At 69.1% G+C, this 56,555-nt stretch carries 52 protein-coding genes, 2 tRNA genes and 5 pseudogenes (1 of these 59 running past the window's edge); 34 read left to right on the forward strand and 25 right to left on the reverse strand.

Going from position 1 to position 56,555, the window contains the following annotated elements; genetic code table 11:
- On the forward strand, window positions 1–401 hold the 3' portion of the coding sequence (locus tag CLV67_RS32160) for a serine hydrolase domain-containing protein (RefSeq protein ID WP_106325121.1). Its footprint begins 1,147 nt before the window's first position; the window shows 401 of its 1,548 coding nt (coding positions 1,148–1,548); its start codon lies off the left edge, out of view; its stop codon occupies window positions 399–401.
- On the opposite strand, the gene CLV67_RS32165 is transcribed toward CLV67_RS32160, so the two are convergent.
- Entirely contained in the window at window positions 388–1,536 is a 1,149-nt protein-coding gene (locus CLV67_RS32165; RefSeq protein ID WP_106325123.1) for a branched-chain amino acid ABC transporter substrate-binding protein, read from the reverse strand. The genes CLV67_RS32160 and CLV67_RS32165 overlap by 14 nt on opposite strands.
- Before the next feature lie 102 nt (window positions 1,537–1,638).
- Between CLV67_RS32165 and CLV67_RS32170 the strand changes: the two genes are divergently transcribed.
- Window positions 1,639–3,633: a putative bifunctional diguanylate cyclase/phosphodiesterase gene (locus tag CLV67_RS32170; RefSeq protein ID WP_106325125.1), complete on the forward strand. Its 1,995-nt coding sequence runs from the start codon at window positions 1,639–1,641 to the stop codon at window positions 3,631–3,633.
- Here CLV67_RS32170 and CLV67_RS32175 read toward each other — a convergent pair.
- Window positions 3,603–3,926: a hypothetical protein gene (locus tag CLV67_RS32175; protein WP_106325127.1), complete on the reverse strand. Its 324-nt coding sequence runs from the start codon at window positions 3,924–3,926 to the stop codon at window positions 3,603–3,605. The two genes, CLV67_RS32170 and CLV67_RS32175, sit on opposite strands and share 31 nt — an antisense overlap.
- Before the next feature lie 183 nt (window positions 3,927–4,109).
- Between CLV67_RS32175 and CLV67_RS32180 the strand changes: the two genes are divergently transcribed.
- The 4 genes from CLV67_RS32180 (at window position 4,110) to CLV67_RS32195 (ending at window position 9,453) form a co-directional block, all read left to right on the forward strand.
- On the forward strand, window positions 4,110–5,501 hold the full coding sequence (locus CLV67_RS32180) for a cellulase family glycosylhydrolase (RefSeq protein ID WP_106325129.1): 1,392 nt from the start codon (window positions 4,110–4,112) through the stop codon (window positions 5,499–5,501).
- 118 nt (window positions 5,502–5,619) lie between these two features.
- A complete protein-coding gene (locus CLV67_RS32185) occupies window positions 5,620–7,149 on the forward strand; it encodes a GGDEF domain-containing protein (RefSeq protein WP_239166861.1) in 1,530 nt (509 codons plus the stop codon).
- 136 nt (window positions 7,150–7,285) lie between these two features.
- The gene (locus CLV67_RS32190; RefSeq protein ID WP_106325131.1) at window positions 7,286–8,425 is read left to right on the forward strand and encodes a replication initiation protein; all 1,140 of its coding nucleotides are present in this window, start codon (window positions 7,286–7,288) and stop codon (window positions 8,423–8,425) included.
- A gap of 683 nt (window positions 8,426–9,108) precedes the next feature.
- The gene (locus tag CLV67_RS32195) at window positions 9,109–9,453 is read left to right on the forward strand and encodes a hypothetical protein (protein WP_146169367.1); all 345 of its coding nucleotides are present in this window, start codon (window positions 9,109–9,111) and stop codon (window positions 9,451–9,453) included.
- A 249-nt stretch (window positions 9,454–9,702) separates the two neighbouring features.
- On the opposite strand, the gene lexA is transcribed toward CLV67_RS32195, so the two are convergent.
- Window positions 9,703–10,503 carry a transcriptional repressor LexA gene (gene lexA, locus CLV67_RS32200; RefSeq protein ID WP_106325135.1) on the reverse strand — a complete coding sequence of 267 codons (801 nt, stop codon included), beginning with the start codon at window positions 10,501–10,503 and terminating at the stop codon, window positions 9,703–9,705.
- A gap of 125 nt (window positions 10,504–10,628) precedes the next feature.
- Here lexA and CLV67_RS32205 point away from each other — a divergent pair, with 125 nt between their 5' ends.
- Entirely contained in the window at window positions 10,629–11,135 is a 507-nt protein-coding gene (locus tag CLV67_RS32205) for a hypothetical protein (RefSeq protein WP_106325137.1), read from the forward strand.
- Window positions 11,136–11,244: 109 nt separating this feature from the next.
- Here CLV67_RS32205 and CLV67_RS32210 read toward each other — a convergent pair whose 3' ends face one another.
- The 6 genes from CLV67_RS32210 to CLV67_RS32235 all read right to left on the reverse strand — a co-directional run bounded on the left by CLV67_RS32210 (window position 11,245) and on the right by CLV67_RS32235 (window position 17,112).
- Window positions 11,245–11,859: a DUF4232 domain-containing protein gene (locus CLV67_RS32210; RefSeq protein WP_106325139.1), complete on the reverse strand. Its 615-nt coding sequence runs from the start codon at window positions 11,857–11,859 to the stop codon at window positions 11,245–11,247.
- Window positions 11,860–11,972: 113 nt separating this feature from the next.
- Complete coding sequence (locus CLV67_RS32215) at window positions 11,973–13,202, reverse strand: MFS transporter (protein ID WP_170154077.1); 1,230 nt, start codon at window positions 13,200–13,202, stop codon at window positions 11,973–11,975.
- Window positions 13,199–13,747 (reverse strand): ArsR/SmtB family transcription factor, encoded by a 549-nt coding sequence (locus CLV67_RS32220; protein WP_170154078.1) that lies wholly within the window; start codon window positions 13,745–13,747, stop codon window positions 13,199–13,201. Before CLV67_RS32220 ends, CLV67_RS32215 begins: the two co-directional genes overlap by 4 nt.
- A gap of 73 nt (window positions 13,748–13,820) precedes the next feature.
- Window positions 13,821–15,038 carry a hypothetical protein gene (locus CLV67_RS32225; RefSeq protein ID WP_106325145.1) on the reverse strand — a complete coding sequence of 406 codons (1,218 nt, stop codon included), beginning with the start codon at window positions 15,036–15,038 and terminating at the stop codon, window positions 13,821–13,823.
- A gap of 8 nt (window positions 15,039–15,046) precedes the next feature.
- Window positions 15,047–15,979: a hypothetical protein gene (locus CLV67_RS32230; protein WP_106325147.1), complete on the reverse strand. Its 933-nt coding sequence runs from the start codon at window positions 15,977–15,979 to the stop codon at window positions 15,047–15,049.
- 80 nt (window positions 15,980–16,059) lie between these two features.
- A complete protein-coding gene (locus CLV67_RS32235; RefSeq protein ID WP_106325256.1) occupies window positions 16,060–17,112 on the reverse strand; it encodes a hypothetical protein in 1,053 nt (350 codons plus the stop codon).
- A 163-nt stretch (window positions 17,113–17,275) separates the two neighbouring features.
- On the opposite strand from CLV67_RS32235, the gene CLV67_RS32240 reads away from it, so the two are divergent.
- The 6 genes and pseudogenes from CLV67_RS32240 to CLV67_RS32265 all read left to right on the forward strand — a co-directional run bounded on the left by CLV67_RS32240 (window position 17,276) and on the right by CLV67_RS32265 (window position 22,237).
- Window positions 17,276–18,094 carry a rhamnogalacturonan acetylesterase gene (locus CLV67_RS32240; RefSeq protein WP_106325149.1) on the forward strand — a complete coding sequence of 273 codons (819 nt, stop codon included), beginning with the start codon at window positions 17,276–17,278 and terminating at the stop codon, window positions 18,092–18,094.
- A 16-nt stretch (window positions 18,095–18,110) separates the two neighbouring features.
- Window positions 18,111–18,977 (forward strand): alpha/beta fold hydrolase, encoded by an 867-nt coding sequence (locus CLV67_RS32245; RefSeq protein ID WP_106325151.1) that lies wholly within the window; start codon window positions 18,111–18,113, stop codon window positions 18,975–18,977.
- Between the two features lie 156 nt (window positions 18,978–19,133).
- Window positions 19,134–19,391, forward strand: a complete 258-nt coding sequence (locus CLV67_RS32250; RefSeq protein WP_106325153.1) for a BatC protein — start codon at window positions 19,134–19,136, stop codon at window positions 19,389–19,391.
- 11 nt (window positions 19,392–19,402) lie between these two features.
- The gene (locus CLV67_RS32255) at window positions 19,403–20,662 is read left to right on the forward strand and encodes a cupin domain-containing protein (RefSeq protein ID WP_239166865.1); all 1,260 of its coding nucleotides are present in this window, start codon (window positions 19,403–19,405) and stop codon (window positions 20,660–20,662) included.
- 30 nt (window positions 20,663–20,692) lie between these two features.
- Window positions 20,693–21,357 (forward strand): annotated as a pseudogene (locus CLV67_RS32260) (Type 1 glutamine amidotransferase-like domain-containing protein).
- A gap of 109 nt (window positions 21,358–21,466) precedes the next feature.
- On the forward strand, window positions 21,467–22,237 hold the full coding sequence (locus CLV67_RS32265) for a DUF899 family protein (RefSeq protein WP_106325258.1): 771 nt from the start codon (window positions 21,467–21,469) through the stop codon (window positions 22,235–22,237).
- Between the two features lie 109 nt (window positions 22,238–22,346).
- Here CLV67_RS32265 and CLV67_RS32270 read toward each other — a convergent pair whose 3' ends face one another.
- Entirely contained in the window at window positions 22,347–23,186 is an 840-nt protein-coding gene (locus CLV67_RS32270) for a DUF4253 domain-containing protein (protein WP_146169368.1), read from the reverse strand.
- 539 nt (window positions 23,187–23,725) lie between these two features.
- Between CLV67_RS32270 and CLV67_RS32275 the strand changes: the two genes are divergently transcribed.
- From CLV67_RS32275 to CLV67_RS54830, 5 genes and pseudogenes are all read left to right on the forward strand, one after another.
- Complete coding sequence (locus CLV67_RS32275) at window positions 23,726–24,964, forward strand: trypsin-like serine peptidase (RefSeq protein WP_106325159.1); 1,239 nt, start codon at window positions 23,726–23,728, stop codon at window positions 24,962–24,964.
- Between the two features lie 1,358 nt (window positions 24,965–26,322).
- A complete protein-coding gene (locus CLV67_RS32280) occupies window positions 26,323–26,715 on the forward strand; it encodes a hypothetical protein (RefSeq protein ID WP_106325161.1) in 393 nt (130 codons plus the stop codon).
- Window positions 26,716–27,293: 578 nt separating this feature from the next.
- Window positions 27,294–33,029, forward strand: coding sequence for a ThuA domain-containing protein (locus tag CLV67_RS32285; RefSeq protein ID WP_106325260.1), 5,736 nt, complete (start codon window positions 27,294–27,296; stop codon window positions 33,027–33,029).
- A 64-nt stretch (window positions 33,030–33,093) separates the two neighbouring features.
- Window positions 33,094–33,645: a hypothetical protein gene (locus CLV67_RS32290; protein WP_106325163.1), complete on the forward strand. Its 552-nt coding sequence runs from the start codon at window positions 33,094–33,096 to the stop codon at window positions 33,643–33,645.
- Window positions 33,646–33,688: 43 nt separating this feature from the next.
- Window positions 33,689–33,811 (forward strand): annotated as a pseudogene (locus CLV67_RS54830) (IS630 family transposase); the annotation flags it as partial.
- 4 nt (window positions 33,812–33,815) lie between these two features.
- Here the strand turns inward: CLV67_RS54830 and CLV67_RS32300 are convergent.
- The 3 genes and pseudogenes from CLV67_RS32300 to CLV67_RS52800 all read right to left on the reverse strand — a co-directional run.
- On the reverse strand, window positions 33,816–34,469 hold the full coding sequence (locus CLV67_RS32300) for a hypothetical protein (protein WP_106325165.1): 654 nt from the start codon (window positions 34,467–34,469) through the stop codon (window positions 33,816–33,818).
- A 101-nt stretch (window positions 34,470–34,570) separates the two neighbouring features.
- A pseudogene (locus tag CLV67_RS54835) lies at window positions 34,571–34,675 on the reverse strand (hypothetical protein); the annotation flags it as partial.
- A 141-nt stretch (window positions 34,676–34,816) separates the two neighbouring features.
- A pseudogene (locus CLV67_RS52800) lies at window positions 34,817–35,080 on the reverse strand (alpha/beta hydrolase); the annotation flags it as partial.
- A gap of 773 nt (window positions 35,081–35,853) precedes the next feature.
- Here CLV67_RS52800 and CLV67_RS32310 point away from each other — a divergent pair.
- Together CLV67_RS32310 and CLV67_RS32315 are read left to right on the forward strand one after the other, a co-directional pair.
- Complete coding sequence (locus CLV67_RS32310; protein WP_106325167.1) at window positions 35,854–36,633, forward strand: helix-turn-helix domain-containing protein; 780 nt, start codon at window positions 35,854–35,856, stop codon at window positions 36,631–36,633.
- Between the two features lie 63 nt (window positions 36,634–36,696).
- Complete coding sequence (locus CLV67_RS32315; protein ID WP_203737737.1) at window positions 36,697–37,401, forward strand: GOLPH3/VPS74 family protein; 705 nt, start codon at window positions 36,697–36,699, stop codon at window positions 37,399–37,401.
- A gap of 87 nt (window positions 37,402–37,488) precedes the next feature.
- On the opposite strand, the pseudogene CLV67_RS53715 reads toward CLV67_RS32315, so the two are convergent.
- A pseudogene (locus CLV67_RS53715) lies at window positions 37,489–37,758 on the reverse strand (5,10-methylene tetrahydromethanopterin reductase); the annotation flags it as partial.
- A 181-nt stretch (window positions 37,759–37,939) separates the two neighbouring features.
- On the opposite strand from CLV67_RS53715, the gene CLV67_RS32325 reads away from it, so the two are divergent.
- The 7 genes from CLV67_RS32325 to CLV67_RS32350 all read left to right on the forward strand — a co-directional run bounded on the left by CLV67_RS32325 (window position 37,940) and on the right by CLV67_RS32350 (window position 43,488).
- Window positions 37,940–38,665 (forward strand): hypothetical protein, encoded by a 726-nt coding sequence (locus CLV67_RS32325; protein ID WP_106325169.1) that lies wholly within the window; start codon window positions 37,940–37,942, stop codon window positions 38,663–38,665.
- Window positions 38,662–39,009 (forward strand): transcriptional regulator, encoded by a 348-nt coding sequence (locus CLV67_RS32330; protein ID WP_106325171.1) that lies wholly within the window; start codon window positions 38,662–38,664, stop codon window positions 39,007–39,009. The genes CLV67_RS32325 and CLV67_RS32330 overlap by 4 nt, the downstream gene beginning before the upstream one ends.
- On the forward strand, window positions 39,006–40,181 hold the full coding sequence (locus CLV67_RS32335; RefSeq protein WP_106325173.1) for an alpha/beta hydrolase family protein: 1,176 nt from the start codon (window positions 39,006–39,008) through the stop codon (window positions 40,179–40,181). The genes CLV67_RS32330 and CLV67_RS32335 overlap by 4 nt, the downstream gene beginning before the upstream one ends.
- A gap of 337 nt (window positions 40,182–40,518) precedes the next feature.
- Window positions 40,519–40,797 carry a DinB family protein gene (locus CLV67_RS52810; RefSeq protein ID WP_203737738.1) on the forward strand — a complete coding sequence of 93 codons (279 nt, stop codon included), beginning with the start codon at window positions 40,519–40,521 and terminating at the stop codon, window positions 40,795–40,797.
- Window positions 40,798–40,799: 2 nt separating this feature from the next.
- Window positions 40,800–41,090, forward strand: coding sequence for a DinB family protein (locus CLV67_RS52815; RefSeq protein ID WP_203737739.1), 291 nt, complete (start codon window positions 40,800–40,802; stop codon window positions 41,088–41,090).
- Window positions 41,091–41,512: 422 nt separating this feature from the next.
- Window positions 41,513–42,823, forward strand: coding sequence for a sensor histidine kinase (locus CLV67_RS32345; protein ID WP_146169369.1), 1,311 nt, complete (start codon window positions 41,513–41,515; stop codon window positions 42,821–42,823).
- Entirely contained in the window at window positions 42,820–43,488 is a 669-nt protein-coding gene (locus tag CLV67_RS32350; protein ID WP_106325177.1) for a response regulator, read from the forward strand. Before CLV67_RS32345 ends, CLV67_RS32350 begins: the two co-directional genes overlap by 4 nt.
- A 25-nt stretch (window positions 43,489–43,513) precedes the next feature.
- Here the strand turns inward: CLV67_RS32350 and CLV67_RS32355 are convergent, their stop codons facing one another.
- The 3 genes from CLV67_RS32355 to CLV67_RS32365 form a co-directional block, all read right to left on the reverse strand.
- On the reverse strand, window positions 43,514–44,398 hold the full coding sequence (locus CLV67_RS32355) for a DUF5996 family protein (protein WP_203737740.1): 885 nt from the start codon (window positions 44,396–44,398) through the stop codon (window positions 43,514–43,516).
- Window positions 44,399–44,403: 5 nt separating this feature from the next.
- On the reverse strand, window positions 44,404–45,108 hold the full coding sequence (locus tag CLV67_RS32360) for an alpha/beta fold hydrolase (RefSeq protein WP_106325179.1): 705 nt from the start codon (window positions 45,106–45,108) through the stop codon (window positions 44,404–44,406).
- A gap of 138 nt (window positions 45,109–45,246) precedes the next feature.
- Window positions 45,247–46,119 (reverse strand): CPBP family intramembrane glutamic endopeptidase, encoded by an 873-nt coding sequence (locus CLV67_RS32365; RefSeq protein ID WP_106325181.1) that lies wholly within the window; start codon window positions 46,117–46,119, stop codon window positions 45,247–45,249.
- A 598-nt stretch (window positions 46,120–46,717) separates the two neighbouring features.
- On the opposite strand from CLV67_RS32365, the gene CLV67_RS32370 reads away from it, so the two are divergent.
- Window positions 46,718–47,449 (forward strand): hypothetical protein, encoded by a 732-nt coding sequence (locus tag CLV67_RS32370; protein ID WP_106325183.1) that lies wholly within the window; start codon window positions 46,718–46,720, stop codon window positions 47,447–47,449.
- Between the two features lie 222 nt (window positions 47,450–47,671).
- On the opposite strand, the gene CLV67_RS32375 is transcribed toward CLV67_RS32370, so the two are convergent.
- Window positions 47,672–47,953: a hypothetical protein gene (locus tag CLV67_RS32375; protein WP_106325185.1), complete on the reverse strand. Its 282-nt coding sequence runs from the start codon at window positions 47,951–47,953 to the stop codon at window positions 47,672–47,674.
- A gap of 98 nt (window positions 47,954–48,051) precedes the next feature.
- Window positions 48,052–48,179 (reverse strand) — tRNA-OTHER (locus tag CLV67_RS52155).
- Between the two features lie 482 nt (window positions 48,180–48,661).
- Between CLV67_RS52155 and CLV67_RS53720 the strand changes: the two genes are divergently transcribed.
- The 3 genes from CLV67_RS53720 (at window position 48,662) to CLV67_RS32390 (ending at window position 50,251) form a co-directional block, all read left to right on the forward strand.
- The gene (locus CLV67_RS53720) at window positions 48,662–48,802 is read left to right on the forward strand and encodes a hypothetical protein (protein ID WP_239166866.1); all 141 of its coding nucleotides are present in this window, start codon (window positions 48,662–48,664) and stop codon (window positions 48,800–48,802) included.
- A 340-nt stretch (window positions 48,803–49,142) separates the two neighbouring features.
- Window positions 49,143–49,949, forward strand: a complete 807-nt coding sequence (locus CLV67_RS32385; RefSeq protein WP_203737741.1) for a hypothetical protein — start codon at window positions 49,143–49,145, stop codon at window positions 49,947–49,949.
- Window positions 49,946–50,251, forward strand: a complete 306-nt coding sequence (locus CLV67_RS32390) for a hypothetical protein (RefSeq protein WP_106325189.1) — start codon at window positions 49,946–49,948, stop codon at window positions 50,249–50,251. The genes CLV67_RS32385 and CLV67_RS32390 overlap by 4 nt, the downstream gene beginning before the upstream one ends.
- A gap of 76 nt (window positions 50,252–50,327) precedes the next feature.
- Here the strand turns inward: CLV67_RS32390 and CLV67_RS32395 are convergent, their stop codons facing one another.
- Entirely contained in the window at window positions 50,328–50,681 is a 354-nt protein-coding gene (locus CLV67_RS32395; protein WP_203737742.1) for a tyrosine-type recombinase/integrase, read from the reverse strand.
- A 147-nt stretch (window positions 50,682–50,828) separates the two neighbouring features.
- Here CLV67_RS32395 and CLV67_RS32400 point away from each other — a divergent pair, with 147 nt between their 5' ends.
- Window positions 50,829–51,461, forward strand: a complete 633-nt coding sequence (locus CLV67_RS32400; protein ID WP_106325191.1) for a hypothetical protein — start codon at window positions 50,829–50,831, stop codon at window positions 51,459–51,461.
- 224 nt (window positions 51,462–51,685) lie between these two features.
- Window positions 51,686–51,813: transfer RNA gene (locus tag CLV67_RS52160), tRNA-Pro, on the forward strand.
- A 79-nt stretch (window positions 51,814–51,892) separates the two neighbouring features.
- Here CLV67_RS52160 and CLV67_RS32405 read toward each other — a convergent pair.
- Entirely contained in the window at window positions 51,893–52,435 is a 543-nt protein-coding gene (locus CLV67_RS32405; protein WP_203737743.1) for a histidine phosphatase family protein, read from the reverse strand.
- Window positions 52,436–52,559: 124 nt separating this feature from the next.
- Complete coding sequence (locus CLV67_RS32410) at window positions 52,560–53,351, reverse strand: class I SAM-dependent methyltransferase (RefSeq protein WP_106325195.1); 792 nt, start codon at window positions 53,349–53,351, stop codon at window positions 52,560–52,562.
- Between the two features lie 252 nt (window positions 53,352–53,603).
- On the opposite strand from CLV67_RS32410, the gene CLV67_RS32415 reads away from it, so the two are divergent.
- Complete coding sequence (locus CLV67_RS32415; RefSeq protein ID WP_106325197.1) at window positions 53,604–54,011, forward strand: hypothetical protein; 408 nt, start codon at window positions 53,604–53,606, stop codon at window positions 54,009–54,011.
- Window positions 54,012–54,077: 66 nt separating this feature from the next.
- Here CLV67_RS32415 and CLV67_RS32420 read toward each other — a convergent pair whose 3' ends face one another.
- The 3 genes from CLV67_RS32420 to CLV67_RS32430 all read right to left on the reverse strand — a co-directional run bounded on the left by CLV67_RS32420 (window position 54,078) and on the right by CLV67_RS32430 (window position 56,408).
- On the reverse strand, window positions 54,078–54,314 hold the full coding sequence (locus CLV67_RS32420; protein WP_106325199.1) for a hypothetical protein: 237 nt from the start codon (window positions 54,312–54,314) through the stop codon (window positions 54,078–54,080).
- Window positions 54,315–54,463: 149 nt separating this feature from the next.
- Entirely contained in the window at window positions 54,464–55,102 is a 639-nt protein-coding gene (locus CLV67_RS32425) for a hypothetical protein (protein WP_106325201.1), read from the reverse strand.
- A gap of 610 nt (window positions 55,103–55,712) precedes the next feature.
- Window positions 55,713–56,408, reverse strand: a complete 696-nt coding sequence (locus CLV67_RS32430; protein ID WP_146169370.1) for a DUF1963 domain-containing protein — start codon at window positions 56,406–56,408, stop codon at window positions 55,713–55,715.
- Between the last annotated feature and the right edge of the window lie 147 nt (window positions 56,409–56,555).

A 56,555-nucleotide genomic window follows, 5' to 3' on the forward strand; every position in this document is an offset into this window, starting at 1 on the left:
GCCTGCACAACCTCCCGGCCACGCCCAGGACCCTCACGCCGGCGCAGCTGGCCGGCTACGAGGGGCACTACGTGACCGAGCAGATCGGGTTCGACGGTGAACCGGTGAGCTCCACCCTCGACCTGGTCGGCATCGGCGGGCGGCTGAGCCTGCGCATCGGTGGGAGGGAGCAGCTGGTGCTGCCGTTCTACCGCCGTGACTACGTGCGGGTGTGGGCACCGGACGGATCGGACACGCACAGCCGGGCCAACTTCGTCCGTGACCCGGACGGCTCGGTGGGGTGGCTGCTGTTCGGCGGCCGGCTCTTCCGCCGCAACCCGGCCGGCACGGCGTCGCTGCGGACCACCGCCTCGCCGGCGAAACTCCTGCCCGGCACGCTGCCGCACCCTACTCGGTTCTGAGACGGAAGTCCTTTCCGTTCGCTTCGAGGAGGAGGAACTTCGGCACGGTACGGGTGCCGTCCGCGTTGAACGCGACCTCGCCGGACAGCGCGGCGAGGTCGGTACCGCTCAAGGCGACGCGGACGGCCTCACGGTCGGTGCTCCCGGCCCGTTTGATCGCGTCGACGGCCACCATGACGGCGTCATAGGCCTCGGGGCTCGACGGGCCGGGGTCGGCGCCGTAGGCGGCCTTGTACCGCTGCGACCAGTCCTTCAGTTCGGGCATGAACGCGGGTACGAGCAGCGCGGTCCCGTAGACGTCGCGGGCCTGCGACTCGCTCAGGTCGGCGAGCAGCGGACCGTCGGTGGCGCCGTCGCCGACCACGATCCGGCCGGTGAAGCCCTCGGCCCGCAGATCCTTTATCAGCTGGTTCGCCTCGCCGTAGTACCCGGTGTAGTAGACGACGTCGGCCTTGGCGCCGATGATCGCCCCGGCGGTGCGCTTGTAGTCGGTGGCGCCCTGGCTCAGTTTGAGCTCGCCGGCCACGGCCGGTGAGCCGGTCTTGCGGGCATGCTCGGCGGTCTCCTCGGCCAGCGTGACCGGGAAGCTGGTGCCGTCGTGCACGACCGCCAGGCGCTTGCCGCCCAGCCTGTTCATCCATTCGACGGCGAACTCGGCCTCGGCCGTGACCGTGCCGCAGATCAGGAACACGCTGTCGTAGCGGGGTTCGATCAGGTCGGTCGAGTTGGCCTGCGCGATGATCATCGGGATGCCCGCGTCCCGGAAGATCTTCAGGGTCGGCACCACGGCGCTGCTGCAGTAACCGCCGACCGAGAGCGTCACGTCCTTCTTGACGACCGTCTGCGCGGCCGTGACAGCGGTGCCGGGGTCGCACGCGTCGTCCTCGGCCACGAGTTCGACCTGTCGCCCGAGCACCCCACCGGCGGCGTTGACCTCGCTGACGGCGAGTTTCGCGCCGTTCAGCATCGCCTCGCCGGAGTGGCTGCTGCGCCCGGTGAGCGGCAGAAGACTGGCCAGGCGGATCACGTCCGGCGCCGACGCGGCCGGCTTCGGGTCGTCGGATCCGGCGCAGGCGGACAGCCCGGCCAGGATCAGGGCCGCGGCGGCTACCGCGACGGTTCTGGGGCCACGCACCTGAAACTCCGTTCGCTGGGCTCACCTGCTCCGATCGACCTCGACCGGCCGAAGCTGAACCGGATTCCTTGATCCGGTGGGTTCGCTGCCGAAAGAGGGGATGTGTGGGGGCGCATCCGGGGCCGTGGCCGCAGCCTGCTGATGACGGTGGCGCTCGCCGTCGTCCTGCTGGCTCTCGCGGGCTACGTGCTGCAGGGCACCGCCGACACCACGCGCGCCACCGAGCAGCAGAGCGCCGCCCTGATCGTGGACATGAAGTTCACCGAGGCACGGATCGCCGTCGCGATGCAGGAGGTGAACCTCCGGCACTACCAGGTGGAGCCGTCGGTCGCCGTACGGAGCAGGTTCGAGAAGGTGGTCGCGGAGGCCGAACGGAACCTCACGGAGATCGCCGAGACGTCCGGGGACCGGGCCCGGCAGGACGCGCGGCGGCTGCTGACCGGTCAGGTCGCCTATCGCAAACTCGCGGAGCAGCTGATCGCGAAGGTGGCCGACAGCGATCCGGACTTCATGCAGTTCGACCGGCTCCAGGTCACGCCGGCGTTCTACTCGCTGCAGAACGACGTGGACGACGTGTCCCGGGCGTACCACGAGTACGCGCAGCAGGAGGTCACCCGGCTCGGCGACGCGCAGGGCCGGCTCCTGCTGGGCACCGCGATGGGATTCGGCGTCGGTCTGACGCTGGTCGCGATGATCATGCGGATGGTTCTGGGCTATCAGCGCCGGCTCGTGGTCCAGGCCGCCGACAGCCGCCACCAGGCCATGCACGACCCGCTCACCGGCCTGCCCAACCGGGCCCTCTTCCAGCAGAAACTGCAGAAGTCGCTGGCGGCCGCGGAACGTGGCGGCGGCCGGACCGCGATGATGGTCATCGACCTGGACGGGTTCAAGGCCGTCAACGACACGATGGGGCATCACGCGGGCGACCAGGTGCTGATCGAGGCCGGGCGGCGCCTGTCCGGGCACGTCGGCGCGCCCGGAGTGGTGGCACGCCTCGGCGGCGACGAGTTCGCCGTGCTGCTCCCCCGCGTCTCCGGCCTGCCCGAGGCCACCGCTCTCGCCGAGCAGCTGGTCGCCGAGCTGAACCGCGACTTCGTGCTGGGTGACCGGCCGGCCGCGATCAGCGGCAGTCTGGGGGTGGCCCTCGGTCCGGCGGAGGGGGCGGCCGACGCCGGCGAGCTGTTCCGGCACGCCGACGCGGCCATGTACCGCGCCAAGCGCCACGGCGGTGGTGTCGCGGTGTACGACCCGGGCACCGACGCCGGTGAGCAGGACGACCGGATGCAGCTGTTCGCCGATCTGCGCCTGCTGCTGGACACCGGTGATCCCGAGGGGCAACTTCAACTGCATTACCAGCCGCAGGTACGCCTGAGCGACGGCCGGGTCGGCGCGGTGGAGGCGCTGGTCCGCTGGCGGCATCCGTCCCGTGGCGTGGTCATGCCGGCCACCCTCCTGCCGATCGCCGAGCGCGGTGGCCTGGAGATCGGCCTCACCTATCACCTGCTGACGGTGGCCGCGCGGCAGACGGCGGCGTGGCTGGCAGGCGGGTGGCGGTGCCGGGTGTCGTTCAACGTGGCGCCGGGGGCGCTGCGCGACGAACGGTTCGCCGAGACCGTGCTCGCCACGATCGACGCGGCCGGCCTGCCGCCCGAGCTGCTGCGGCTGGAGCTCACCGAGACCGGGATCATGGCCGACTCGGGCACGGCGTTGCGCCGGCTGAGCGACAGCGGCGTCACCGTGTCGGTGGACGACTTCGGCACCGGGTTCAGTTCGCTGGTGCAGCTGCGGGACGTACCGGCCGACGAGCTGAAGATCGATCGGCTCTTCGTCGGCAGCCTGGCCGAGGGCACGCCGGACGAGGTCATGGTGCGCAGTTCGATCGACCTCGGGCACAACCTCGGGCTCGAGGTTGTCGCCGAGGGCGTGGAGGACGTCGCGACGCTGGTACGGCTACGGCAGATGTCGTGCGACCACGCACAGGGGTTCGTGCTGAGTCACCCGGTCCCGGCCGGCGAACTGCCCGACGCCTGCCGTGCCGCCGAGACGGTGGCCGCCGCGGCTCTGAGTCAGACCGCTCCGGTCTCGCCCGCCTGCTGACGGCGTTCCTCATCGGCCTGACGGCGGCGCTCCACGCGGCGCTGCTCCAGCCTGCGCCAGCGGTTGTAGACCTCGACGGCGGCCTCGACCGGCTCGGGGGCGCGGCCCGCCTTCCACTGGCGCGGCAGGATCGCCTCGGCGCCGAGCCAGAGCAGGTCGCTCATCGGCACGGTGCCGCCGTGCATGCGCATCAGTTCCTCGGCGACCCGCACCGCGTGATCGCTACGACGCCACAATTCCACCGCAGTACTGCCGTGCAGTAACTCTTCGTGATCGTCAGGATGCAGTTCCATAGGTTGGCTGCCCTTCGCGGCGATAAGAATCCCAGGTCAGAGGCACTGTGGCGGTCAGCGGTCGAGAATGTCAAGACCACGGAGCGCGACCAAGGGCGCAGATCACGTCAGGACGTTGACAAACATAAATTAAAAGAGGGACATTGGGAGCGCTCCCACTACTCCCATCCCCAGGAGAGAAGCATGACCGTCCCCATCCCGAGGAAGCGGCGCGCCTGGTGGGCCGCCATCGCGGCGGCACTCTGCGCCGGCGCCGCGGCGCTGTTCGTGGCACAGCCCGCCCACGCGGCCACCGGATTCACCGTCTCCGGCACGCAGATTCTCGAAGGCAACGGCGCGCCGTTCGTCATGCGCGGTGTCAACCACGCGCACACCTGGTACCAGGACCGTACTCCCCGTGCACTGGCCGACATCAAGGCCCTCGGCGCCAACACCGTGCGCGTCGTGCTCGGCAGTGGCAAGCGCTGGGGACCCGACAGCGCCGCCAACGTTTCCGCCGTCATCAGCCAGTGCAAGACGAACAAGCTGATCTGCGTGCTGGAGGTGCACGACACCACCGGGTACGGCGAGGAGGGCGCCGCCGCCTCGCTGGCAGAGGCCGTCGACTACTGGATCTCGATCAAGAGTGCCCTGGACGGCCAGGAGAACTACGTCATCCTCAACATCGGCAACGAGCCGTACGGCAACACCAACGCGTCGGGCTGGGTGGCCGACACCAAGAACGCCATCACGCGGCTACGGGCGGCCGGGTTCGCGCACCAGATCATGGTCGACGCGCCGAACTGGGGCCAGGACTGGTCGTTCACCATGCGCGACAACGCGGCCTCGGTCTTCGCCACCGACCCGAACCGCAACACCGTGTTCTCCGTGCACATGTACGGGGTGTTCGACACCGCCGCGGAGATCACCGACTACCTGAACCGCTTCAAGACCGCCGGGCTACCGCTCGTGGTCGGCGAGTTCGGGCACAACCACTCCGACGGCAACCCGGACGAGGACGCCATCCTGGCCACCGCCCAGCAGCTCGGCATCGGCTACCTCGGCTGGTCGTGGAGCGGCAACGGCGGCGGCGTCGAATACCTGGACATGGTGACCGGCTTCGACGCGGCGCAGCTGACCTCGTGGGGCCAGCGACTATTCAACGGAGCCAACGGCATCAAGGCCACCTCGAAGCAGGCGACCATCTTCGGCGGCACCACCCCGTCGTCCCCGTCGTCCTCGGGCCCGCCGTCCGACCCGCCGCCGTCGTCGCCGTCCCCGTCGGCCCCGTCCGGCGCCTGCACCGCCACCTACGCGGTGACCGGCTCCTGGCCCGGCGGCTTCCAGGGCGCCGTCACCGTCAAGGCCGGCAGCGCGGCGATCAACGCGTGGACCGTGACCTGGACCTGGCCCAGCGGGCAGAGCTTCACCAACACCTGGAGCGCCACGGTGACCACCTCCGGTAGCGCGGTCACCGCCAAGAACGCCGCCTGGAACGGCAAGCTGGCCGCCGGCGCCTCCACCACCTGGGGCTTCACCGGTTCGTTCAGCGGCAGCAACACCGCACCCACCGCGGTCACCTGCGCCGCGGCGTGATCACCGGCGCCGCCTTCACCTCGCCTCGGTGAAGGCGGCGCCGTCTTCCTCAAGCGCGGGCCGGTGAAGGCGGCGCCGTCTTCCTCAGGCTCGGACCGGAGAGGCCGATAGTCCCGAAGTGAACGGGAATGGATCCATACGGCAGGACCCGCTGCTCGCCGTGGCGACAGCGTGGACCCTTCTCGGGATCGCGCTGTTCTTCGTGCTCCAGGGCCACTCGGACACCCAGGTCGATGTCTACTGGACGTTCCAGGTACCGCTGGACGCGCTCCTGGCGTACTCCTCCTGGCGAGTCTTCCGGATCGCCACCGGCGCCATCCGCAGGTTCTGGCGGTTCATGGCCATCGCCGGCGTCCTGTTCACGACCGGCGACACCGTCCAGACGTTCACCTCGTACTTCGAACGCGACCAGTGGAACACCGCGGGCGGCACCGTCCAGTCGGTGTGCTTCACCATCGGCATCGGCCTCATCGTGGTCGGCATGCTCATCCACCCGCACTCCGGCCGCAGCGGCAAGGAACGCCTGGCGTTCTGGCTCGACTCGGCGACCGTGCTGGTCGGCGGCGCCGTCGTGGCGTGGTGCTTCGCGATCAACTCGGAGGACCGCGAGACCAATCTGATCGGGGCGCTGGCCGGAGCCGCGCTCGTGCTCACCTCGGCGTTCGCCGCGGTCAAGATGATCCTCAGCGGCAACGCGCCGATGCACCGCAACGCCGCCATCCCGCTGATCATCGCGGCCGTCGTGAACGCGCTCGGCCTGTTCGTGGCCCCGGACGCCGACGGGTCGCTGCCGGCCCACGCCTACGCCATCCGGTTCCTGCCGTCACTGCTGATCGCCGTGGGGCCCCGAGTCCAGGAGATACTCGCCCAGTTCGACGAGCACGCGTTCGGCTCGCGGCGGCGCAAGTCGTACAGCCTCCTGCCGTACGGCTCGATCCTGCTCGTCTTCTCCGTCATGATCGTCATGCTGTCGCAGAACGAGGACAAGGACGCCCGCCTGTGGGGCACGGTCGGCGGCCTCGGCGTCATCGTCGGCCTGGTCGTGGCCCGGCAGCTACTCGCCTTCCATGACAACAAGCAACTCATCGCCCAGCTCGACACCACTTTGCACGAGTTGCGTGAGCACGAGACGAGGCTGCGGCGCCAGGCCCTCTACGACGACCTGACCGGGCTCGCCAACCGTGTCCACTTCCGCGAGGAGGTCGACATCACCCTCGCCGAGGCCCCGCACGACACCGTGTCGGTGCTGCTCATCGACCTGGACGGGTTCAAGGGTGTCAACGACACCCTCGGGCACGCTGCCGGTGACGCGCTGCTCGCCGGGGTGGCCGAGAAACTGCGTGCTTCGGTACGTAGTGTCGACCTGCCCGCCCGGCTCGGCGGCGACGAGTTCGCCATCCTGCTGCGCGACTGCGACGCCCGGGACGCGGAACGGACCGCGCAGCGGATTCTGCAGGCGATGACCGTACCCATCATGATCGATGGTTCTCCGGTCTGGGCCAACGCCAGCATCGGCGTGGCGTCCGCCGAGGAGACCGACGACCTGCGGTCGCTGCTGCACGCCGCGGACACCGCCATGTACGCGGCCAAGCACGAGGGCAAGGGCACCTGGATGCGCTACGACCACAGCATGCTGCCCGCCGCCTGAGCCCCTTCCTGCCCCCCTCCATCCCTCGCCTTCGCCCTCGCATCTCCCGCGTCCGCTCGCCCTCGCACCTCCCCGCGCGGCCGCTCGCCCTCGCGGCTTCTGCGTCCGATCTCCAAGATCAGTCGTTGCTGACGACGTGAGTTTCTCGTTCCGGCACGGCGACGTCGCCGTCCACATCACCGTCGACCAGCCGGACGGCCACGCGGCCTGCCGCCTGCCGGGCTCGTCCGGCGCCGGGACCGTCCTCTACCCGCCGGTCCACGCCGACCTGGTGCTGCCGGTCACCGACCCGGGCGACGTCGAGCTGTTCTACCGGCCCGGCCTCGGCAGCTGGCGTTCCGGCCTCAGTGAGGGCGAGTTCGCCAGGTACGCGGGCATCCCCTACGGCCTGCTCGGCCGCCACCTGGTGATGTTCCTGTGCACCGAGGTGTACCGCTGCCGCAGCCGGACGATCACCCTGCACCCGCACCGCGTCTACGCGTTCCTGGCCGCGCTGGGCTCGCTCTCCGAGCAGACGGTCCGGGGCGGCTGGTTCACCGAACTCGAGGGCCAGCTCCACCGCACCCTCCGGCACGGCTGGATCGGCGAGACCCCGGGTTCCACGGGTTCCCTGGTCAGCGGCCGTACCCGGCAGAGCCGCGGCTTCCTCGACTCCGCCTCCGAGTGCCCACCGGTGATCACGCTGGAGGCAACGTTCGCCGAGTCGGCGCTGCGCTGGCTCCCCCTCGACGCCGACGTGGTCCGCGTCCTGAGCCGCCACTCCTGCCTGGCCCTCGACGTGTACGCCTGGCTCACCCTGGTCGGCGCCTACCTCGACGACGCCCGCCAGTTCACCTGGGAGACCTTGCAGGCACGCTTCGGCCCCGGCCCCGCCCTCAACTCCGGCCCCCTTCCCCGATCCGCTTCCGCCTCGAGTCACGGCTCCGGCGTGGGCTCCGCTTCCGTCACCGAAACCGGCCCGGGCGCCGCTTCCCGCTCAGGCGCCGATTCCCGCTCGGGCTCTGGCCCAGGTGCCGCTTTCCACTCAGGCTCCGCTTCCCACTCGGGTTCCGCTTCCCGCTCGGGTTCCGCTTCCCGCTCGGGCTCCGCTTCCCGCCCCGGTGATGACACGGCCGCTTTCGGAGCCCGCTTCGAAGCGTGCCTCGAGGAGATCCGCCGAGTCACCCACATCCCGTCGGTCACCGCCAACGCCTCCGGCATCGAGATCCGCCCCGCATCCGGTTGCGTCAACTCCTTCCACAGGGCGTGGCCGCGAACGTCCAGCGAGGCCCCTTGAACAGCAACCCAGCCGGCACGACATCCACCACCTCTCCACACACGGCAGGCCGATCCCCCCGCCATGGTTCGCGAACCCTTCCCACCCCGAAACAGCCCTATCCCACAGCTCACCCCGACAAACAGACCCCGATGATCGATCAGCAGTGGATCGCGAACCCTTTCCGGCCCGGGAAGCAGCCCTCATACACAGCTCGCCTCGAAACAGCTCTAGATACCTTTTACGGTCAGGGTCTGGTTGGGGCTGGTGGGGACAGTCCTGCCCCGGGCCGCTTGATCGCCCAGCCGTGCCCGGCGAACCCTTCCCCAGACCGCCTGATCACCCAGCCGTGGCAGGCGAACCCTTCCCCGGGCTGTTGATCGCCCAGCCGTGCCCAGTGAACCCTTCCCCGGGCCGCCTGATCGCCCAGCCGTGGGCGGTGAACCCTTTAACGGTCCGGAGGCAGCGATATCCCGGAGCCCGGCTCAGAAAACGGCCGCAGTTGATCGTCCAGCACCCGTCAGCGGCGGTAACCGACCCCCGCGACCCCGGAGCCCACGACGGTAACGCCAGGCCATCAGCCGACCGGGCGCCACCACGGCTCAGACGGTTGCGGCTGACGGGCCGGGAACCCCGACTTCGAAAGCTGTCTAGATGACCGTCCAGCCCAGAGCCACGACACGCTCGGCCGGCCGGTGCGGCGGTTGACCGCGGAACAGGCCGCCCACGAGCGACTGACCGAGTTCGTCGGGGCAGCCGTCGCGGTCGACCGGTTGCTGAAGCTGGAGCGACGCGGATGGTGGGTGCGGAGCGCGCCGATGGACGCGGGCATCCAGGACACCGTGGAGTGCTACCTGCCGGGCCGGGGCGTACTGACGTTTCCCCTCGACCCGGGGATCAGCGTCCAGTTCCCGAACGAGGATCCGGTGCAGACGTTCCGTGACGCGCGCCTCTCCGGGGCGCCGAACTTCGCGGCTCTGGATCCCGTGGCCCTCTCAGAACTGCTGTGCGACCTGCACTATCTCCACCACGGCGGAGCGATGCGGTAACGAGCACGGTCCCTCCCGCGACGCTGGTCGGCCGGCGTCGCGGGCCGGGCCGGTTCGGACCTCTGACGGCGGCGGGCAGCCTTCTCGGCGGGCCGGGCCGGCCCCACACGGGTCCGCGTCCCAAGGGTGGCGATCCGCGTAGCCGGCCGCGGCTTGGCGCGGCTCGGGTGAGTGAAGGACGGCAGCGCCGGTGCTGGCGGAGGGGCGGGGTGGAGTCAGAGGCGGAATGGAGTCAGAGGCGGGGTGGAGTCAGAGGCGGCGTAGGACGCAGACGACCTTACCGAGGATGACCGCGTCGTCGGCGGGGATGGGCTGGTAAGCCGGGTTGCGTGGGAGCAGCTCGGCGTGGCCTTCGCGGCGGCGGAAGACCTTGACCGTGGCCTCGTCGCCGATCATCGCGGCGACTATCTCGCCGGTCTCGGCTACCGGCTGCTGGCGGACCACGACTACATCGCCGTCGCAGATGGCGGCGTCGATCATCGAGTCGCCTTTGACGTTGAGGGCGAACAGCGTGCCGCCGCCGACCATCCCGGAGGAGACGGTCAGGTGGTCCTCGATGTGTTCCTCGGCCAGGATCGGTGCACCGGCGGCGATGGCGCCCAGGATCGGGACCGTCACCAAGCGTCCGAACGCAGCCGTCTGGCCGGAGCCCGGCGCCTGGTCGATGTCGGCGGCACCGGCAGAGCCCAGACCGGATGTCACACCAACGCCCGAGGGAGCCGGGCTGGACATCGCACCGACGCCCGCGAGTCCCGCGCCGGACGTCACACCGGCGCCGGTCTGGCTCTCGGCGTCGGTGTGTGGTGGGAGCGGGCGGCGCAGCTCGACGGCTCGGGAGTTGTTGGGCTCGCGGCGGAGCAGGCCGTGCTTCTCGAGGACGCCGAGCTGATAGGAAACGGACGAGGGCGAGACGAGCCCTACGGCCGCGCCGATCTCCCGGACCGTCGGTGGGTAGCCCCTCGAGCGCACCGACTCCTCGATGACGGCGAGGATGCGCAGCTGGCGGGCGGTCAGTGGCGGACGGGAATCTGCACCGCTGTCGATGCTCATGGCCGCACCTTACCCCATGATTAGATCAGATGTACTAATCGTCACCGGAAACCGCACGTTCGGGGGACAGGGAGCCCGGCCCGACGACCGATGTCCGCGAGGCTTCTACTAGCCAAGATCATCCGATGCCGACCATCTGGGAGTACGCCGACCAGGTCGCGGCGGGTGACACCGGTTCCTGGCTGGCCGCCACCCGGCGCGCCGCCCTCCTGCTCGCCCCGACCCACCCGGTGATCGCCCTGCCCCGCCGTGTGCCGGTGCACCAGGTGCTGGTGCAGACGACCTCGCTGGTCGTCTACGGCCGGACCTACGGGTCGTCGCTGCCGGGTCACATCGTCTCGGGTCCCGAGCTGGCCGCCTGGGTCACCGAGCACGCCCTGCCCGGTCCGGAGGCGGCACCCGGGAACATCGCAGCCGCGGTGCGCCGGCTCCTCGACAGCGTCGCCGGGATGCTTCGCGGGGCGGGCCATCAGGTTCCGGAACCTGGTCTGCGTTCGCTGGGCCGTCACTCGCCGGAACCGGTGATCCAGCAGTGGCACGACCTCACCGACGTCGACGACGGCTTCCCCGGTCCGCTGTTGTGCCTCGGCGTGGCCGCCATGTCCGACACGTTCGGCCCGGCGATCGTCTGACGTCCCGCCGCCGCACAAAGCCGCCGCACAAAGCCGCCGCACAAAGCCGCCGCACAAAGCCGCCGCAGGCGAGCCGGCCGCCGATGAAGACCGGATCAGGAAGACCGGATCAGGCGAGCGCCGCGGCGCGGTCCTGCTGGAAGGGGCCGACCCGCAGCGCCTTCATGGTGATGCCCTCCCGCTCGGCCTCGGGCACCTCGGCGGAGTCCGCGGCCGAGCCGGTGGACTCGGGGTCGACGATGTACTGCACGGTCACGCCGACGCCGCAGCCGGCCCGCCCGGCGGTGCAGACGTCCCACTGCACCAGGGCCCAGGCGCTGGCGCCCGGGGTGAGGGCGACCACCGTGTCGCCGCCGGTCTGCTCGATCCGGCTGGTGGGCACCTTGACCAGGTCGCCAGGCGGGGTGACCAGGTCGATGTCGGCCCAGCCCCGGACCCGGCAAGCCCGGCCGGAGTCGTTGGTGAGGCGCAGTACCGCGTCGCGCACCTTCGAGCCCGCGGCCCGGGCCTGTCCGATCAGGGTGCCGGTCAGGTCGTCGGTGAGGCAGTCGACGTCAGCACCTGCCGTGGAGACCGCGCCGGGGTCGGTGGACATCGCCCCGGCGGACGCCTCGCGGGTCCTGGTTCCGCCGACGAGTGCGACCGCGACGGCCGCACCCAGCAGCGCCGTGGTGGCAACCGTCAACTGTCGGGAGGTGCTGCGGCCGAACGCGTTGCGTGTCATGGCCGCTACTCTGCCGAGGAGATCAATCGGTGTGGACCGGCTTCGCGGTGGCTGGCACGAAGCCGGTACCGATCATCCACACAGGTCACCCTTGAGTGTCCGTCCGCCCGGGATCAGGCGGCCGGGGCGGGCTCCTCGACGGGATCGAGGTTCGGCGCGTGGCGTACCGAAGGGCTGAGGGTTGCCGCGATCGCCGCGCCGAGCATGATCGCCGACAGTGACCAGATCGAACCCTTCGGGCCGATCCAGGTCAGCAGGAGACCGGCCGAGAGCGAGGCCAGTGGCATGACACCCCAGGTCAGTGTGCCGGCGGCGCTCATGACGCGGCCGAGCAACTCGTTCGGGACCACCCTGCCGGCGTAGGTGAAGACGACCACGTTCCAGAGCGGGCCCACGAAGGCGGAGAGCGCGCCGAGCGCACCCAGCTGGAGCGTGTTGGTGGTGAGCAGGTTGAGTGGCAGCAGGATCGCCCAGACCCAGTTGATACCGATCAGGACGGTACGGAAGGACAGGCTCCGATGCAGCCGGCCGGCCACGAAGGCGCCGGCCAGTCCGCCCGCGCTGTAGAGGCCGAGCATCAGGCCGATGTCGGCCGGACTGCCGCCCTGGCGTTCGGCCAGCACGACGAGGACCAGGATGAGTGCCTGGAAGACGAAGTTGCTGGCGGCGATCAGCAGCATCGACACCCGGATGAGGGGCTGGCTCCAGACGTACCTGATTCCGGTAACGGCGGCCCGCCACAGTGGCTCGGTGGGGCCCTCCGGTGGTTTCTGCAGGTCGCGGCGGAGGAACAGCAGTCCGACGGCGGCGACGAGGTAGGAAATCCCGTCGACCAGGAACGGCGCGGCGCGGTCCAGGCCGAACAGGAAGCCGCCGATCGGTGGGCCGGCCAGGGTCGCGCCGCGGCTGCGTGCCTCGTTGGCGGCGATGGCGTCGGCCAGTTGCGCGGAGGGTACGACCATCGGCAGGGCGGCGTCCTGGGCGAGGCCGAAGAAGACGAAGCACAGGCCCTGAACGAACGCGACGACGCAGAGCTGGGCGACGGTGAACACGCCGGACCAGATCGCGAGCGGGACGCTGAGCAGGGCGATCGCCGCGACGAGTTCGCTGATCAGCAGGATGAGGCGGCGGTTCCAGCGGTCGACGAGTGGACCGGCGGGCAGGTTCGCGATCAGGTGCGGCAGGGTGCCGGCCGCTCCGACGAGCCCGGCGTCGAGGGGTGAGCCGGTCTCGGCGAGGACGAGCAGCGGGGTGGCGGTGGCGCTGATGGCGGCGCCCAGGCTGGAGATGACCTGGCCGCTCCAGAGCAGCGTGAAGTCGCGGTTGCGCCAGAGGGAGCTCATGACGGCGTGGGGAACGCGTTGAAGAGGACGGTGATCGGCCGGGCGCCGTCGGTGGCCTCGGCAGGGTAGCGGTGCCATCGGCTGACGAAGGCGACGTACTCCTCGCGGAACTGGATCAGTTCCTCGGCGGTGAGGCTGGTGGAGCTGAACGAGTGCATGGCGGCTTCGCCGAACTCGCCGAAGGACTCGCGGTCGCTCAGGTAGGCGTTCAGCTCACGCGTCCCCTGTTCCATCCACTGCCCGCCGATCGCGTCGGCGGCGGCGGCGATCTCGGGGTCTTCCGAGGCGTACGGCAGTCGCAGGTCCAGGGGAATCGCTTTCCAGTAACGGCGGCGACCGGCCGACAGTTCGGAGTCCTCCTCGATGAAGCCGTACCGCTCGAGCTGACGCAGGTGATAGCTGGTGGCGCCGCGGTCGGCGTCGAACACCGCGGCCAGATCGGCGGAGGTGGCCGGGCCGAAGCGGTTGAGACGGTTGAACATCTGTTGCCGTAGTGGGTGGGCCAGTGCTTTGAGCGAGTCGACGTCTGTCAAGTTGCGGCGCATGGGTGAGAAGATATCTATGCAAAGACTTCTTCTCATAGAAGTGTCAGTGAGAAGACAGCGACAGATCAGGACATCAGCGTACGAAGAGCAGGAAAAGCCCGGCCCAGGTGAAGCCGATCATGAGCAACACCAGCGGAAGCTCGTCGGCGAGCACGGCCATGGCGGGCTTCGGGCCGGCCTCGGCCAGCGCTCGGTCGTGGGCGACGATCACGCCCAGCATGTGTCCGATCAGGATCAGCGTGATCTGGACCCCGGCGACCATGGCGGGTGACGGTGACACGTCCCAGCGCCCGGCGGGCTGGCCGAGCAGCAGCAGGAACCCGCGCGGGGCCTCGACGATCAGCAGCGACAGGTAATGGGCGAGCGTGTATCCGGCCGCGATCGGGATCAGCGACAGGGTCACGTCCAGACGACCGGCGGTCCACCGGACCCCGAGAAAGACCAGCCCACAGAGGAGTACGAGACCCGCGCTGCCCCAGAACAGCGGTGCGCCGGCGCGGTCCACGAACCCCGTCCAGACCGGTGACGCCGAGGCACTGTCGAAGACGGTCGAGCCCCACCAGACAGCCACGAACCCGGCCAGTCCCGCCGAGGCGAGCGCGGACCCCCCGGAGGTCGGAGCCGGGTCGCGGGAAGCCGGGGCCAGGCCGGAGAGCGGCTGCCGATGTCGCAGCGGGCTGAGGCGGCCGGCCAACTCGGAGTACACCTCGAAGCAGTCGCCGCGGGCGAACCACTCCTCGCCGCGCAGGAGGGCGAGCAGGACCTGGCTCAGGCCGTACAGCAGAAGGAAGAGACCGACCGGGACCGGATCGCCGTGATGGGGCACCACCAGCTCGAACCAGACGAAGACCAGCAGGAACGCCGCCGCCGGCCAGGAGGATCGCGGACGGCCGGGCGCAAGCGGGCGGAGCCCGTGACGGGGCAGGCCCAGCAGGGTGAAGATCGTGCGCAGCGGGTTGACCGCCCGCCAGACCGGCCCGAAGACGATGCTGATCGGAATCAGCCCGACCCAGAGCCAGACGAAGAGGGCGTGCGCCGCCGGGTTGGTGGTGCCGCGCGGCCCCGCGAGAGCGAGGCCGGTGATGTAGAGCGCCAGCAGCAGCACCGGGTAGCGCAGCACGGCGAGCCTGCCGGACTCACGTGGCGGGGAGGGCTTGAGCCGCGGGGTGCGCCACCAGAAAGCGGCGATCAGAAACGACAGTACGACCGTCGCCGCGCCGGCCTGCAGCACCAGATCGAGCGGCAGCGGCAGCCCGGCGTCACTGCCGACACCGTGCGCGAGCGGGCTCATCGATGGTGTCACGCCGGATCAGCGGCCGGAGGGTGCCGCGCGATGTCGCCGTCCGGGCCCGCGGAATCGGCAGCCGCTTTCCGGGCGAGGTCGCGCAGGACTCCGGCGCCCGCGACCGCGACGCCCGCGCCGAGGCCGAGGGCCAGGACGACGAGGACGCGTTCGAGCACGGCCGGGCCTTCGAACGGCAGGACCGGCCGATGGAACGACGTGACGTCGGGCAGGACGAAGACCGCGGTGAGGGCGGCTCCGGCGCAGACCGCGAGAACACCGGCGGCGCGGCCGCGCAGGGCGGTCACCGCGCCGCCGAGGATCAGCGGCCAGGCGAGCAGGTTGATGCCGGCGGCGCTGAGGAACGTTCCGGCGAGCGGCGCCGACTCGACGGCCAGGGTCGAACCCGTCACGTGCACGATCGAGGACGCGGCGGCGATGGTCCCGGCTGCGGCGAGCAGCAGGTCGGCACGGGGCAGGCGTTTCGCGAGCAGGACGAGGGCCGCGCCGGTGAGGGCGGCCGCGATCCACCAGCCGGCCGCGAGTGGGCGCTCCTCCCCCACCAGGACGCCGTCGACGGCGACGGCGACACCGTTCGCGTCCAGCGGGACGGTCCAGGAGACGCGTCGACCGGCCGCGACCGATCGCCCGTCGGGGGTGGACCGTTCGTCGATCCAGGTCAGCTCGGCTCCGGGCGCGATCACGGCAGGCGTGGCCGTACCGCCGCCGGATTTGATCGTTATCGGACCGCCGGTGCCGTTGCGCAGACGCAGCCGCGCACCCTCCTCGATCGCGGTGATCTCCAGACCGGGAACCGCCGGAGTCACCGAGACCACCGACCCTCGTGCGTCGGTGGCCGTGAGGCCGCCCGCGTGAGCTGCGGCCGGACCACCGGTGACCACGAGCGCCAGGCCCGCCGTGACCAGGACGAGCAGCAGCCTGGTGATCACTGAACCTTTTTCAACCTGGCTGCGGGCCAGAACGGACGATGTGGTGCCGGTGGCCATGCCCTCGCCACGTTGAAAAAGGTTCACTCGGGGAGGCGCTGGACGCTGCGGGCGACCAGGACGGTGCCGACGCCGGTCAGGGCGGTCAGGGTGAGCAGGCCGGTGAGCATGTGGATGTTGTACCCCGTGCTGCCCTCCTGGATCTGCCCGACGAGCAGCACGGCACCCCACGCGGCCGGCGGCGCGACCAGGCCGAACAGGATCCAGCGGCCGTTCGCGCCGACTTTGACCAGCGGGGTGACCAGGCGCAGCACGATCTCGAGGGCGAAGGCCGCGGCCGCCAGGGTGAGGGCGGGCCACCAGTCGTCCCGCGAGTCGAACATCAGATGCATGAGTACGGCGATGACGGCCACCAGCACCGACGCGAGCCCGAACGGGAGCGGCCAGCGGCGGCCGATCACGATGAACGGCACGAGCAGGAGAATGGTGCTGAACACGTACCCGTGGATGAGCTGCGCGTCGGGCGAGAAGATCGGCACCGGATCGATGTCGCCGCTGCCGAGGTGCCGGAAGCCGATCGCGGAGGCGTGCAGCGAGTAGATGTGCACCGGGAGCGCGGCGAAGAGGGTGGAGATCCCGACCAGGAAGGCGCCGCCGACGCTGAGCCGCTTCTCGGGGCCGGTGGCGAGCATCAGGGTCGGGCCCATCGCGACGAGTGCCATGCCGAGGATGATGAACTCGTGGCTCGGGCTCACGAAGATCTCCATGTCCTGCTCGATGCCCCAGATGTTGTGCCACAGGGTGTCGACGCCGCCGCCGACGAGCAGGAACGCCATGCCGGCCAGTGGCAGGCGCAGGGCGTTGGGCAGGGCCAGCACCGACCGGTACGTCGGGATGCCCGGCAGCCGGGAGCGCATGATCCAGAGCAGGGTGAAGCCGGAGGCCGCGATGCCGGAGTAGAGGACGCCGTGCCACGGGGTCCAGAACGTCTCGAGCTCGGGTGTGGTGGCGTGGGCGTATGCGTCGAGCTGCAAGCCGATGACCAGCCAGGCGCTGGCGATCAGCAGCACCCACCGTTCCTTGGCGCTGAACGGCGCGGCCTCGACCGGCCGTGCCGCTTCCACGGATGTTGTCACGATTACCCCCATTGTGATCGTTCCGGCGCTCCGTAAGGTACATCGCCGCTGTTACATGAATCGATCAGGAATCCGACCGTCCGGTAATCAGCATCCACCCCTAGTCTTCCCAGCTGCAGGAAAGCGCTTGCCTGCATCGATCGTCCTTGATTGAATGCCGCCTATGCAGATCAGTCGCAGAGCATTGCTCGGCACGGCCGCCGGCGCGGCGGTCCTCGCCGTTCCGTCCCCCGCGCACGCCGCCCGCCGCCGCCCGACCGTGTTCGTGGCCGGTGACTCGACGGCCGCCACCTACGCGGTGGCCGACCATCCCCGGGCCGGCTGGGGTCAGGCCCTGCACGTCTTCCTCGACCGCCGGGTGCGCGTGGTCAACGAGGCCCTCTCCGGCGCCAGCTCCAAGAGCTTCGCCGACCTGGGCCGTCTCGACCGCATCCTGGCCGCGATCCGGCCCGGCGACGTGCTGCTCGTGTCGTTCGGGCACAACGACGAGAAGACCACCGACCCGGCCCGCGGCACGCTGCCGTGGACGACGTTCCAGGACTACCTGCGGCTCTACCTCGACGGCGCCCGCGCCGCCCGCGCCACCCCGGTGCTGGTCACCCCGGTCGAGCGCCGCCGGTTCACCGCCGACGGCGTGCCCTACCTGTCGCACGGCGAATATCCGGCGTCGATGCGCGCGCTCGCCGCCGAGACCCGGACGCCGCTGATCGACCTGGAGGCGCTGTCGTTCGACCTGTGGGGCAGGCTCGGCCCGGAGGCGACGAAGGACCACTTCCTGTGGCTGGACGCGGGCGAGTCGCCGAACTATCCCGACGGGGTTCAGGACAACACGCACTTCCAGGCGCACGGCGCCATCGAGGTGGCCCGGCTCGTCGTTGCGGCCGGCCACTGCCTGCCCGGCCGCGACCATCGGGCGCTGCGCCGCACCGACCTGCCCGACACCCTGCTGACCTGGCCGGAGACCCGCCCCGCGGAGAGCTGACCGGTAGTGTCGGGCCATGACACAGCCAGCGGCCCATACTCTGGAAGTCCCCGGCGCGATCATCACCTACGACGTGCGCGAGCCCGCGGAGAAATCGTCCGAGACCCCGCTCATGCTGATCGGCTCGCCGATGGACGCGAGCGGCTTCGTGACCCTGGCCGGGCACTTCACCGACCGGCTCGTGATCACCTACGACCCGCGCGGCACCGGCCGCAGCAAGCGCACCGACCCGGCACCGGAGACCACGCCCGAGCAGCACGCTGACGACGTCCGCCGGGTCATCGAGACGGTCGGTGGCCCGGTCGACCTGTTCGCCAGCAGCGGCGGGGCGGTCAACTCCCTGGCTCTCGTGGCGGCGAACCCTGATCTGGTACGCCTTCTCGTCGCCCACGAGCCACCCCTGGCGAGCCTGGTGCCGGACGCCGAGGACGCGGTGGCCGCCGTGCGGGGCATCCGCGCGCTCTACGAACGTTCCGGCCTGGGTCCGGCGATGGTGAAGTTCATCCAGATCGTGTCGCTGAAGGGACCGGTGCCGCCCGGTTTCGCCGACGAGCCCGGCCCCGACCCGGCCAGCTTCGGCCTGCCCGCTGAGGACGACGGCTCACGCGACGACGTGCTGCTCGGCCAGAACCTGGTCACCTGCTGCCTGTACCAGCCCGACCTCGCCGCGCTGCGCGCCGCCTCGACCCGCATCGTCCTGGCCGTCGGCGCCGAGTCGGCGGGCGAGCTGGCCCATCGCGGCGGTCTCGCGGTCGCCGAGCGGCTCGGCCGGGAACCGGCCGTGTTCCCGAGCAACCACGCCGGTTTCCTCGGCGGCGAGTACGGCCAGCACGGCGACCCGGGCCCGTTCGCCGAGACGCTGCGCCGGACCCTCGCCACCTGACCGCCCTCGGGATCAGGCGATCCGCCGTACGCCGTCATGCCTCTCGTCTTGAAATGATCTTCAAGGCCGAGCCGGCATGAATCGATCGTGGCCGGGTACCCCCGGGATCCACGGCCTCCGAATCACGGAGGCGCTCGGTGCGGCAGGGGAATCGACATGGCACTCAGCAACGACGACATCAACAGCGACCCGGCCAACGCCGGGGGCGAGGGCCCAGCCGACGGCGGAGCCGACGTGACCAGCCAGGACGGCGGCGCCGACGGCGGCGCGTCCGCTGAGGGTCCGGCCGACGGCGGAGCAGACACCGCCACGGTCGACGGCGGCGCCGACGGCAGCGCGTCCGACGAGGGCCCGGCCGACGGCGGGGCCGACGTGACCAGTCACGACGGCGGTGCCGACGGCAGCGCTTCCTGAGGACCGAACCCGTGACCACGACCCGAATCCGGCCGGCCTCCGCCCTGTCCCGGGCAGTCGCGACCACCCCGGACGAGTTCGCCGGCACATATTGGGGTCGGGAACCGTTGCTGTCCCGGGCCGCCGACCTCGGCGGCCCGGGCGGTTTCACCGACCTGCTCTCCTCGGCCGCCGTCGACGAACTGCTCAGCCGGCGTGGACTGCGGACCCCGTTCCTCCGGGTGGCCCAGCAGGGCGCGGTGCTCCCCGGCAGCCGCTTCACCGGCGGCGGAGGCGTCGGCGCAGAGATCTCCGACCAGGTGCTCGACGAACAGGTCATGCGGTTGTACGCCGAAGGCGCCACCCTGGTCCTGCAGGGCCTGCACCGGCTCTGGCCACCACTGATCGACTTCGTCGGCCGGCTCGGCGCGGAACTCAACCGCCCGCTGCAGATGAACGCCTACCTGACCCCTCCGTCGAGTCAGGGCTTCAGCACCCACTACGACACCCATGACGTCTTCGTCCTACAGGTCGAAGGCACCAAACGCTGGTGCATACATCCGCCCGTCCTCGCCGACCCGCTGGAGAAGCAGGCGTGGGGCGGCCGCGCCGACGAGGTGGCCGCGACAGCGCAGGGCGAGCCCGCGCTCGACGTGGTCCTGCAACCCGGTGACGCGCTCTACCTGCCTCGCGGCTGGCTGCACTCCGCCCGCGCGCAGGGCGGCCGGTCGCTGCACCTGACCGTCGGCATCCGGGGTCTCACCCGGTACGCCCTGGTCGAGGAACTCCTCACGCTGGCGATGGCCGATCCACTGCTGCGGGCCACCCTGCCGTACGGCTTCGACCCCACCGATCCCGACGAAGTCGGTGCGGAGCTCGAGCAGACGGTGGCGACACTGCGTTCCTGGCTGAGCACCGTACAACCGGCTCAGATCGCCGACCGGCTGCGCAACCGATCCTGGCCGGCCGCTCGCCCCGCGCCGATCAGCCCGCTCGCACAGCTCGACTTCGCCGACGCGCTCACCGCGGCCGACGTGGTCACCGTCCGGCCCGGCCTGCGGTGGCTGCTCGGCGAAAACGACGCCGACCAGGTGGCTCTGCGCCTCACCGGCCGGACCATGAGCTTTCCCGCCTACTGCGGGCCCGCGCTGCGGCTCGCCCTCGACGGGGCGCCGCACCGCGTCGGTGACCTGCCGCTCGCCGACGACGCGGACCGGCTGGTGCTGGCCCGGCGGTTGCTCACCGAAGGCGTGCTGATTGCCGCCCCCACCGATGCGGCCGTCGTCGGGTAGATTTTCCCTTCCCGTGGATTCGGAGGCATCGTGAAGCTCCTGCTCACCTCCGGCGGCGTCACGAACGGGAGCATCCGCACGGCGCTCGTGCAGCTGCTCGGCAAGCCGATCGACGAGTGCCACGCCCTCTGCATCCCGACAGGTCAGTGGGGTCACCCGATGTGCGGTCCGGCGTCGGTACGGGACTTCATCGCCGCCGAGCCCAAGCCCGACTGGCAGTACATGACCGGCCTGGGCTGGGCGTCGGTCGGTGTCCTCGAGCTCACCGCGCTGCCCACCATCGGCGCGGACCGCTGGGTCCCCTGGGTCCGGGAGGCCGACGTGCTCCTGGCCGACGGAGGCGACGCGGCTTACCTGTGCCACTGGATGCGCGAGTCGGGGCTGGCCGAGCTGCTGCCGTCACTGCCCGACAAGGTCTGGGTGGGCGTGAGCGCCGGAAGCATGGTGCTGACGCCCCGGATCGGTGACTACTTCGTCGAGTGGCCGTCCGCACCGGACGACCGCACCCTGGGCGTCGTCGACTTCTCGATCTTCCCGCACCTGGACCTCTTCCCACGAACACCATGGCCGACGCGGAGCGATGGGCCGCCGACATCGGCGTCCCGGCCTACGCCATCGACGAACAGACAGCCATCAAGGTCGTCGACGGTTCGGTCGAGGTGATCTCCGAAGGGCGATGGACGAAGTTCGGGTGATCGCCGCCGGCCGACCCGATTAGTTTCGGCCGGGTGCCGGGTCTGTTCTGGTGAGCGTCGCTGGACGTCGTACGACGCTGCCCGGAAACAGACGCCCTTGGAGGAGATCGTGACAACCACGCCGAACGAGCTGCCCGGCCGCCCACCCGTCGTCGATCCGGCCACCTGGCAGGCCGCACGGGACGAGCTGCTGGTCCGCGAGAAGGCGCACACCCGCGCCGGCGATGCGCTCGCAGCGGCTCGCCGCCGGTTGCCGATGGTCGAGTTCGACCCGAAGGTCGAGGTCGTCGGCCCCGGCGGTCCGGTCCCGTTCCTGGAGCTGTTCCAGGGGCGCGACGAACTCATCGTCTACAAGCACATGTGGTACGACGGCGCACCGCACCAGGGCCAGTGCGAGGGTTGCACCAACGCGGCCTGGCACCTGAAGGACGCGGTCTACCTCAACGCCCGCGGCGTCTCGTTCGCGATCCTGACCACCGGCCGCTGGCCCGAGGTGGCCGCCTTCGTCGAGTTCATGGGCTACACCCAGCCGTGGTACTCGGTGCGCGACGTGACCGGGCCGGCCGGCGGCGACATGGGCTACCTGACCTGCTTCCTGCGCGACGGAGACAGGGCCTTTCTCACCTACGAGACGACCGGCCGGGGCACCGAGCGGTTCAACGCCACCTTCAACATGCTCGACATGACGCCGTACGGCCGCGCGGAGGCGTGGGAGGACAACCCGGCGGGCTGGCCGGAGGGACACCACCCGTGCTGGTACTGGCGCGCCGACGCCGACGGCAACGCCGACGGGGGCCCGACCAGCCGCCCAGTACCGCAGTGGGGCCGCCCCGGCGTCACCCCGGAGCAGACCCTCGGCCGTAACGGTCACCACCACTGACGGTCCACCGGCGCCGGACGACACGACGTCGTCCGGCGCCTCATACCGCGGTCGTGCTGTGGTGCAGGACCGTCCACTGAAAGCCGGTTCAACCGGTCCCGGGGAACCTTCAGGGGCGGTCGTGCAGGAACCATTCGTCGCTGCGGGTGAGTGCGATGGCGAGTTGCCACTGTTCACACTCCAGATTGCCGCCGAGTGCCAGCAACTGCCCGGCGAGCTCCCAGGCCTCCTGGCCGGGCTGCGGTCGGCGTTCCGTGACGAACTGCAGCACAGTCCCCCAGCTGGCGACCAGAGCCGCGCCCCATCGCTGATGCCATCGGAGCATGGCGGCGGCCCACGCCGGAGGGCCGCCCGGGCGGGTCGCCCCGTGGTAGCTCAGCCATGCGGGCGCCAGCCACGGCGATGCCGTGGGCAGAAGGACCAGCTGTACCTCCGGCCAGGTCTGCCACCTGCTGGTGCCGACGAGGTACTCGGATCCGGAGAAGGCGCGATCTGCCAGCGGTGGATCAGCCAGCAAGGTGTCATAGGTCCACCGCTGCACGTCTTTCTCCGTGACCGGCCCGGCAAGCTGTTCGAGCGCTCGAGGTACCTCGGCGGACCCCAGGAACGCCTCGACGTAGTACTCGATCTCCGACGGGTCCTGCGGTTCATCCCCGCGGTGTCGCCGGTACACCGACCAAGGGTCCAGCGTCTGGGCGGCCAGCTCCAGCTCTGCGAGCTCCTCGGGCTCCGGCTCGTGGTGGAGCCCTCCCGGCACCGTGAAGACCGGCCATCGGCCGGTGACCGGCATGACCGAGTAGGCGGCCCGCCAGGCCTGGAGCAGTTGAGCCGGGTCGACGTCGTCCACCAGCAGCGTGCCGCCGAGCCCTTCCCGCACGGGGTGGCCCTGCAGGACAGTCCCACGCAGCGCAGCCGCGACATCTCCTACATCACTCACGGAAAACGCCATGCCGAGAACGGTAGTGCCTGGCCAATCGATAGCGGCGGCCTGCGCATCTGTATCGAATGCTGTCCGGCCGTTACAGCCGGGACCTCTGTTCGGTGGTCTGCCAGCCCCGCGGCTCTGGGGTATGGCGCCTCTCACGTCGTCTGAAGCAGCCATACCCCAGAGCCGGAGTCCCAGAAGCGCCCGCAATGATCATCAAGCTGCGGGAGGCGCACCTTAGCGCCGTCGCCACAACGAGAACGACCCGATCTCGTGACCTACCGCCATTGCTGTAGCCCGAGACTCACAGGTGCAGACGCATTGCCATGCCGAGACGAGTGCGCTCTCGCCACTACCAAATTTCTAGGCCGGCGGGTTGGCTCGGCTGCCTGTTCGGTCTCGGCGCGAGTGTCTACTTTGCATGGTACAGCCTCACCCCGCAGCGTCGTATGAGCTGAAAGATATCTACCAATATCTATGTACCGCTCGTAGCGTGACGCTAACTTGGTCGGCCTCCGGCAGGCGGAAACACCGACCGGTGCTACTGCTGGGGAGGAACAGCCATGGCACATGCTTTGCGCTCGCTTCGAACGGCGATTGCCGTGGTCGGAGTCTGCACGCTTGGGCTGGGACTGCTGTCGGCGGCGCCCGCTCAGGCCGATGTGCATTCAGCCCGACCGCTCGCGCCGCACTCGGTCCGCGCGCCCGAACGGGACCAGTTCTCGGTGGAGGGTGTCACCACGGTCGGCGAACTTCGCACCCTCGATGCCTTGATGTCCGACCACGGCAGCAACCGCACACAGATCATTCGGCATCCCGGTGCGACCTACATCAAGGTCCACGTCAGTTCGCTACGGCTGGCCCCCGGCGACTTCGTCACCGTGTCGAGCCCTGACGGCCGCGAGAGCTACCGGTATCACCGTGACCTTGACCGGGCCACCAGCTCTGACTTCACCACCGACGGGCAGCCGGGCTTCTGGGCGATGTCGGTGGAGGGTGACACCGCGGTGGTGACCCTGCACAGTAGCCGCCCTCGCAACGCGAGTGTCGTGACCATTGACCGTTTCTGGCGGGGCTACGACCAGGCGGAGATCAGCCAACACAACGTCTCGCTCATGTCCGTTTGCAGCACCGATGCTCGCCGCGACGTAGTCTGCTACCAGAACAGTCACCCAGCCGAGTACGCCCGCGGCGGGGCCGTTGCGCGACTGCTGATCAGCGGTGGTGGACGGTGCACCACGTGGCGAGTCGGCAACACCAACCGGATGCTGACGAACAAGCATTGCTTCTCGACGCAGGCTGCGGTCAGCGGCAGCGAGATGCAGTTCGACTATCAGTGCGCCACCTGTGGAGGCGCGAATCCCGGGGCGGGCACCAAGGTCAGCGGCGCCACCCTCTATCGGGTGAGCAGCGGTAGCTCCAATCAGCTGGACTACACCTTGTACTCGGTGAACAACTTCGCCACCATCCAGAGGTTCGGCACGCTGTACCTGGCGACGGCCGCTACCAGCACTGGCACGCGCATCTACATTCCCGGACACGGCGACGGCACCGCGAAGCGAGTGGCGATCTACGAGAACGCCCAGAACGGCCCGACCTGCGCCGTGCGGAATGCGAACTACAACACGTGGAACATCAGCTACAGCTGCGACACGTCAGGTGGCAATTCGGGCTCGCCGGTGCTGGACAGCAGCCACCGCGTGGTCGCGCTGCATCATCTTGGCGGCTGCCCGTCCAACCAGGGCGCAAAGGCACATCTCATCTACAACGAGATCGCCAGTCTGATCGACAACAACGGGTGACGGCTCGCAGGCTCTCGCCGAGCGGGTGCTACGGGTCCGTACCCGTAGCACCCGCTACGACTCTGAGCACCCCTCGCGTCCCGCACCTCCACCGGGCGGAAGCCGCCGCGTGCCGCAAGTTCAGGGTGGGTACCGGGCCGGCCGCGGCGTGGTAGCCCGGCCCGGGTTCTCCGCACTCGTTCCCACGCTAGGCAATCCCCGAACATCCGTGACGGCGCCGACGACGACGTCGGGGCCTTTCTACCGGTCCTGATCACCCGGCAGGCGGGCGGACCACGAGTCCTCGGCCTGACGGTTCACCACCCACTCATGGCTCGGCCGGCCTCACGAGACCTACTTCCGTGGGTGTTCGGGCCAGTGGTCAGCGACGGCCCCGCGGGGCGTAGACGATGTTGTCGGCGGTGCTGATCTGGCCCTCGCCACTGGTTCGGGTCTGGGTTTGTGTCGCCGAGTTTCGGCGCCACTTGTGGGGATCACGTCCGGCCGCTGCTCACATACGGCGGCGGCTAGACGGCTGGCGTCAGATGGCCAGTGTCCATCCAAGGCTGTTGCACTCCGGGCAGTAGAGGCACAACTTGAATCCCCTTCCGTCCTGCCACGGCAGGATCTTCCCTTGAGAGACGGTTATCCGGCCACGTCCGCTGCACAGGTTGCAGGTAGCCGCAGCCGGTGGCCTTGGCGGCTGCAAGTGGGCGAGTTCTGGATACTTCTCAGCGGCTCGGACGAGCGCGAAGTCACGCTCAGCTGGATCGGCCAGCCGAGTCGGCCTGTCCTCTTCGTGATCTATGACGACCTCGCCGGCCGGGGTTAGGTACATAACTGGTCCCCAGAGGTTGAAGATCGGCAGGCGTTCCGAGTCCGCGCAGCTGCTGCGCCAGTCAGATGCCTGGGCTGCCTCCTCGATCAATCGTAGGATCAGTCCAGCATTCGTCATGTGCACCTCCTTGGCGCAGAATATGAAGCAGCCGCCAGCGCAGTCCACCGAAGAGGAACATGTAGCCGTTCGGCATGTCGAAAACGCCAGCGATCGTGGCGCTTGATCCGAGTTGCAGGTCCAGCGCTGCTCGCCGTTTGGGGGCTCTGGTTGGCGGGAAGAGGCAGGCCATGCGCTGGCTATTGATTTTCGTCATCGTGGCATTGGTCGTCCTCGCGCCGATCATCTCCTACAGAGCCTTCAAACTGGGTCGATCACTGCGCCGCGACACCGACCGGCGCGGCTGATCGCTTGTCCGGCCCCCGCCTGGTGCCGCCGGTCGAGCGGCTTCAGAGAGGGAGCCGATAGAACCTGACGCACTCACCAGTGGCCGCGATTCGCGCTGCGCATCGACCTTCTCCAGGCTCCGATCTACGCTGCCACCATGATCGAACGTGTGACCCATCGGTGGCGGCGCGAGTTGGCCGAGCAGGAGGCCGCGGTCACCGCCGGGACGCTGTCAGCGGACGACGCGTATGCCTTGACTTCCTTCCCACCGGCATTCGTCGCGGCGGTTGATTCGGCCTTGCAGGCGTACGAGGACGAGATCGCAAGCTTGGATCGTCCGACGGACGATGCGGTATGGCCCACGGTCGAACGCGTCGTTGTTGCGCTCAACGGCGTTGACGCGGCCTTCGGGCAGCACATCGAGACGATGACCCGGGAGGACTTGAGCGAGTACATCGAGCAGGTGCTTGCCGGTGCCGGCATCGACGTCGAAGCGCTGCTTGAGAGACGTGGAGTCGAGGAGGCCGCGGGCGAGTGGCGCGACTGGTGATTCGGTGTCACCGAGGTTTCGCACTGAATAGCAGGGCGCGCACCGCGGGTAGCTCGGGTGTTCCGGGCCATATGCCCGGCCGACTTGGCCAAGCTCATTTCACAGGCTCTCGAATTGAGAGAAACGGTCGACTGCCTCGACGCGACTGGACCCACCAGCAATGCACACGGCTGTGGCGGCGACGTCAGGTGCCGCGCCCTCGCTGAAGAGGCTAGCTGGTCCGTCATAGCCGAACAGGCTCGACAAATCGGATTCCTCAAAACGCCGCGGCGGACCGCCTGCGGACACTTCCACCGGATCACCGAGCTGGCGGACACGATCATCCGGCACTCCCGGACAAGGGCCGCATATTGCCTAATCACATCTCGGCGCGGTTACCGAACCGTTACACACTGAACTCTTGCTGGACATTCGACGGGCCCCCCTAATTTGTATAGGCAATCAACAAATGTCGATGCGTGGGTTGTGGCATCAGACCGCTGTCCACCCAGGACAAGGAGAAACGCGTGCCCCGTCCACGCCGTGTTCACCCCCGAAGAAGCCTGCTGACCGCTACCCTGCTCGCGTTCACCCTGCTGATGACCGTCCTCAGTAGCCCGTCGGCGCAGGCCGCCCCCGCGAGCCGACAGCCCGCGGCGGTCCGGGCCGCGGCCGCTGCGGAGCCGTACTCCGTCCTGGTCTTCTCCAAGACCGCCGCCTTCCGGCACGACGCCATCCCGGCCGGCATCGCCGCCATCAAGCAGCTCGGCGCCGACAACGGGTTCACCGTCGACGCCACCGAGGACAGTGCCGCCTTCACCGACGCCAACCTGGCCAAGTACCGCGCGGTGATCTGGCTCTCCACCACCGGCGACGTCCTGGACCCCACCCAGCAGGCGGCCTTCGAGCGGTACATCCAAGCCGGCGGCGGGTACGCCGGCATCCACGCCGCCTCCGACACCGAGTACAGCTGGCCCTGGTACGGCGAACTGGTCGGCGCCTATTTCGCCAGCCACCCCGCCAACCAGCAGGCGACCGTGAAGGTGGAGGACCACGCCCACCCGTCCACGGCCGGGTTGCCGGAGCGCTGGTCGCGTTTCGACGAGTGGTACAACTTCCGGGCCAACCCCCGCGGGGACGTGCACGTGCTGGCCAGCCTCGACGAGACCAGCTACACCCCGGGCGCCGGGGCGATGGGTGCCGACCACCCCACCGCGTGGTGCCAGGACTACGACGGCGGCCGGGCCTGGTACACCGGCGGCGGCCACACGATCGAGTCGTACTCCGATCCGGCGTTCCTCGCCCACCTGCTGGGCGGCATTCAGACCGTGGCCGGGCAGCTGGACGCCGACTGCGGCGCCTCACTGACCGAGAGCTTCGAGAAGATCACCCTGGACAGCAACACCAGCAACCCCATGGAACTGGACGTCGCCGACGACGGCCGGGTTTTCTACATCGAGCGTGACGGCCGGGTACGGATCATCAAGCCCGGCACCGGCACCACGGTGACCGCGGTCGACCTGGATGTCTTCACCGGCAACGAGGACGGCCTGATCGGCATCCGGCTCGACCCGGACTTCGCCGACAACGGCTGGGTCTACCTCTACTACGCCCGCAACGACGGCGTGGCCCGCAACCTGCTGTCCCGGTTCACCGTCACCGGTGACACCATCGACCCGGCGACCGAGAAGGTCGTCCTGCAGGTCAACACCCAGCGCAACACCTGCTGCCACGCCGGCGGGAGCATGACCTTCGACAGCGCCGGCAACCTCTACCTGGCCACCGGTGACAACACCAACCCGTTCGAGTCGGACGCGTTCACCCCGATCGACGAGCGTTCCGGCCGGCAGGACTACGACGCCCAGCGCACCTCCGGCAACACCAACGACCTGCGCGGCAAGGTGCTGAGGATCCATCCGGAGGACGACGGGTCGTACACGATCCCGGCGGGGAACCTCTTCCCCTCGGGCACCGCCCAGACCCGCCCGGAGATCTACGCGATGGGCCTCCGCAACCCGTTCCGCATCGGCGTCGACCCGGCCACGAACACCCTCTACGTCGCCGACTACGGGCCGGACGCCAGTGCGACCAATCCCGACCGCGGCCCGGAGGGGACCGTGGAGTGGAACATCGTCACCGGCCCGGGCAACTTCGGCTGGCCGTACTGCATCGGGGCGAACTACGCCTACAACGACTACCAGTTCCCGTCGGGTCCGAGTGGGGCGAAGTTCAACTGCGCGGCGCCGGTCAACAACTCGCCCAACAACACCGGCCTCACCACGCTCCCGCCGGCCATCAGCGCCACCGTCGACTACGACTACAGCGGCAACCCCCGCTTCCCGGAGATCGGCGGTGGTGGCGCGCCGATGGGCGGCCCGGTCTACCGCTACGACGCCGACCTGAACTCCACGCGCAAGTGGCCCGCCTACTACGACGGCAAGGCTCTGCTGGGCGAGTGGAACCAGTCGAAGATGTACACGATGCAGGTGACCGCCGACGGCCGGTCCCTGGTCGACATCAACCAGTTGCTGACCGGGATGAAGTTCATCCGCCCGATGGACTTCGAGTTCGGCCCGGACGGCGCGATGTACATGATCGAGTGGGGCACCGGCTTCGGCGGCAACAACGACGACTCCGGCATCTACCGGATCGACTACATCGCCGGTGAACGGGCACCGATCGCCGCGGCCGCCGCCACCCCGACCTCCGGGACGGCGCCGTTGACCGTACGGTTCTCCAGCGCGGGATCCCGCGATCCCGACGGTGGCGCGCTGACCTACGCCTGGACGTTCGGTGACGGCGCGACCTCGACCGAGGCCAACCCCACCCACACCTACGCCACGGCGGGCGACTACACCGCGCAGCTGACCGTCACCAACCCCAAGGGCCGCAGCGCGGTGGCTAACGTCCCGATCACGGTCGGCAACACCGCACCGGCGGTACGCATCGAGTTCCCGCCGGACGGCGGCTTCTTCGAGTGGGGTGACCAGGTCCGGTACACGATCAAGGTCACCGACCCCGAGGACGGCGAGATCGACTGCGACCGGGTGCGGTTGCAGGTGCTGCTCGGCCACGACGAGCACGCCCACCCGCTGGAGCAGCACACCGGCTGCACCGGCACCGTGCAGACCACCCTCGCCTCGGGGCACGGCGCGGAGGCCAACGTCTTCGCCGTGTTCGAGGCCACCTACACCGATGACGGTGGCTCGGGCGGTGCCGGGCCGCTCACCGGGCGGGCCATCGAGCGCTTGCAGCCCAAGCGTAAGCAGGCCGAGTACTACACCGGCACCGGCCGGGTGCCCGGCGGCGGGGGCGGTGGCGACCCGGGCGTGGTCCGGGAGACCGGCAGCGACCCGGCCGGCGGCGGCCAGAACATCGGCTTCATCGAGGACGGCGACTGGTGGTCGCTGAACCCGGCCAATCTGACCGGCATCGAGTCGATCCGCTTCCGGGTCGCGTCGGGTGCCGCCGGCGGCCGGATCGAGGTGCGCGCCGATGCCGTCGACGGCCCGCTGGTCGCCACGGCCGACGTGCCGGGCACCGGCGGCTGGCAGACCTGGGCCGACGTCACCGCGCCGGTCACCGGCACCAACGCCGACGCCCTGTTCTTCGTCGCCCGGGACCCTGCCGGCGGGACGGCGCCGCTGTTCAACGTGAACTGGCTGGACTTCCTGGGCCGGGGCGTCACCGAGAACGCGCCGCCGAAGGTCAGCGCGGTCGCGACACCGGCCACCGGCACCGCGCCGGTCACCGTCGCGTTCGACGGTACGGCCACCGACACCGAGGGTGACACCCCGCTGACGTACGCCTGGGACTTCGGCGACGGCGGCACGGCGGCCACCCTGGACGCCAGTCACACGTATCGGGTGCCCGGCACGTTCACCGCCACACTGACCGTGACCGACAGCCGGGGCGCCCGGTCGTACGCCAATGTCCCGGTCAAGGTCGAGGCACCGAACACGTCCTGTTTCGGGGCGCGCTCGGACGACTTCCTCGGCAGCGCACTGGATCGTGACCGCTGGACGGTGGTCCGGGAGAACCAGCTGTACTCGGTCGCCGACGGGATGTTGCGGCTGCCCACCGGCGCGGGTGATCTCTACGGCACCCGCAACGACGCCACCAACCTCGTCCTGCAGCCCGCGCCCGGCGGCGCCTGGCAGGCCACCACCAAGGTCACCGTGCCGGTCACCGCGAACTACCAGCAGGCCGGGCTGATCGTGTACGGCGACGACGACAACTACGCCAAGCTCGACCTGCTCTACAACGGGGCGCGCACGCTGGAGTTCATCCGGGAGACCGCGGCGAGTCCCCGCAACGAGAGCGGTGACAGCACCCCGGCGCCGGCCGGCGACACGATCTACCTGCGGCTGACCAGTGACGGGACGAACCTGACCGCGGAGGCTTCCGCCGACGGCCGGACCTTCACCCCCGTCGGTAGGTCCGCCGCCCTGGCCGGCATCGAGAACCCGCGCGTCGGGGTCTTCGCCCTCAACGGGGGAACCACCGCGCCGGTGGTGGACGCGACGTTCGACTGGTTCCAGTTCACGCCGGACGCCCCGGCGGAACCGGTCACCCCGTCGGACGAGTTCACCGGCGCCGCGCTGGACAAGTGCCGGTGGAACGCCATCGTCCGGGAGGACCCGGCGACCTACCGGGTCACCGGCGGGGCCCTGCGCATCGACGTGCCCAACGGTGACATCTACACCGCCAACAACACCGGGCCGACGAACTTCGTCCTGCAGGCGGCGCCGGCCGGCGACTGGACCCTGCAGACGAAGGTCGACGGCAGCCTGCTGAACGAGCAGTACCAGCAGGCCGGACTGCTGGTGTACGGCGACGACGACAACTACCTCAAGCTCGACTTCGTCGCCGACAACACCGCGGGCCAGCCGGTCAGCCGGCGGATCGAGTTCCGCAGCGAGATCGGCGCCGCGGTCCAGGACCCACAACCGCAGGCCGGGAGTCTGACCTCGGCCGTGTGGCATCTGCGGCTGGCCCGGGTCGGCAACACGTACACCGCCGCGTACTCGGCCGACGGCACGGAATGGACGACGTTCGAGCCGCTGACCAACGCCGCCGTCGGGGCGACCCCGAAGGTGGGGCTGTACAGCCTCGGCGCCGCCCAGACCGCCTCGAAGACCGTCGCGTTCGACTACTTCCGGGTCAGTGCCGGGAACGCCGACACGACGGCGCCGGTGACCAGCGCCAAGGTGTCCGGCACCCCGGTCGAGGGTTGGTACACCGGAAACGTCACGGTCACGCTGACCGCGGACGACGAGACCGGTGGCAGCGGGGTGGCGGGCACCGAGTACCAGCTCGACGGCGCCACCGCCTGGACCGCGTACACCGCCGGTGTGCCGGTCAGTGGTGACGGCACCCACGAGGTGCGGTTCCGCTCGACCGACTCGGCCGGCAACGTGGAGCAGACGAAGTCGGTCACGATCAGGATCGACGGTACGGCTCCGGTCACCTCGGCCCAGTTCGCGCCGGCCAACGACAACGGCTGGCACGACGGCACCGTTCCGGTGGTGCTGAAGTCGGTGGACGCCGGCTCCGGAGTGGGGCTGCTGGAGTGGTCGCTGGACGGTGCCGCCTGGGCGCCGTACACCGCACCGGTGGACGTGATCGGGGACGGCGAGCACGAGCTGCTCTACCGGGCCAGGGACAAGGCGGGTAACGCCGAGACGCTCAAGTCGGCGGTCGTGCGGATCGACGGCACCAAGCCGACCCTGCTGGTCTCCGGGTTGGCCAACGGCCAGCTGTACGGCGACAGCCAGGACATCCGGACCTCGTGGCAGGCGGTCGACCCGACCTCCGGCATCGAGACCACCACCGGCACGCTCAACGGGCGGCCGTACACCAGCGGTTCCCTCCAAGCGCTGTACGAGCTGCCACTCGGCCTGCACGAGCTGACCGTGACCGCGACCGACAAGGCGGACAACAGCACTTCGACGACGGTCAGGTTCTTCGTCACCACCTCGTTCCGGGACATGCAGAACCTGCTGGACCGGTTCAAGGCGACCGGACGGCTCTCCACGAAGGCACATCGGCAGCTGTCCACCAGACTGGATACGATCCGGGCCTCGGAGGCGGCCGGCGAGGACGAGCGGGCGGTACGGCAGCTGGTCACCTTCAGGACGCTCGTCAACGACGCTGCTCTCGTCGCTGACACCGACGTGCGCGACACCCTGCTCCGCGATGCCGACGCGATGATCGAGCGTCTCGGCGGCACCGCGAGCCGGGCCGGGGCACGGGCGAACGACGGCAAGCCGCTGACCCGCACCGGCCGGCTCGCCGAGGACCCCACCCGGATCTCCCCGGGCCGCGGGCTCTGACGACAGCGGCCCCGTCCCGTCACCAGGCGGGACGGGGCCTCCCGGTGCAGGAAGGAACAGTTTGATGCGTCGTACTCGTGGAGCGGCCGCCGTCCTGGCCGGCCTGTTGCTGGCGCTCCTGCCGGCGGCCGGCCCGGCGTGGGCACACGACGGAAAACTCAAGATGGAGGTCGCGGGCGACGGCGCCGTCGGTGTCACCGTGCAGGCCCGCCATGCCGACGGGCACCAGCTGGAAACGATGGTCCGGCTGGCACTCACCGCCACCGGCGCGGACGGACGGTCTGTCGGTCCGGTGCAGCTCGAACCGACCGGTGAGGGCCATGGTTTCTACGCCACCGGCCCGATCCTGGCCCCCGGAAAGTGGCAGGTGACAGTTCGTGCGCCGGCGCCGCACACCAGCGAGGTGACCGTCGAGGTGGAGGCCAGAGCGGCCCAGTCGGCTCCGGCTCAGGTCACGCCGGTCTCGGCGGCGAAGCGGGACACGTCGCCGCAGACCACACTCTCGTCGTGGTGGAGGCCGGTCGCGCTCGGCGTCCTCGCTGTCCTGGCGATCGTCGTGGTGGTGTGGCTGACGGTGCGCAGGCGCGAAGCCCGGGAGAACACCGGCAACCCGTAACCCCATGGATGACCACTCCTGCGACGTAGTGGTGCTCACGTTTCGCTGCTTGGACCCTCGGTGGGCGGGAGGCCGTCCCCGCCTGATCAGTGACGACGGCCGCCCGAGCACGCTCGGGCGGCCGTTCGCCCGGTGGAGCCTGCGGAAACTCGCCGGCCACCTCGCCTTCGTCAGTCCGCCACCGTGTCCAGCCACCGGTTGTATTTGAGGCGCAGGGCACGCTCGGTGCTACCCACCGTCGCGCTGATCGCGAGCGCGATGTTCACCCACGCCGACGCGTCGAACGGCGAGTCGAAGACACCGAACCGCTCGGCCAGCGGCGGGAACCGGGAGATCGACTCGACGGTCTGCGGGAGGCCGAGGATCAGCGGAACGACGATCAGGACGAGGGAGATCAGGCCGATCCCGCGGCTGAGCCCGGGACGTTCGCGGTCGAGCCGGGCGCGGCGCCCCTCGGCCGAGCGGGGGTCCGGCCGGAGTTGCTGCTCGGTCCCGTCGTCGGCGACGAAGTGGCACCGCCGCAGGCCGAACGCCGACATCATCACCTCGATCGCGCCGCCCTCGATCGGGAAGACGGCGGGGAGCCGCGCTCGCTCGAAGCGTCGGCCGTCGCGGTACAGGTGCGCTTCGGTGTCGCCGTTCTCGTTGCCCTTCAGCTGGTTGACGTCGACGGCATAGACCACCGGCCGGCCCGCGCCGCTGTCCGCGGGAAGGTAGAACAGGGATCGCGACAGTGTTTGCCACCAGCGGAATCGCTTCAGCGCGCGCCCGTCACCGGGCTTGATGCGCTGGATGGCTCGGCGCCTGCGCCATACGTCGAACATCCGGCCATTACAGGGTGTGTCCTCGGAACATGGTCAAGGTCTGCCGTGTGCTCCCGATCGTCGACGCTGACGACCGGGAGGCACCATGCGGGTCAGGTGGTTCAGCCTGCCCGGCAGGAGATGTCCCGGGCCGGCATCCTGCCTTCGACCAGCCAGTCCGTGGCGAGGTGCAGAGCGCAGGCGTTGGTATGGGTGAGGCAGACGCCGTGGCCGCTCTCCTTTCAGGTACATGTCCAACCTCCTGCTTCGCCCGCCGGAATCCGGCATCGATGCGACACCGTGTCCACGGGACACAGTCAAGGTGCCGGCGACTCCCGCCGAGTACCGCTCGTGTCCTGGCAGCGCGGTCAGCGAGGCTCGGCCGGGCAGGCGATGTCGCGCTGCGGGCGTTCCCCCGTGGCCAGGAAAGCGGTCACCGTGTCGTTCGCGCACCTGTTCCGGGCGAGCAGCAGATAGGCGCCGTGGCCACCCTGGTCGGCCGTCACCATGCGCGCCCGGTGACCGAACGCCTTCCGGAGTTCGCGGGCGCCGACCAGCGGGGTACCGGGGTCTCGCAGGTTCTGCACCATGAGCACGTTCGCCGGTCCGCGATCGTCGATGCGCACCGGCCGTTCGACCGGCCGTCTCCGACGTGGCGCACTGCCGTGCGATCGACTTCGCGATCCGGGCGTCCTTCAGCACGTCGGCCGCGGTCTCCGGGTACGGGAAGTTGCGCCGGGCGATCTGCTCCGGAGTCACGTCGCAGGTCACCGGCGCGCTGTGGCCTACACCGCGAGGGTCGAAGCCGATCACGTCGTAACGGTCCTGGAGGGTCTGCGGCAACGGCTCCGGGACCGCGGCGTTGACGAGCAGGCCCGGATAGCTCAGCCCGGCGCCACCCGGACCGCCCGGGTTGGTCAGAAGCACGCCCCGGCGTTGCGAAGGATTCTTGCTCGCCACCCGGGACACCGCGATGTCGATCTTCTCGCTGTCCGGCTCGCGGTAGTCCAGCGGGACCTGGACCGTTGTACACACCAGGGCGGGCGAGAGGACATCCGCTAGACACGGGCCCCATTTCAGCGGCGACGCACTCGGTCCTGAGGCCTCCGATGTTCCGCTCACCGCAGCCGCCGTCACGGCAACGGTCACGGCGAGCGCCGCCGATAGTGTTCTGCGCACGTGAGTCCCCCACTCGAGGATGCATGGGACATACGGACCGGTTCAGTCGAAACCATGTGCCGACGACATGGTCAAGGCGAGCCCTCCGACCGGTGCCCCGGTCGGTCCGGTGAGATCCACGCCACCGGTCGCGGCGTTGACCCGGTGGTAAGAACACAGTGTCAGATCCAGGTGTGGCGCATCGACGACCGCGAGGCTGCCGCGTGAACCAGGAAGGGGGGCTGACGTGGCCTGGAGCACGCGTGAGCTCGCCGAACTATCCGGAACCACGGTCAACACCATCCGGCATTACCATCGGCTCAGCCTGCTCGAGGAACCCGAGCGCCGGAACAACGGATACAAGCAGTACCAGGTCCGGCATCTCGTCAGCCTGCTGCGCATTCGACGCCTCACGGAACTGGGTGTTCCGTTGGCCCGGATCCGCGCGGAAGGCGACTACGGCCCGGAACTGCTGCGCCAGATCGACGCCGACCTCGCGGCCGAGATCAAGCGTCTGGGCAGAGCCCGCTCGGACATCGCCGTCATCCTGCGCGACGGTGGGCCGGCCGACGCGCCCGCGGGCTTCGAGTCCGTCGCGCCGCGCTTATCGGCTGCCGACCACTCCCTCCTGCACGTCTTCGCCCAGCTGTACGACGAGGACACCATGCGGGACCTGCGGCGCATGGTGGAGGCCGACACCGATCCCCTCACTGCCGAGATCGACGCCCTGCCGCCGGACGCGGACGAGCGGACCCGGCAGAGCCTCGCCGAGAAGCTGGCTCCGACGCTGGCGCGGCACCTGATCGACTATCCCTGGCTGAACGACCCGGCCCAGCACCTGTCCAAGGGCAGGCACGTCACCCGGCAGACCTTCGTCGACGCGGTGGTCGCCTCCTACAACCCGGCCCAGCTCGATGTGCTGAGCCGAGCCGGCGCCCTCGCCCAGCAGCGACTGAGCCGGTCGCGCGCCGCGGACATCGGCGACGAACGCGCCCGGTCCGCGGAAGTACCCGCAAAGGGCGTTTGACTCGGTGCCGAGCACAGGGTCTTCACTCGAGTCCGACGCATCTCTCCGCTCGAGGAGCCCGCCGTGAGACCACAGCAGCTCGGACCCCCGACCCTGGCCGAAGACCTTCTGCTGCTCCTGTTCCAGCCGTTCGCCGGGTCGGCCGGCACCGGGGCCGTCGCCGGCGAGAGAACACTCCCCTATCTTCTGGGCGGAGCGGTGCTCGCCGATCTCAGCATCGGTGAGCACGTGCGAACCGTACCCGGATGGAGCGGGTCGACCCGGGTGGAAGCCGTCGCCGAACGGCCACCGGCCGACGAGATCCTGCTGTCCGTGTGGGACTTTCTCGCTCCGGGGCCTCGCGGCGTCCAGGCGACGCTCGCCGCGATCGGACCGACCCTGCGCCTCCCGGTGCTCGAACGCCTGGTCGAGCGCGGCGATGTCCGCCGGCCGGCCGGCGCCACGCCCGTCTCCCCCACAGCGCGAATACTGATCGACGGTGGTACGGGACGTCTGGCGGGCCTGCTCCGCGGCGTACGCGACGTGCTGGCCGGTGACGCCGAGCCGGAACCTCGCGCCGCCGCGCTGGCGGGGCTGCTGTCCGGAAGCGGAACGCTGCCGCAGTTCCATCCCGAGATTCCCTGGACCACCGCGACCGTCACCCGTGCCCGGCGCCTGGAGCAGGGCACCTGGGGAGCCGACGCCGCCGCCGAAGCGATCGCCCGCAGTTTCGCCGCGACCGTCGTCAGCAGCGTGATACTCGCGGCGGTATTGCTGCCCGGACGATGAACGTGACGCAGGGAGGCCACGTCCGTCTTCCTTCCCCCGGTCACACGTTCGAGCTACGCGACCCAGGTTCGGACGACGTCGTCCCGCCGCCTTCCTCAGTGACTCGTGTGTCAGCGCGTCCGGCACGTGGGCCGGCTTGAGCGAGGCGAACTCCTTGCGCAGCACCGGTACGACCTCCTCGCCGAGGATGCTGAGCTGCTCCAGCACCGACTTGAGCGGGAGGCCGGCGTGGTCGAGGTTGGACAGCTGGCGCTAGTAGTCGCCGGCGTAGTAGCGGAAGCCGAGCGTACGGTCGATCACCTGCTGCGGGCTGCCCACCGTGAGCGGCGTGTCGCGGGTGAACTCCTCCAGCGAGGGCCGCGTTCGACCGTCCCACGCGTGGACGCAGGGAAGGCCAGCGCAACGCTCGCGGCAGATCCGGATGCTCCACGACGATCCGACCCACGTGCTCGATGCTGGGGAAGGACCCCATGGTGCCGGTTGCGCGTCACCAACTAGGGGGTGGCGCAAATAGGTTTGCTGTGGAAACTTATTTGCCATGACCACTGACTCGTTGTCCGCCGGCGATGATCCCCGGCGTCTCCTCCTCGACATACGTACCCTGACCAGCCGCGTACGCCGCGACCAGCGCCTGACCTACGTGGCGCTGCTGGTCCTGGCCGCGGTGACCTTCGCGGCGATTCCCTTCGACTGGCTTTTCATGACGGTGCATTGCGACGGCAGCGGCTGCACGTTCGCGCGCCGGGGGATGCTCTACTACTGGCCGCCTGCGCTCCTGCTCGCCTACGCGGCGATCGCGGTCAGCTATGTACGGGCCGCCCGCGCGCGAGGGTTGGGCGCCCGCGTGCTGCCGTACGCGATCACCGGAGCCGTGACCGCCGTGGTGTTCGCAGCCGCGTACACGGCAGCGGCCGCCTACTTCCCCACCCACCCGCCTTTCGGCGGTGGCCCGCTTCCCTTCTGGTGGATCGTTCTGGACCGGCTGATCGCACCCTGGGGCCTGATCGGGCTCGCGCTGCTCGTACTGGCCCGCCTCGAACGCAACGTCGCGCTGCTGCTGTTCACCCTGGGCTACCTGGTACTGATGCTGCTGGTATCACCAACGACCGACGACACGAACCTGCCGGGCTGGGCTGTCCCGTCGTTCATGTCAGGAGCGAGCATGCAGCTCCCGTGGTCGATGACGCCGTCCCAGCTCATCATCGGCGCCGCCCTCCTGACGGCCGGGATCGCCTTCTCCAGAGCACGCCGGAGTCAGCAGTGACCGCCGACACCGACACCCCGGACCCGACCGGCCACCCGGCCACCGGCCTCGACGAGGTCGTGCACCAGCGGATACGGCTCGGCATCCTCGCGATCGCGCACGAGGCACGGCGGGTCGAGTTCGGCTACCTGCGCACCCATCTCGACCTGACCGCCGGCAACCTCTCCAAACACCTGAGCGTGCTGGAGACAGCCGGGCTGGTCGACATCGAGAAGGGATACCAGGGCAAACGCGCACGCACCTGGATCACCCTCACCACCGCCGGGAACACCGCTCTCGCCGAGGAGATCAGCCACCTGAAGACGCTGATCGCCCGCATCGAAACCACCACGGAGGACCGATGACCCTGAGCCGCCGCCGCCTGCTCGCCGCCACCCTCGCTGCCGGGGCCGCCGGATCGCTCGCCACAGCCGGCCCGGCCTCGGCCGTGCCCGGCCGCACCCGCCTCACACTGCCCGCACCGACCGGCCCGTACCGGATCGGCACCGTTTCCCTGCACCTCATCGACACGTCGCGCCCCGACCGTGTCGCCGGGCCAGGTCACCACCACGAGCTGATGGCGAGCGTCTGGTACCCGGCGACGCCCGACGCCCGCCGCTACCCGGCAGCGGTATGGCTGCCGGACACCCCGATGCGTGGACTGCTCACCAACAGCGGTCTCCCGGCCGACGTCGCCGCGGCGCCGCTCACCGCCGGTCGCGACACGGCCCCAGCACTGCGGGCACTCGGCCGGCGGCCCGTCATCGTGTTCTCCCACGGCGCCAACGGACACCGCTCCGAAACCACCGTCATCACGCAGGAATTGGCCAGCCACGGCTACGTCGTGGTCACGCTCGACACCACGTACGACGCGTTCACCGAATTCCCCGGCGGTCGCCTCTCCACCCCCGACGACGACCTGTCGACCACGCCCTGGCACCACGCCTGGGACATCCCGTTCATGCTCGACCGCATCGAGGACATCGCCGCCGGCCGTAACCCCGACGCAGAGCACCGACGGCTGCCCGCCGGGCTTTCCGAGATCCTCGACATGCGCCGCATCGGCATGTTCGGCTACTCCAAAGGCGGCACCGCGACCCCTCTGGCCATGATCGATGACCAGCGGATCCGGGCCGGGCTCAGCCTGGACGGCCCGATGCAATGCCAACCTCCCATCACTACCGACATCGACCGGCCATTCATGATGATGACCGCCGACTTCACCCGCGCCCCGCACACCAGCGCCGCCGATTTCTGGACGCACCTGCACGGCTGGCGCCGCAACCTGCAAATCGACGGCGGCACCGAGATCTCGTTTTCCGACGCGGTGTGGCTCCTCCCGCAGATAGCCCGGCTCACCGGGATGAGCGACGAAGACCTGGCGACCAAGTGGATCGGAACATTCAGCCCGAACCTAGCGGTCAAGATCCAGCAGACATACCCGCTCGCCTTCTTCGACCTGCACCTACGCCACCGCAGGCAACCCCTGCTCGAAGGCTCGCGTACGCCATTTCCCGGGGTGCATTTCCTCCCGTGACCACTCATCGGCATGGTCGGGCGTTGATATCCGCCACATTCCCGAGGCCATGAGGGAATGTGCAAATAACGGCTCTGGCGCGCAAACGGTGATCGGGCAGTAATCGTCCTATGTGGTCACCTTCCTGCGCGATCATGATGCCCGTGCGATGCCATCGAGGCCGTCTTCCCACAGTTGTCTTCGCTGGCCATTGAGGAGGTCGTCGACCTGGGGACGCCCGGTTCCGAGGACAAGGTCTGTGCTGACTCCACGCACCGGGATCGGGAAAGCTTCGAAAGTGAAGGCCATCCAGGTACCCGGCACACCTTTCTCATGATGGGACACGCACTAAATGATCTTGGACGTCCTTGACGATCTTGCCCGGGTGACCGCCGCCACCTCCCCCGCCCAGTGCGCGCTCCCGACCCCCTCCGCGGGGCTGGACGTGCTGGCGCTGCGGCGGCACCTCACCGGCGGGCTGCTCTACTTCGAGGCCGCCTTCGGCGACCCCGGCGGCGCAAACGACGGAGCCGATCCGCACGCCTACGCGGGGCCCGACGACCTCGAAGCGCTCTCGCGCGGCTGTCGGCGACCCTGCGGGCCGCCTTGGACGCCGGTGTCGAGACGACCCTCGTGAACGTGCCGCATCTGGGCGGCTCCTTCCCCGGCAGCGTCGTCGTCGACATGCTGCTGATCGAGGCGGTGACCCACGGGTGGGACCTGGCCCGCGCGATCGGCCGGCCCTGGCAGCCGGACGAGGCGACCGCCGCCCGGGCACTCGCCTTCTACCGGGCGACCATCAAGCCGCAATGGCGCGGGCCGGGCATGGCGTTCGGCTACGAGGTGCCGGTCGCGGATGACGCGCCCATGATCGACCGGGTCGTCGCCTTCTCGGGACGCGATCCGGAGTGGACGCCCGGACCGGCCTGACCTGGCCGCGACGTCGCGAACGGGGCCAGACCGACCATCAGCGCCGCGGTGATGACGGCTACACCACTCGCGGTGGACGAACCCCGGGAATCCGCGGGAGATCCGGGCGTTTGCTGGGCCATGGGCGGGCTCCTTGAACAGGCTGTACGAGACCGTCGGGCGGACACATCGGGCCGCGATACAACCGTGCCGTTCATCGCCTGAACAGGACATTCGGCGCAAGCATGAACTTCGGCTTGCGCCTTGCGACGGAGGTGATCGACGGGAACTGCGTCGCCGGAATGAAATGCCGTCGCCCGGCCACGCCGGCCGGGTCGCGCGGCCACCGGCGTGGGTAGCATCGAATCCGGTCGCCCGTCGGTATCCCGCCGCGGCATCACCGGCGCGAGTGAACCGGCACGAAGAGGCGCGAGCTGTTGAGAGTGAAGAGGCAACCCCCAGGGTTCGCCGGGTCAGCCGAGCGGAGACGCTTCTTCGACGGCTGGGACCGGTGGCTCGACGCGGTGGGACTGAGCACACCGTTCCGGCGTGACTGCGTGGTCGCGGTTGTTGCAGCCCTCCTGATCGTGGCTCTGTACCTGCTTCCCGGTGGCGCCAAGCCGGACATCTCCGGTAGGGAACATTCGGACGTTCCCATTGTGATTCTGTTGGCGGCACAGGCCGCGGTCCTGTGTTTCCGCAGGATACGACCGCTCTGGTGCACGGCCTCGGTCCTGGCCCTGCAAGTCGCTCTGGCATCGGCAGCGCACCCGGGAGAGGGCCTGCGGGGCCTGGCGCTGATCATCGCCGTCTACACCTGCGGCACGCTGCTGTCCGCGGGCCCCGCTTACGCGGTGGCCGCACTCGCGGCGTTCACGGAGATCGCGAGTTTCGTGGTGCTCAGCGCCATCCCCGCCGCCGAGGCCGCGGACGCCACCGCGTCGCCCTGGGCATTGGTCACTCGGTACTCGGGGCAGTTCCTCCTGGCGCTGCTGCTGTACGGCACTGCCGCACTGCTGGGCCGCAGCGTCGCGATACGCCGCCGCTACACCGAGGTCGTCGAACTCCGCGCGGCCGAGGCGGCCGAGAACCTCCGTGTACGCACCGACGCCGCCCTCGCCGTCGAACGCACCCGGATGGCGCGCGAGTTGCACGATGTCGCCGCCCATCACCTGACGGCCCTCATCGTTCAAGCCACCGTCGTGGAACGAATGATCGACCACGATCCCGGCGCCGCCCGCCGCGCCGCCGCCGCCATCCGTACGGAGGGAAAGAGCGCGCTGGGTAATCTGCGGTCGGTGGTGGGTGCCCTGCGAGAGACCATGCCGATCGAGTCGGACACCGCGACCGTGCCGGGACTGCTGGGGATCGGCGAGCTGGTGGCCGGCCACTCGGACTCCGCGAACCGGCCCACGTTGATCGTGTCGGGAGAACCCTCCGGCCTGTCTGCGGCGGCAGACCTGGCCCTCTACCGTGTGACGCAGGAGGCACTCTCCAACGCCCGTGATCACGCGCCTGGCGCCGAGGTGACAATCAGGATCGACCACCGTACGGAGGCCAGCGTGATCGAGGTTGTCAACGGCCCGCCGCCCGCCGGGGCGGCGCGGGAGGACCGCCACAGCCGCGGATTCGGTCTGATAGGCATGCGGGAGCGGGCCGGTCTGGTCGGCGCCACCCTGGTCACGGGCCCGACTCCGGACGGCGGCTGGTCGGTCAAGCTGACCGTTCCCCGCACGAGCGGCCAACGTTCATGATCACGGTGCTGCTGGTCGACGATCAGCCCCTGCTGCGGGCCGGATTCCGCTCGCTGATCGAGCTGGCCCAGGACATCCAGATCGTCGGCGAGGCGGCCAACGGTCCCGACGCGGTGGCACTCGCGCGTCGGCTGCGCCCCGACGTCGTGTGCATGGACGTCCGCATGCCGGGCGGCAACGGCCTCGACGCGACCCGAGTCATCGTCAGCGAGATCGACCCGCCGCCGGCGGTCCTGGTGCTGACGACCTTCGAGCTCGACGAATACGTGTTCGGAGCCCTTGAAGCCGGCGCAAGCGGCTTTCTGCTCAAGGACACCGACATGGACGAGCTCATCGAGGGGATCCGCCGCCTGGCCGCCGGTGAGGGACTGGTCGACCAGGCGGTCACCCGCCGCGTGATCGCTGAGTTCGCGCGCCGGCGCCCGGCCACCCCCGCGCCCGAGACGCCGGTCGATCAGCTCCTGACCTCTCGCGAGGCCGAGATCGTTCGATTGCTCGCGGAAGGCCTGTCCAACGCCGAGATCGCGGCCGAACTCGTCGTCGAGGTCAGCACCGTGAAGAGCCATCTCAGGCGGGCCATGGCAAAGATCGGCGCCCGCGACCGGCTTCAGACCGTCATCTGGGCCTACCGCCACGGCGTCGCGCCCCTTCACGACCCGGCCTGAGACGGCGTGGTCTTCGCCGCGGACCTCAGGCCTCCAACGCGGGCCGGTCCCAGTCGGCCAGGTCGGCGGCGGCCGCATAGGTCGCGCGGAGGAACTCGAGGAGTGTCCGGTCGGGATCGGGCGAATCGGCGACCGTCTCGTACGGGAGCACGCACTCGCGCAGGGTGTTGTCGTAGTACGCCGACGTGCGCTCCTGGTAGCCCGGCGGCTCCGGATACGCGTACGCGTAGAAGGCGCCCTCCTCACCACCGCCCGGCCAGAAACCGAAGCTGGCCAGCTCGTGCGAATAGCCCTCGTGCATGACCGACGGCGGACAGTTGGGCACGCCGCCCGGGTGTGGCGGAGCGCCCCGGCCGGAGAAACGGGTGTAAGCCAGATCCATCGCGCCCCAGAAGAAGTGAACCGGGCTCGCCTTGCCGACGAACTCGGACCTGAAACGGCCCAGCACCCGCTCGGCCTGCAGCAGTTGCCGCCAGAACAGTCGCGCGGCCTCCCCGTCGTACGAGCAGTTCCGGAAGTCCTCAGCGAAGGGGACCGCCGGCTCGACCTCATTGGGCACCGGGTGAATGCTCGGCTCGAGGCCGAGCGCGGCCAACGCCTCGAAGGTCTCGACGTAAAAAGTCGCGACGGGCTTCGGTTCGAGGACCACCTCCCGCGAGCCGCCCTCGCTGGTACGCACCCGCAGCCGCTCGTCGACGAAGTCGAACTCGATGTCGAAGACGCCCCTGTCGTACGGCACAGCCGAGGTGGTCAGGCCGCGGGCAGTGGGATAGAGCGTGACGTGCCACCAGTGGTTGGCCGTCGGCGCGTACGCCATCCGGATCTTGCCGACGATCTGGGTCCACATGTGCAGGGTGTCGCGGGTCTGGGTCCAGTCGGCCACGCGCAGCCGGGGCCAGGTCTTCTCCATCGCCGTCAGCCGATCGATCGGGCGGCGTCGAGGATGAGTTCGGCTACCGCGACCGGCTCCGAGGCGGGGATGGCATGCGACGCGCCGGCGAGCTCCACGGCGGCGCGGGCGCCGGCACGCTTCGCCATGAAGCGGTGGGCCTCGAGCGGGATGTTGTAGTCGAGTTCCGGGTAGATGAACCAGGACGGCACGCTGTTCCACGCCGGCTCGCCGGATCCCTCGTTGAGCGCAGTGGTGTTCAGCGGACGTTGAGCGGCCGCGTCGACGGCGGCCCGATCGGCTGGGAGGTCGGCGCTGAACTGAGCGTGGAACCTGTCCTGCCGGATGTACAGGTCGACCGTTCCGTCGGCCAGGGGAACCTCCTGCAGGGTCTCCCCCAGGGTGCTGCCGGGGAACTTGCCGGACAACGCGCCGATGCTCTCACCTGCTTCGGGCGCGAAGGCGGCGACGAAAACGAGCGCCTTGACGTGCTCATGACCGATGGCCGCGTTCGAGATGACCGCCCCGCCGTACGAGTGGCCGACCAGCACGACCGGCCCTTCGATGGTGCTCAGGACGCTGGAGACGACGGCCGCGTCACCGGACAGGCTGCGCAGCGGATTGGGCGCGGCGACGACCCGGTAGCGGTCGTCGTGCAGCCGCTGGATGACGCCGCCCCAGCTGGCGGACTCGGCGAACGCGCCGTGGACCAGGACGATGGTGGGATTCATGACAGTTCCTCTCATCGGCTCGGCTCCCGGCCGGCTCAGGTGGCGGGATTGCCGTCCAGATCCCAGGAGACACCCTGTTCTGCGAACAGGGTCAAGGCTGAGCGGCTCCTCGTGCCGCTCGCCGGAACCGACGTTACGTCAGCCTCGAGCGTCTTCGGCGGTGATCGGGCCGGTGCGCCGGGTGGCGTACCAGACGATCGCCACGGTGACGAGGACGACGGCACACGGGATGAGGGTGGCGGCGGTCGCGGCTCCGGCACTGCGGTCGGTCACGACGGAGTTCAAGTCGCTCCGCATGGCGATGGAGAAGACGAAGCCCAGCGTGTTCCACAGTACGTGCAGGACGATCGCGATCTCGAGACCGCCGGTACGCCAGGTGATGAGCCCCGTGCCGACGGCGAGCACCACGTACCAGAGGTTCAGCCAGACGTCGCTCGCCGCATGGCTCGCCGTGAAGGCCACCGTCATCACGATCAAGCCGAGGACGAGACCCGTGCGGCTACCCCGGGTCCAGCTGCCGACGGCCCGGAACATGAGCCCGCGGAACCCGTACTCCTCGCCCGCGGCCTGCAAAGGGGTGAGCAGGAGGGTGACGGTCAGCATCCACAGCACATCGGTCTCCGACCACACGACGCGCGGCTCGGGTGCCAGGTAGTCACTCACCAGCAGGGTCGTGACCCAAACCGGACCGACGAGCAGCAGCGCACGGCCGAACAGGCGGAAGCGGAAGCGCGAGAACACCGAGTGCAGCGACGCCGCCGGCACACGGTAGAGCCAGCGCTGAATGACCATGCTCCACGGGAGCAGCAGCGCCAGAGAGCCCATCGCGGCCGCGTGCGTCAGCGGGGTGTACAAGCCGTCGCCGACCCGGTCGTCCAGAGCAGTGGCCACCACGGACAGTACGACACTGAAAACCAGCAGGCCGCCGAGCAGGAGCAGGATCGCGAGGATGCCACGACCGACACGGCGCCGCTCCCCCGCCAGGACACGGTGGTATTCGGCGTCAATCATGCGATGTTTCCTCTCGGCGCGGGACCCGGCGCGGATGCGGCCGGAAGGTGCCGGCGGCGCCGCTTCGACGGTGATGCGATGCCATGAGAAACCGTGTGCCGAGCACATGGTCAAGGTCATCGGCAGACCCGCGTGTCAGCGGGGCAGACTGCGCAGCAGAGCCTGCAGTTCAAGCTCGCCGTCGTGGGTCTGAGCGCCGTGCGCCGGACCGGCTGCCAGCACGCCCACTGTCACGAGTCCACGGATCAACCTGTCCGCTCGTGGGTAGTCACCTGACCGGTCGGTGTTTCCGCGAACCGTCCGCAGAGGACACCGGATCCACGACCGATTCGAACACGTTGTACGCCTCGTCTCCGGTGCCGGGACGGCGGAACCGGTCGCTGACCTTGCTGACCCGTTGGATGCGCGGCGGCCAGCGTGCTCACCAGGGTCTTGCCGGCCAGATGACCTCACATGTCGCGATGCGCGTGCCAGGCAGCGTTACGGCTGGTCCGGGGCGGCCAGCGTACTGACGTGCCGAAGAGCGGAATCGGCAGAGCTGCCAGCTACACGCCGCCGGCATCGGACGGCACAGGCTGGCTGTCGGCATCTTCGCTGAATGGCGGACGACGATATCGCGGAGAGTCTCATCGACAGGCTGCTGTTGGCGTTGGCGGCACAGCTCGGCACTTCGGAAAACCCGGCGCTCGGCTCGATGGAGATCAAGGATGCCGCTGGCGTACGGGTGGCGATCGCCGGTGTCATCTCCGTTGGCGGGTACACGATGTTGAGGGGTGACGAGGAGTTCTGGCGCTGGGCCGGCGTCGTGGATCGGCGCCTGGCGAAGTTTGAAGGGCGGTGGGTAGTCCTGCACGACGGCTTCTTCGGCTTCGACCTGGGCGAGCAACTCCGGATCGGAGGGCGCATGCTGAAAAGAGTTTCCCGGGAAGAGGAAGACACGCTCCGTGAAATAGCGCTGGCGGTCGCGGCGGACCTGCAGTTCATCGGACTCGTAGTGGTGCAGGCGGGTGACTGCTGGACCGGCTCCACGAACTTCGCCGAGGGGTACGTCGTCTACTACGACCCAGATGCACGCCTGGATGCCGGATGCGTCTACGCGCGGTGGAAGCCAAGTATCGCCTCCATCAGAGCAAAGCCAGCCAGTCCGGATTCGGAGGCCTTCCTGGCAACCGCGATCGATGAGGCCGTCTTTGCAATGTCGAAGGCCCTCCGCAGGATTCTCGAAGCGGCAGGATGGCAGGTAGAAGAGGTGCCCACCTACGAACATCCGGCCCTGAAGATCAGTCGCAAGCCGGGATCCCCTTCGCTCAGCACGTCCATAAGCCCATGAGCATCGATCTCGCCTCCATGGTGCCTGAGCTGCCGGTAGTCAGCAGAGGCCGGCTCAGGCGTCACCGCCAAGCCACAACGCGGATCGCAGCAGAAGAGCGCACTGCCGTGGGCGTATCGAATGATCACCGATCGGGGCATCAGTTCGATGCTGCATAGTCGTTGAACAGGTGCGGTCCACGGAACCCGTAGGCGCCCACCGATTCGCGGCGGTGGCCCGGGCTCAGTGTTGCGAACGCCAATTCGCTGTCGCTTCGTGGACGCCCAGCTCGTCGTTGAAGCCCTGGATGCGTCGCGCCCAGTAGTTCCTCGGCTCGTCGGATACCCGCCGCGCCAGTCGGTCAACGGCGGCCTCTCCACCAGCCCTGAATGCCTCGACCTCGTCTGTCCGGAGCTCGATCGCGACCTCATACAGCGCCACCGACCCGCACACCACACACAAGACGAGCCTGCTGTCGTCCGCGTACAGCATCCAGGCCCACTGGCGTTCAGCAATCACCGCCACCGACTCAGCATCACCGTGCTGTCAAATGCTGCGCTCGTGACCGTCCGTGAACGACCTCGCCAGCGTCTACGCGCTGTCGGCGGCATGACAGTGCGTTGCGGACCGGAGGGGATTTGAACCCCTGGTGGGGCATGGCACGCCAGTGGCCCCACGCGCTTCCAAGTCGCCGTGCGTACCCGGCTACCGGCTCGTCGGCGCTGCAATAACCCGGCTCTGCCACCGGCCCGCCGCAGTATCACCGCAACGGTGCGCGCCCCGCACACGGATTACCTCGGCGCCCGGAGCGCCTATCGGCGGCAGATCCGTGCACCAAGCAACGTTGCGGCAGTGTGTTCTGGACTTGTCGCGAGGTGATCGTTCTGGTACTCGTCAAACGGTCTGCCGAGCCCGGACGACCCTTGCGGCCCGGGTTGGCGCGGTGCTCGACACAGCGTTGTGCTTCTCCTGCGCCAACGGTTACCGCCGGCTCCGTCAGGGAACCGTAAGCAGATGAGTACCTACCCTGATCCCGCCTGGCACGGCGACGTCTACCCCTCTGAAGAGGAAATCGATCCGGCCGGCACCGACGGCCCAGTCGGGGTGTACGACAGCCGGCCCGGCCCACTACCATCCTCCGCGCCTGGATCGCCGCCCATCCCCGCACCGGCAGGCCGGGGCACCACCACCGCCAGTTCGATTGTCAGCCGGCGCTCGGACGGATCGATTGAGGTGGTCACCGACCTAGACGGTGACGGCATCGCCGACGTGGTGCAGCTCGACCTCGACGGCGACGGCGTGCCCGAGCTCACCTACCTCGACACAGACCGCGACGGCCAGCTCGACACCGTGCTGCGCACCCCGAACCACTGACAGCACGGTGCTGCGCCCGCCCATTTTCCGGACCGCACACCCTCCCGCAGCTCATCGCGCCCGGACCGGTGACGACCCCTACTGCCGCAGCGACCTCAGCGACGGCTGAGTGCGGCAGAGTGCTGATCTCGTCAGCGTCGAGGTGCCCCTACACGGATCCCGCCACGAAAACCGACGGACAACGCGCCACCAGCACACGAGTACGCTCTGCGTCTTGTCCGCGGCATGAGATTACGTCTGATCGTGGGGTGACCGCTTGCCTGCGGTCCCGTCGCCGTCGGTGCTTGCGACGCCGGAGCAGCCGGCAGAAACCTGTTGCTGCGACCGGCATGATCGACCTGTGTTCTTGCTGAAGCTGGCGCTGGCCCCGGCATTGGTCGTCCTGTCGTCGCTGGCGGGTAGGCGCTGGGGTCAGCAGGTGTCGGGCGTGCTGGTGGCGTTGCCGATCGTGGCGGGTCCGATCCTGCTCATCACCTGCCTGGAGCAGGGCGCCCGGTTCGGGTCGCGGGCGGCGGGTGCTGCCCTGCTGGGCCTGGTGACGCTGGCGGTGTTCGCGTTGATGTTCGCGTGGCTGGCGCAGTTCTTCGGCTGGGTGCCGACCCTGCTGATCTCCTGGACCGGTTGCGTGCTCCTGGATCTTGTCCTGTCGGCGGTGCCGGTCGATCCGCGGTTGGGCCTGCCCGTGGTGCTCGTCGTGGCGTGGTTCGCGGCCCGGCTCCTGCCTGCACCACCGCCCGACGACGGTGGCCCGGTCCGCTGGTCGTGGTGGGACCTGCCGGCCCGGGCCGCCGCGACCGCCGCACTCGTGGTCATCGTCACCGGGGCCGCTACCACCCTCGGTCCGGGTATGACCGGCGTCCTGGCTCCCTTCCCGATCGCGACGAGTGTCGTCGCCGCGTTCGCGCTGGCCCGGCTCGGCCCGGCCGGTGCGGTGCGGGTGCTGCACGGCATCCCGCGCGGGCTTCTTGGTTTTGCGGTCTTCTGTTTTCTGGTGGCCGTCCTGGTCATACCGTTCGGCACCGGCTTCGCGTTCGTCATCGCGGTGGCCGCGACGCTCGCCACCCAGGCGGCGTGGCACGCGGTCACCGCCCGCCGGGCGGCAATTCGGAGACGCGCACCGCACCGGTCCGGCATCATACGACCGTGACTGACCTCTGGTACGCGATGCCGGTGCTCCCCGGCCGGCTGGTGCGCCTGGAGCCGTTGGCGATCGAGCACGTATCCGGATACCTCGCGGCCACCGGCACCGCGACGCAGTCCGCCGAGATCTTCCGGTGGCAGAGCCCGGCCGGCGGCGCGTTGGTAGCGCCCGCGACCGTCGATGACGCCGCCTTGCACATCACCAGGGCCCTGGCCGGCCGGGCGAACGGCTCGCGTTTCCCGTATGCGCAGATCGACGCCGGCACTGGCGAGTTCGCCGGCACGACGTCGCTGACGACGTCGCCATAGAACCTAGCTCACCGCCGACACTGAGAGCTACTAACGTCGGCACGACCGCGCTTCGACCGCAGCTATGTCCCGGAGGCTATGAAGGCGGCGAGGATGTAGTTGGGTGGCGGTCGAGGTTCTTGCGGGCGCGGTCGTAGCGGATGGTGGTGCGGGGGTCGGCGTGGCGGGCGGCGATCTGAACGTCGCGGAGGCTGACGCCGGCGTCGAGCATGGTGGTGACGAAGGTGTGACGCAGCATATGTGGGTGCATCTTCGGGATCCGGAGCTCGGCGGTCTCGGCCAGGTGCTTGAGCCGGCGGGTTGCCGCGTGCCGGTCCATCCGGGCGCTGCGGGCGTTGCGCAGGACCGGGCCGTCGTCATGCTCCTCGACGGCGCGGTCGACCGCTCGGGCCACCGCCGGCGGTAGCGGCACCCAGGAACTCAGCGACATTGAACCCGTCCGGTGGCGCTCGCGGTGGCCGATATTCGGCGATCCTTGACGCAGGCGTAATCACCCGTACTGATTTTTCTCGGTCTTTGGGGCTTCTTTGGTGGTGCTCTCCATGCTGTTTGCACAGGTCAGACAAGGAGAGACAACATGTTCAGCGCTCGACGGACCGCCTCGGCCCTGATGGCCGTCATCTCGGTCGCCACCCTCGCCGCCTGCGGCAGCGCCGAGGCAGGGCCCGGACCGATCTTCGACACCGGGCCTCCCGGCAGCGAGATCTCCGACGAGGTCGCCCTCTCCATCGCCCCCAGGATCACCCTCACCTTCGACATCACCGGAGCAAAGACCTTCAGGGGTACGACCACCGCGCTTGCACCGTCCGGCGGCGCGCATTTCCTCGAGTTCTGCGACGAGTACGCCAAGGGCACCGCCGACAAGCAGTACCTGGCGGCGGGACTGCTCGACGGACCGGTCGACGGTCACAAGATCACGATGGAGATGTGGATCGCCGACTACGCCGGGCCGGGCACCTACCACAACGACCAGCTCGTCGCTCCCGGCTCGCGGCCGAGCATCGCGATTGACAACACCGTCTACGGCACCTGGCCGGACAGCACCGCAAGCAAAGCCACCACCGACAGCAACGGTGGCGGCACCTGGACGTTCAAGAAACTGGCGAAGACCGGTGAGGGCGGCCTGCCCGGCGCCGCCATCAGCGGCACCGTGTCCTGGACCTGTCAGGAACCGGAGAGGGCCCAGCCCAGCGGAGCGGCCGGGCCCTGACCGGTCAGCGCCGTCGACATGGGGCAGCCCGGCATCAGCACCTTCGCCCGGCACCTCACCACCAACCTCGCGCGGCGGTCATCGCGATTGTCTATCCCACGCTTTTCTCCCAGCCGGAAGCGACTCCACCGACACCAGACGGAACGACCTCTTTGCCGGCGATAGCGATCGCGGCGCCGAGGAAATCCGCGGGCTGAGCCGCTGTAGGTCAGCGATACTGCGTCGGGCCGGTGGCAGAGCCGGGCTATTGCAGCGTCAACGAGCTGATAGCCGGGTACGCACGGCGGCTCGGAAGCGCGTGGGGCCACTGGCGCACCATGCCTCACCAGGGGTTGAAATCCCCTCCGGCCCGCACCCTGCTCAACTGCCGCATCAAGGGCGTCTGCGCAGGCCGTGCCCGCCAGTACGGCGACGGTGTGCCGGGACGGGATTCAGCAGATATCCAAAGGATCGTCGGACTTGGTCCGGGATACCTGCTCGGCGGCCACATCGACGGTGAGGAGGTCCGGTAGGCGAAGGTCGGCCCAGAAGGCGCCCGGGTCCGCGAGGGCGACCGTCGCGGTCAGCCACAGGGTCATCGCCATGCCATGGCTCGCGATGACCAGTGGTCGCTCATCAGCCCGAGCAACCCAGAATCGCACTCCTTCAGCGAATCGTGCCGCTACCTGATCACGGGCCTCCCAGCCGGTGTAGTCCGTGCCGGACACATACGCGCGCCGACGTGCCTGGAAATCGCCCTCGTACGGCTCGTTGCGGGCCACCTCGTTAAACCTCTCGTCGGTGGACACCGAGCCAGCCGGCTCCAACGTCTGCCGTGCCTTCGGTTCCCGGCTCGCGATCAGCAGGGCGTCGGCCGGCAACGCCCGCGCGAGCGCCCTCGCCTCGCGCCAGCCCTCGCTACTCAGCTCCCAGGCGGCAGCGGGAACGTCGGGACCAAATGCCGGCATCGCATGCCGCACCAGAAACAGCCTCACCCCGGCATGATCCGGCATACTGGCCACATCGCCACCGCCACCACTCTTCTCGCTCGGGATTCGCGCAGATCTGAGCAAGATCAACTAACTCTCATGCCGCCGCGAGGATCGCTGTTACGCACCGCTACTTCACGACGGCCGCGGTCAAAAGGTGCGAGGTGATTCCGAACAGACTCGGTTCCTGCTCGACGGCGCGCAACGCTTCGAGCAGCCCGGCCGTGCGCTCATCGCCGTCCAACCAGCCATCGCGGTCCGCAAACAGCCAGGCGCCGCCTTCCAGCGCGTACCTCGTCGCTTCGGTCAAACCGGCGTCGGCGAACTCGCCCACGATCTCGTCGGGATGGTGGAAATAGGCGAGCGTGAACAGGTCCTGATCGAACGGTTCATGCACGCCGGTCACGATCTCCGTGGCAGTGATCCTGCGTACTTCCGGGTCGAGATAGCGACCGCGTACCAGGGTGTCGTAGAGACCGGCGTATCTGCTGATCGTTGCCGCGACGACGATCCCGCCGGGCGCGGTCACGCGTACGGCCTCCCGCAAGGCTGTCACCCGCTCACGGCGTTGGGTCAGGTGATACAGCGGACCGAGCAGCAGCGTCGCCTGGCAGAAGTCGTCCGGCTCATCAAGCCGACGGGCATCGCCGAGGACAGCGTCCACCCCGACGATCTCGCCGGCATGCTCCACGTGCGAAGGCACCGGATCCACCAGCCGGACCTGATAGCCATCGGCGGTGAGCCAGCGGGCATGCACTCCAGCCCCGCCACCCACGTCGAGCACGCGCACCGGGGCCGGCGGGAGCAGCCGCCGCAATACATCCTGGGTCCGCAGAAACTCCAGCCGCCCACGGCCGACGTTCAGCCGGTTCACCTCGCCGCCTCGGGCGTAGTATTCACTGATCGCCGCGATTGTCTCCATCGGGAGATAATCGACCCGCCGATACGAGGGCGGCAACCGCTTATCCCGATGCTTTAACAGAGGGTCTACGTCCTCATTTGCCGCAGACCGCTCGTCAGCACGGTCGTTGGCGCCAACGAGTCAGCGAGTTCAGTCAGCCTCGTCTCGTGCGCGGAATTACTAGCGTTCCACTGGTGCAGTGATGCTGATTCCCTTGACACGGCGCACAGCCGCTGCCGGGGTCCACTGCTCCCTATGGGTGATGATTGGGCTGTGGAACCGATCATGCTGGACCGGCAGTTCCGGGTGTGGGGATACGGCGTGGCGCACTCACGGCTGCTGATGCACGCCCGTGCCGATACCGCCGATCCCGAGTACCTGAATGTCCTGTTCGAGGACGTTCGTGCAGTCAAACTACGCTCGTCGTACCAGCCGCTGATCCTGGCGTCGGCCAGTAACCCAGTACGCAATGACATCTTGGCCTTCGCCGCGATACCGGAACGCCATCGGCATCGGTTCTTGAGTTTGACGCTGTCGACCGAGCCTGAGGCCAGGTTCGTCCTATGCGCGCGTGCGACCGTCCTAGCTGTGGACACGACGAAGGACCATACTCCGTTGCGTCCATGGCCCGACGGAGCTCGCGTGATTCATGCTCTTCGCCACGAAGGTCGGGTCTCCTGATCTTCGGCAATCCGGACGGCCGATGGCAAGATCAAAGACCCTCTTTTGCCGCCGACAACGTGCCGCTCAGGGCTGTGAAGGGTCTGCCTCGTCGGCATCCGGTGACCAGTAGAGCGATGCGGACCACCAAGGGCCGTCCTCAGTTATCTCCTGGGCGATCGTCAGGTCGAGGATGTCCATGGGGTCGAGGTCCAGACGCTCGATCTCGTCTGCCATTCGCCTCAGCAGCCTGGGAAGATCAGTGCTGCCGTCGTCACGCGGGTTCGCCAGGCTGAAATGACGGGACGTCCAGGATTCGCTCATGCCCCGATCTTGGCGCGCAATCCGGGTGCCGGATACTCAATTACAACGGCCAAATCTACTTGATACGGTCGAAATCATCTGCCACAGAGAACGCATTCTTGGCCTTCTATCTATGCTTGCCTAGGCATGCTCGCCGGCTCCCGCTGTAGTCACCCGTGATGGGCCACGAGTTCACCGTGTTCGATCCTGACCGCTACGCCGGTTCTCGCGGTTAGCGTCTGGGTGAGCGCGGTGTCCGCGGCCGTAGTGCCTTCGGGCGGCGGATGAATGTATTGGCCTATAACGGTGACGCCGTCGAAGTCGATGCTGAAGGAGCCCGCTCCGCTGATCTTGAAGTTGTGGAGCTCGCCGGCACCCGACTCCATGGCGAAGATCAGGCTGGCGGCCCGTTCGAGGTCAGCCATGCTGTATCTGCGCTGCTGGACGGAGATGGGAATGTGCCGACGCCTGGCCTCGTCGATGATCTGCCGTTGTACCGGGTCGGGAGGCGCATGCCACACCAGGACGACGGAGCCGTCGACCGGCTCGTTGTTGATACTGGTGACGTAACCGCTGGTCTTGATGCCTGGCAGGCCTTCGGTCCAGCCCCTGAAATCGACGAGCTGCTCCTGGCGGTGCCAGAACGCCGCGTCGAAGCTCGTCGCGGCGGTATCGGGCTGCTGGAGAGTCGGCTCGCTGACCGCGGCCGTCGCAGCATGCGCTGCGGTAACACCGGTGATGGCCGTGAAGACAACACCTGCGGATATCAGGAGTCGACGGCGCATCGTCAGGCCGGCACCGGGCTTCATGCCGCCCGGTGACTCATCCGGGCTCGCCGGCTCAGTGAGTTCCCCCCGCTTCCGCGGAACCCGGGGAAGATCAACCGCTCCGTGAGAGCGGGGGGAACTCACAGGATGTGCCGGGTCGGCATTGTGGAATGTCATGTCGTTCCTTTGGTCGGCCCGGCACGGTGGATCGGGATGGTAGCGCGATTGCCGTTGATCCGTTTCGGCGCGTTTAGTGCGCTGATGCCGTAACCGGACGTCAATGTTTTCCCGCCGTTGTAAATCCACCTGACTGGCTTGCAGGCGTAGGCGATCGGCCGATAGCGGCAACCGCCCACTCTGCCATCGAAAATGCATATCCGACGAAGCGTGTGCCTCAAGGCCACCTCACTCATTTGCCGCAGGTAAGGCGTAGATTGCCCCACACCGCCGCCGACCTGAAGGTTCACGCTGCGACGGCCGGACAGTCGATGTCTGTTCCTTGGGACTCCAGGTTTGGAAGACTCGGCGGATTTCCTGCGGCCAGCATGAGAGGCGCTGGCCGCGTGCCAGCAGTCCGCTGGCACTCGGTCCTGGATCTGCGGCCACTCCAGTTCGAGCTGGGCGTTAGTCAGTTCGAACGCGGGTTCAGAACCTAGTCGAACGAGTCGTAGTAGGCCTCGGCGCGGTCGAAGCGGCGCGCCGCCAGGTCGGCCCGGCGGATGACCCAGGTCGCGCGACCTAGGTCGGACCCGAACTGTTCGCCGCGGCTGATCGTGGCGAGCAGCACCCAGTCGTCGTCCGGGCGGTCGTAGTCGGTCACCGGGTCGACGTTCCACACCCACGGGTAGCCGCCGAGCTGCACGGCGCCGCCGTCGCGCATCTGGCCGCTGGTCTCCCACCAGACCGAGCCCAGCTCGTGGCCGTGCGGGAACCGCGCGCTGTCGGTACCGCGGTTGGGCAGCGAGGGCTCGACCTTCAGGTGCAGCTCGGCGGGCTTGCCGGACATCGCGACCGCGGTGCCGGCCGGAAGGTAGACGAGTTGGTGCCAGTCATCCTCGGGGTCGGTGTCCTCGAGGTCGGCGAAGAACAGCAGCGTGCCGTCCGAGGGCAGCGGGATGTCGGTGGCGTCGGCCGGTACTGCCGCGAAGTCGACCAGGGCTAGGAACGGCTTGCCCGCTACGGTCACGTCGGGCTGCCCGCCGAGGAGCCCGGCCACCGGGCTGCCCGCGTGCTCGTCGGTCTCCTCCAGGGCCGCGCACGGGCGGACCGTCTCGAGCCACCGCTCGACCTCGGCCTCGGGGATCCCGCGGCTGCGGGCCTCGTCACGAAAGGGATCCATAGCTGCCATGTGGGCGAGTATGCCAACGTTGATCAATACGCTTCCGCCGAGCCGGACCCCTTCGCCGTCGGCGCGGCCCCGCATTGGCCCGATTATGGCTTCGCCCCACTCGACGACACCGGTACCCAACTGTTGGCCCGGATCGTCGCGGCCGCC

Source organism: Actinoplanes italicus (genome assembly GCF_003001815.1).
Lineage (GTDB): Bacteria > Actinomycetota > Actinomycetes > Mycobacteriales > Micromonosporaceae > Actinoplanes > Actinoplanes italicus.

What these genes read in the sequence shown, in the direction of transcription:
- CLV67_RS32430 (WP_146169370.1), bottom strand. Translation starts at nt 56,408, where the DNA reads ATGGCAGCTATGGATCCCTTTCGTGACGAGGCCCGCAGCCGCGGGATC.
- CLV67_RS32290 (WP_106325163.1), top strand. Translation starts at nt 33,094, where the DNA reads ATGCGTCGTACTCGTGGAGCGGCCGCCGTCCTGGCCGGCCTGTTGCTG.
- CLV67_RS32355 (WP_203737740.1), bottom strand. Translation starts at nt 44,398, where the DNA reads ATGGAGAAGACCTGGCCCCGGCTGCGCGTGGCCGACTGGACCCAGACC.
- CLV67_RS32410 (WP_106325195.1), bottom strand. Translation starts at nt 53,351, where the DNA reads ATGGAGACAATCGCGGCGATCAGTGAATACTACGCCCGAGGCGGCGAG.
- CLV67_RS32180 (WP_106325129.1), top strand. Translation starts at nt 4,110, where the DNA reads ATGACCGTCCCCATCCCGAGGAAGCGGCGCGCCTGGTGGGCCGCCATC.
- CLV67_RS32350 (WP_106325177.1), top strand. Translation starts at nt 42,820, where the DNA reads ATGATCACGGTGCTGCTGGTCGACGATCAGCCCCTGCTGCGGGCCGGA.
- CLV67_RS32285 (WP_106325260.1), top strand. Translation starts at nt 27,294, where the DNA reads ATGACCGTCCTCAGTAGCCCGTCGGCGCAGGCCGCCCCCGCGAGCCGA.
- CLV67_RS32420 (WP_106325199.1), bottom strand. Translation starts at nt 54,314, where the DNA reads ATGAGCGAATCCTGGACGTCCCGTCATTTCAGCCTGGCGAACCCGCGT.
- CLV67_RS32370 (WP_106325183.1), top strand. Translation starts at nt 46,718, where the DNA reads ATGGCGGACGACGATATCGCGGAGAGTCTCATCGACAGGCTGCTGTTG.
- CLV67_RS32395 (WP_203737742.1), bottom strand. Translation starts at nt 50,681, where the DNA reads ATGTCGCTGAGTTCCTGGGTGCCGCTACCGCCGGCGGTGGCCCGAGCG.
- CLV67_RS32300 (WP_106325165.1), bottom strand. Translation starts at nt 34,469, where the DNA reads ATGTTCGACGTATGGCGCAGGCGCCGAGCCATCCAGCGCATCAAGCCC.
- CLV67_RS32245 (WP_106325151.1), top strand. Translation starts at nt 18,111, where the DNA reads ATGACACAGCCAGCGGCCCATACTCTGGAAGTCCCCGGCGCGATCATC.
- CLV67_RS32175 (WP_106325127.1), bottom strand. Translation starts at nt 3,926, where the DNA reads ATGGAACTGCATCCTGACGATCACGAAGAGTTACTGCACGGCAGTACT.
- lexA (WP_106325135.1), bottom strand. Translation starts at nt 10,503, where the DNA reads ATGAGCATCGACAGCGGTGCAGATTCCCGTCCGCCACTGACCGCCCGC.
- CLV67_RS32225 (WP_106325145.1), bottom strand. Translation starts at nt 15,038, where the DNA reads ATGAGCCCGCTCGCGCACGGTGTCGGCAGTGACGCCGGGCTGCCGCTG.
- CLV67_RS32400 (WP_106325191.1), top strand. Translation starts at nt 50,829, where the DNA reads ATGTTCAGCGCTCGACGGACCGCCTCGGCCCTGATGGCCGTCATCTCG.
- CLV67_RS32240 (WP_106325149.1), top strand. Translation starts at nt 17,276, where the DNA reads ATGCAGATCAGTCGCAGAGCATTGCTCGGCACGGCCGCCGGCGCGGCG.
- CLV67_RS32250 (WP_106325153.1), top strand. Translation starts at nt 19,134, where the DNA reads ATGGCACTCAGCAACGACGACATCAACAGCGACCCGGCCAACGCCGGG.
- CLV67_RS32275 (WP_106325159.1), top strand. Translation starts at nt 23,726, where the DNA reads ATGGCACATGCTTTGCGCTCGCTTCGAACGGCGATTGCCGTGGTCGGA.
- CLV67_RS32335 (WP_106325173.1), top strand. Translation starts at nt 39,006, where the DNA reads ATGACCCTGAGCCGCCGCCGCCTGCTCGCCGCCACCCTCGCTGCCGGG.
- CLV67_RS32220 (WP_170154078.1), bottom strand. Translation starts at nt 13,747, where the DNA reads ATGCGCCGCAACTTGACAGACGTCGACTCGCTCAAAGCACTGGCCCAC.
- CLV67_RS32210 (WP_106325139.1), bottom strand. Translation starts at nt 11,859, where the DNA reads ATGACACGCAACGCGTTCGGCCGCAGCACCTCCCGACAGTTGACGGTT.
- CLV67_RS32365 (WP_106325181.1), bottom strand. Translation starts at nt 46,119, where the DNA reads ATGATTGACGCCGAATACCACCGTGTCCTGGCGGGGGAGCGGCGCCGT.
- CLV67_RS32215 (WP_170154077.1), bottom strand. Translation starts at nt 13,202, where the DNA reads ATGAGCTCCCTCTGGCGCAACCGCGACTTCACGCTGCTCTGGAGCGGC.
- CLV67_RS32270 (WP_146169368.1), bottom strand. Translation starts at nt 23,186, where the DNA reads ATGGCGTTTTCCGTGAGTGATGTAGGAGATGTCGCGGCTGCGCTGCGT.
- CLV67_RS32205 (WP_106325137.1), top strand. Translation starts at nt 10,629, where the DNA reads ATGCCGACCATCTGGGAGTACGCCGACCAGGTCGCGGCGGGTGACACC.
- CLV67_RS32360 (WP_106325179.1), bottom strand. Translation starts at nt 45,108, where the DNA reads ATGAATCCCACCATCGTCCTGGTCCACGGCGCGTTCGCCGAGTCCGCC.
- CLV67_RS32325 (WP_106325169.1), top strand. Translation starts at nt 37,940, where the DNA reads ATGACCACTGACTCGTTGTCCGCCGGCGATGATCCCCGGCGTCTCCTC.
- CLV67_RS32425 (WP_106325201.1), bottom strand. Translation starts at nt 55,102, where the DNA reads ATGAAGCCCGGTGCCGGCCTGACGATGCGCCGTCGACTCCTGATATCC.
- CLV67_RS32280 (WP_106325161.1), top strand. Translation starts at nt 26,323, where the DNA reads ATGATCGAACGTGTGACCCATCGGTGGCGGCGCGAGTTGGCCGAGCAG.